Consider the following 56,809-nt stretch of genomic DNA (forward strand, 5'->3'; position numbering starts at 1 on the left):
TTCGGGAGGGCCCGAACCTGTAGACAAAGGAAAGACCGGTAATCGTCAGCAAACCAAGGATCAGCCAGCGCACCGAGGAGAGGATCCCCTCAAGCCAGTCCGGCAAGGCAAGGAAACTGAAAACGACGGGCAAAAGCAGCGCAGAGACAAGCCCCAGCACGAGAGCGAACACAAGAAGGAACGTCATGGCCAGAGTTCGGGCTTTCAGCGCGATGAAGCTGCGCTTTTCGACCTCGTCATAGGCTATGTTCAGCCCCTCCATGATGCTGGCCATGCCCCGCGCCGTGGAATAGACCGCAATGCCCAGACCGATGATGAACGCGAAACCGAGCCCTGCGCTTTCACTGCCGGCAACGCCGGCCGCCTGCGTGAGAATGATCTGGGACGCTTCACTTGGGAGAACACTCTCGATAAGCTCAAGCTGACGGCTCACCTCGGCCGGCTTGACGACGAGCCCGGACAATGCGGTGAAAGCGGTAATGGCGGGAAAGATCGCCAGGAGGCCGTAGAAGGCCACGCCTGCGGCGATCAGATCGATGTGATCGCGCTGGAGTGCATTCCAGACACGCAAGCCAATGTCCAGCCACCCAGCCGCCGGGATCTCTTCCGGACTGACGGCTTCTCTTCCACGTGTCATGCATGCCCCCTTCGTTACCCGATCGCCCGGCTGTCCACAGCAGGGAACTCCATTGAGTAACGCCTTAACCGGGATAGAGTTCCTTTCCGTTACGTCCACCAGGCGGCATTCGCCCTACCCTGTGCGCGGCAAGCCGCCTTTTCCGCTTGCCATCGCTCCGCCTTTCGCTACATTGGCGCCCCATGAGCGATTACACCGCACATATCTGCCGTTCCGGCCTGACCAGTGGCTCCCAGCCCCTTTCCGGGATCGACGCGCGCCTCATTGAGCTGCAGGGCCCCGCCTGCGGACGATTTACGCGCTAACGCGCTTTAATACCGGCGCTTTTCTCCTCTTCGGGACCTCACGCAATAATGCGCACGAGGCCGTGGCAATCGCTGCGATTATTCGCTAAAAGACCCCGACTTTCTGTTTCGACACCTCCGCGCGCACCGCGCGAACCGATGACCGAGTACGCATGTCCAACCTCGACACCCTTGAAACCGATCTTCTGGCCGCCATCGAAGGCGCCGGGACCGAAGCCGCCCTGGAAGACATCCGCGTTGCCGCCCTTGGCAAGAAGGGCTCCATCTCCGAGCAGATGAAAACGCTGGGCAAGATGACGCCGGAAGAACGCCAGGTGATGGGCCCTGCCCTCAACGGCCTGAAGGCGAAGATCACCGACGCAATCGCCGCCCGCAAGGACGTTCTGGCGGAAGCGGCGCTGGAAGCGCGTCTGGCCAGTGAGCGGGTGGATATCACCCTGCCGCTGCGTCCCACACCCGTGGAAACCGGCCGCATTCACCCGGTCAGTCAGGTTATCGACGAACTGACGGCGATCTTTGCCGACATGGGCTTTTCCATTGCCGAAGGCCCGGACATCGAAACCGATGAACTGAACTTCACCGCGCTGAACTTTCCCGAAGGCCATCCGGCGCGCGAGATGCACGACACGTTCTTCTTCAATCCAAAGGAAGACGGCGAACGGCTGCTGCTGCGCACGCACACCTCTCCGGTCCAGATCCGCACCATGCGCAGCCAGGAACCGCCGATCCGCGTCATCACGCCGGGCCGGACCTACCGCTGTGACAGCGACCAGACCCACACGCCGATGTTCCACCAGGTGGAAGGTCTCGTGATCGACAAGGAGAGCCATTTCGGACACCTGAAATGGATTCTGCGCGAATTCTGCAAGGCCTTCTTCGAAGTCGATGACATCAAGATGCGCTTCCGCCCGAGCTTCTTCCCGTTCACCGAACCGTCCATGGAACTCGACATCCAGTGCGACCGGTCCGGCGGCGAAGTAAAGATCGGCCAGGGCGAAGACTGGCTGGAAATCCTTGGCTGCGGCATGGTTCATCCGAACGTCATCCGCAACTGCGGTCTCGACCCGGATGTCTACCAGGGCTTCGCCTGGGGTATGGGGATCGACCGTATCGCGATGCTGAAATACGGCATGCCGGACCTGCGTGCCTTCTTCGACGCAGACGTCCGCTGGATCCAGCATTACGGGTTCCGACCACTCGACCTGCCGACGCTGTTCGGTGGTCTGTCCAGTTAACCGCCTTAATTTGGGGGGCGCCACCATGTCATTGCTGATCCGCATCGTCCTTGCCGTCCTGCTGACCGCTGCCGCCCTGTTGCCGGCATCGGCCCAGACGACCGACAAGGACACGCGCGTTGCGACGCCGACCTCGTTCCTGGAGGCTTGCGCCGAAAAGATCGAGAACCGGGGCCGCCTTCGTTTCTGCGACACCTATTTCCGCGAAAAACTGGGCACCGAAGCCGATGCGCTGCTGTATCTTCGGGACCGGATCACGCGTCTGCGTGCCGGTCACGAGGAAAGCTCGACCGAGAAGTACCACAGCTTCCTGCAGGCGATTTACATCGTGGCCTTCCTGACCATCGCCTCGATCGTGCTGATCGCAAGCGATCGCCGTATCCGCGGCACCGCGAAATGGGCCGGCTTGACCAGCACTGCTGCTCTTCTGGTGATGGTGGTCATTGTCGCCATGGGTTGGCTTGGCAAATACCGGGCCGAATACGCAGCCCAGATCGAGCTGGGCATCCTGCGTGACCGGATCGAGACGGAAGCCGCCCAGGCGATTGCAACCAATCAGCAGATCACGCCGGAGATGGTGCGCGGCTGGACCCGTGACTTTTCCGACATTGGCCGCCGTTTTGCCGAGAATTACGGCGCTGCGACCATCATCCCCGAAGTGGACCGGCTCGGCAACTGACGCCTCCACATCCCGTTTCGCGGTTCTGATGCCGCACCAAGTTTGAAGAGATCGAAAGATGAAATTCACCCTTTCCTGGCTCAAGGAGCATCTGGAGACCGACGCCAGCCTGGAGGAGATCGTTGAACGTCTCACCCTGATCGGTCTGGAAGTCGAGGAAGTTACCAACCGCGCCGACCGCCTGAAGCCGTTCCGCATCGCGAAGGTTCTGGAAGCCGAGCAGCATCCGAATGCGGACCGTCTGCGCGTCCTGAAGGTCGACACCGGCGAAGGCGATCCGGTTCAGGTTGTCTGCGGCGCTCCCAATGCCCGTGCCGGTCTTGTCGGCGTGCTCGGCAAGCCGGGCGACTATGTTCCCGGGCTCGACGTGACGCTGTCGGTCGGCAAGATCCGCGACGTGGAAAGCTTCGGCATGATGTGCTCGGAGCGTGAGCTGGAACTTTCCAACGAACATGACGGCATCATCGACCTGCCGGCGGATGCGCCGGTGGGCATGGCCTATGCCGAGTGGGCCGGGCTTGACGAGTCGGTCATCGAAATCGGCCTGACCCCGAACCGCCCGGATTGCACCGGCGTCTACGGCATTGCCCGCGACCTGGCCGCCGCCGGTCTCGGCAAGCTGAAGGAACGCAGCAATGAACAGGTTCGCGGCACCTTCCCCTGCCCGGTCGGCGTAACGCTGGACTTCGGCGACACCAAACCGATGTGCAAGGCCTTCGGCCTGCGCCTGGTCAAGGGCGTAAAGAACGGCCCTTCTCCGAAGTGGCTGCAGGACCGCCTGACGGCCATCGGTCTGCGGCCGATCAATGCGCTTGTCGACATGACCAACTACGCCACCTTCGACCAGGGCCGGCCTCTGCATGTGTTCGATGCCGACAAGGTTCACGGCAATCTGGTCGTGCGCCGTGGCAAGTCTGGCGAAACCATAGACGGCCTCAACGGCAAGACCTATGAGCTTGATGACACGATCTGCGTCATTTCCGATGACAACGGCGTGGAAAGCATCGGCGGCATTCTGGGCGGTGAGCCTTCGGGCTGTACGGAAGACACCGTCAATGTGCTGATCGAATCCGCTCTGTGGGACGAAGACGATATTGCCGCAACCGGCCGCAAGCTCGGCGTCAACACGGATGCCCGTTACCGCTTCGAGCGCGGCGTCGACCCGAACTACATGATGCCGGGCCTGGAATATGCCACGCGTATGGTCCTGGACCTGTGCGGCGGTGAGGCGTCGGAAACGGTTCAGGCCGGATCCGTGCCGGAAACCAGCAAGATCATCGAGTTCCCCTATTCGGAAATCAAGCGCCTGTCTGGTGTCGATGTTCAGCCTGCGGAAGCCAATGTCACGCTGAAATCGCTCGGGTTCTGGATTTCAGGCTCCGGCGACACGGTCAAGGTGGCCGCGCCAAGCTGGCGCCCGGATATCGAAGGCAAAGCCGACCTCGTGGAAGAGGTGGTGCGGATCATCGGTCTGGACCGCGTGCCGTTCACGCCCCTGCCACGTACCGGCACCGTCGGGCAAAAGGTGCTGACCACCGGCCAGATCCGCCGCAACAAGGCGCGCCGGGCCCTGGCCGCCCGCGGTTTCAACGAAGCCGTCACATGGTCGTTCATCGCCAAGGATCACGCCGAACTCTTCGGCGGCGGCAGTGCCGCGCTTGCGCTGGCCAATCCGATTTCCACCGAGATGTCGGACATGCGCCCAAGCCTGCTTCCGGGCCTTCTTGTGGCGGCCCAGCGCAATGCCGACCGGGGATATGGCAATGCTGCCCTGTTCGAGATTGGTCAGGTGTTCGAGAACGACACGCCGGAAGGCCAGAAGATGGTCGCAACCGGTGTACGCCGCGGTTCTGCAAAGCTGCAGGGCGCTGGCCGCCACTGGTCGGGCGTTTCCCAGACCGTTGACGTGTTCGACGCCAAGGCGGATGCCGAAGCGGCTCTGGCCGCCATCGGCGCACCGGTGGACAAGCTGATGGTGTCGGCAGATGCACCGGCAACGTTCCATCCGGGCCGGTCCGGCTGCCTCAAGCTGGGTCCGAAAAACGTCCTGGCGGTGTTCGGTGAAGTTCATCCGCGCACACTGCAGACGCTCGATATCGAAGGGCCGCTGGTCGCATTCGAGATCTTCCTCGATGCCCTGCCCGAACCCAAGAGCAAGAGCGGCCGTTCCAAGGGCGCGCTCAATGTGAGCGGACTGATGCCGGTGCAGCGCGATTTCGCCTTCCTAATCGGCAAGGACGTTTCGGCCGAGGCGTTGCTGAAAGCTGCCCGCGGTGCGGACAAGACCCTGATCAACGATGTCACGCTGTTCGATATCTATGAAGGACAGGGCGTGCCGGAAGGGCAGAAGTCCGTTGCAATCGACGTGACGCTGCAGCCGCGCCAGAAAACTCTGACCGATGAGGAAATCGACGCCGTTGCGAAGAAGATCATCGCCAATGTCGAAAAGGCAACCGGCGGCACGCTGAGAAGCTGATCGGTTTTAAAACACTGCAAGAAGGCTGCGCGAAACATCATCGCGCGGCCTTTTTTACTGGCGGGTCTGCCCCAACTCGGCGCAGACCAGAACGGCACACTTCGGATCGTCCTTTGTCGGCACGAACGTCGGGCGCACGGTCTGTCCCGAAAAGCACCGGTTCCGGTCGACCACGAAGCGGTCGAACTTGTAAGGGCCGGACTTCAGGTTGATGGCACCGAATTTCTTGATCAGACCCTGGGTCTGGACACACGTCAGCTGTGTCGTGTCCGGCTGACGCCGGGTCTGCGCTTCCGCCTGCAGCACAGGCACAAGAGCCGCCCCCATGAACAGGCCGGCCTGAAGCGCGAACTTCGCAATTGAAAGCGGTTTTCTTTTATTATGCTCGTTCATCGCAAGGCCTTTCCTGCGTAGTCAGGCGAAGTCATGTATTAAATGTCCGGGTTTTCCAGCAGTCGGCAATCCGTATTTCATATCTGTAGACCGGCTATCAATTGCAACACGGCATTGCTCCGTCTGCATGTGAAATAGCAGGAAAAGACTGCAAGGCAGTTAAGACGTCCGCCTCGTCATTCTGTTTTGGAGCATGCAAGTGAAAGGCTGCGCCCGAACGGGAAAACACCTGAAACCGGCACGCAATAAAGGCTGTTCCGCCCGGCAACGGAAGCGGCGCGACTAAGCCCTGTTCAATATTGGCAACGATTACCGTTTGCAGTGTAGCGGGCTTTGACCTTCACCCTGACCTGGCTCAATCGTAGCGCCAGGGCTGGGGATTGACGCAGCGAAGCACGTAGCATTTCGCGTTGTCCTTGGTCGGAATATAGGCGCGGCGTGTAACCTCGCCATGCTGGCAAAAGCTGCGGTTGGCCACGTAGCGGTCGAACGTATAGCGTCCGGTGCTCATCACGACGGCGCCGCGCTGATTGATCAGGGACTGTGCCTGGCCACATGACATGGCAGTGGAATTCGGCCGCCCGGATTGGGCCGCGGACGGCAGAGCCGTCACAAGCGCGGCTCCGCAAGCGGCCAGTGCAGCGATCACATGTTTGCGTGGCAAGGTATTCATCGGCAATTCCTGAAGTCTCAAAGCGCCCCTGAAACAGATGGCGTCGACACGGCGCATGTCAAGCCGGCAGCGGGCCCCACGCGGTGGGGCTGTATGCCTTTACACAGCATCTTCAAGCACACGTTCTTCACATTGCCCGGCGCACGCCCCCTCCAGAATCGGATAGGTTGCCTCCTCGACAAAAGAGGATCCGCACATGAACGCCGATTTGCCGATGGACGAAAGCGATGCAGGGCTGGGCAATCCCTATGCGGCTTGTGAAGAGGCGCGGCAGACAAGGCTGGAACAGATCCTCAGGTCCGTGCCACACGTGATGGAGATGCTGACCACAACCCGTGATCTTGCTCTGCCGGACGCCTGGCTGGTGTCGGGCGGCATCTACCAGACCGTCTGGAACGTCCTCACCAACCGCCCGATGCTGCATGGCATCAAGGATTTCGACATCATCTATTTCGACGGATCGGATCTGTCCTACGAGGCTGAAGACGCCGTCATCGGCAAGGTCAACCAGGCCCTGCCCGACTGGGCGAGCCTTCTGGAAGTGCGAAACCAGGCCCGCGTCCACCTGTGGTACGAAATCCGTTTCGGCAGGCCCTATCGTCCTCTCGACTGTTCGATGGATTCGCTGACAACCTATGCTTCGCGCACCCATTCCGTGGCAGCAAGGCTCACGCAGGACGGACGCATGGTGGTGCATGCGCCTTTCGGCCTCGCCAACCTGTTCGGCATGCGTCTGGTGCCCAATTACACTCAGCCAAATCCGGAAACCTATGCGGAAAAGGCGGAGCGGATGAAAGCGCTCTGGCCGGAGCTGACGGTTTTTCCCTGGGAACAGGCCTGAGATGTGAGAGCGGTCGTCTTGCGTACAGGTTTTCAACCGGTCTTGCGCGTGGTCTCATTCCGCTGAGCGGCGCTCAGGTGCCCGAAGTCGGCTGCTTGTTCTGAGATAAGACGTCCGCGGATCAGACCGCGCACCGAATTGCCGACGTAGACGTCCTCCGCCTCCTGCAGATCCTGCAGCGTAAGATCGGCCTCGCTGGCCAGACCGCGTTCCAGAAGACCTGCGCGGAACGTGCCCGGCAGAAGCCCATGCTGGAGGGCCGGTGTCAGCAACTTGCCGTACTGTTTCACGAAAAGGGTCGTGTAGCTTCCCTCAGTGAGGTAACCGTTTTCGTTCACGAACAGCACTTCCTGGCAACCGGTTTCCGCCTGATACCGCTCGCGCGTCTCGTCGTAAAAGGCGCGGTTGGTGGTCTTGTGGAACAGGAACCTGTCAGCCGAATGCGTCGTCTCGCGCGCGATGACCAGATTGAACACAGCCTCCGGAGCGGGTGCAGGAAGCTCCACCGAGGTGACAGATACCCCGCCATCTGCCGACAGCAACAGGCGCACACGCCTGGATCCGGCAAAGCTTCGGCTCTGCCGCAGCAGTTCCGCGCGGATCTCTTCTTCCTGGAACCGGAACCCGAAATAGGCGGCCGATGCCTGCAGGCGCTGCATGTGCCGTTCCAGAAGCAGGTAACCGTCGCCCGGCTGATAGGCCAGTGTCTCTATCAGGTCGAAGCCGGGCGTTTCTTCGCTCATGAACTTCAGCTTCAGGGTGCATTCGTCGTATTCGGGAGAGGCGCCGCTGTCGAAGATGACGCCGGACCCCGTTCCCGCTTCGCCTCTGCCGTCGTCTCGCAGCACCAGCGTCCTGATGGCAACATTCAGACGGAAGTCGCCGCCGGGCGCAAGGTAACCGATGGAGCCGGTGTAGACGCCGCGCGGGGCTGTCTCCAGGTCGTGGGCAATCTGCATGGCGCTGAGCTTCGGTGCGCCGGTGATCGAACCGCAGGGGAACAGGTGTTCGGTGATGCGCGCAAAGCCGATGTGGCTCGGCACTTCGGCCTCGACCGTGGAGGTCATCTGGTGAAGGCTCTGGTAGCGCTCCACCTCGCACAACCGGGTCACCTTCACCGTACCGGTTTCGGCAATGCGCGACAGGTCGTTGCGCATCAGATCCACGATCATGGTGTTTTCGGAGCGCTGCTTGGGATCGCTGGAAAGCGTGCGCGCAATTGCGGTGTCCTCCGAAGCGTATCGCCCCCGGGGGGCAGTGCCTTTCATCGGCTTCGTTCTGAGGCGTGTTCCCTGGCGTTCCAGAAAAAGTTCCGGCGAGAGTGACAGGATCGTCCGGTCTTCAAGGCGCAGGAAGGCGGCAAACTCCACCGGCTGGCGGCGCAGCAGATCCTGGAAGATCTGCTCCGGTGCCCCCTGGTGCCGAAACCTTGCACGCATGGTCAGGTTGACCTGATAGATGTCGCCTTTCGCCAGGTGGTCGCGCACGCGCGCGAAGGCCGTGTCGTAGGCCGCCCTGTCCATGTCGAACTCGGGCTTGCCGATGGCAGCTTTTCCCCCGTCCGCAGCGCCTGCCAGCAGGGCTCTTGCTTCGGCAAGGTCCAGTTCCTCCGGCGCACCGTAAAGCCCGAACCACAGCAAGGGCTCGCCGGTTTCCTGAAACCGCTGCCGCAGCTTTTCCTCAAACGCGAACCCCAGCTCATAGGCGAGAAAGCCCGCGGCATGGCGCCCCTGGTTCTGGGCCGCCTCAAGCCGTTCAAGGCAGCCCCTGACTTCGCTGAGCCGTGTGCAGGAGATAACGTCTTCCGGCGCCTGAAACAGAAGCGCCGACCGCTGTTTCAACAGGTCCAGCAGAAGGACCGATCCAGGCAGGAAGGGAGAGGCAGGTGTCAAAGGGCGTCAGTGTCCGCAAGGGTGAAGAATGCCGCCAGCATGGCACGTTTCCAACCGGCCCGCTGGTCCATTACCAGCGGCTCATGGCATTCAAGCGGCATCAGGTCAACCCGGCAGGCCCTCAAACGGCAGGGCGCATGAAAAAACCGGCGAACCGGCCGCCGGTTTCAGGCAATCACATCTTGGCAAGAATGCGGTTTCAGGCAGCCACGTCCTTCAGGAAGGCAGTGATTGCCCGGCGCATGTCCTGTGTTTCCAGATCGAGGGTCTCTGCCGCCTCGATCATGGACCCGACGGAGTGGCTGGTGTGTTCGACCGTTTCCCGCACGCCCTCGATGTTGTTGGCAACACGTCCGGTTCCGTCTGCGGCTTCCGCCACGTTGCGCGAGATCTCCTGCGTCGCCGAGCCCTGCTCGCCGACAGCGGCAGCAATCGCAGCCGTGTAGCTGTTGACCTCGTCCATTGTCGTGGCAATCATGCCGATGGAGTCCACCGCGTCCTTGGTTTCCGCCTGGATCGCCGCGATCTGGGCACCGATCTCTTCCGTTGCCTTGGAGGTCTGTGTGGCCAGTTCCTTCACCTCGGCGGCGACAACCGCAAAGCCCCTGCCCGCTTCGCCGGCACGAGCTGCCTCGATGGTGGCGTTGAGGGCCAGAAGGTTGGTTTGTTCGGCAATCGCCTGGATCAATGTGACAACCTCGCCGATCCTGCTGGCCGCATCGGCAAGACCCGCAACCTTGCGGTTGCTGGTTTGCGCGTTCTCGGTCGCCTTGTCGACGATGCTGGTGGTCTGTTCGACCTGACGGGAAATTTCGGCAATCGAGGACGACAGCTCCTCGGCGGCGGAGGCAACCATCTGCACGTTGGACGAGGCCGTTTCGGACGCATCCGACACGGAACCGGCCCGCGCAGAGGTGTTCTCGGTCACCTTTCCCAGGTCGGAAGCTGCGTCGCGCATTTCGCGCACCTTCAGGCCGACAGCATCGAGCTTGGCAGCGATATCGCCTTCAAACGCGCTGATGCGTTCGGCGACGGCCTGCTGCTTGGCACGCTCTGCTTCTTCGTCCCGGGCAGCCTGCTGTTGCAATGCCATCGACCCGGCACGAGCAGCCTCTGCATCTTGGCGCTCCGTGTCGGAAACGGCGAACGCCTGTGCCAGATTGTTGGTCATCCACCACAGCCCGCCGACTTCGGCAGCCATGATGAGCACATGAAACACCACGCGAGTGAAATCCGCTCCACCGGGGAAAATGGCCCAGGGCATGACGAAGTTCAGCACAAGGTGATGCACGGCAAACACGGCTGCAAAGGCGACCAGCGCCCGCCAGTCGACCCAGCTTGCCATGACCGCCAGCACGGCAAAGAAATACATCTGCGCATCGAGCTGATAGGAGACCTGCCCGTCCGGCACCGCCAGCGCGGCCACGAACAGGGCAACCAGACTGGCAAGGGATATGGCCGTGGCAAGGCGCGTTTCGACACCAGCTCCGAATTTGACCCAGGTGCCGGTGGCCGCCACACCGAGCAGCAGCGCAGCTCCGCAGACCGCGACAACCGAAACACTGCCGCCCCACCAGGCCGTTCCCATGACGAGGAAGACATTGATCCAGATAAAGTGGATCACCGTTCGGGCAAACTTCTGCCGGAACCGGTCCAGGCCGGAAAGCTGATCCGGTTGAGACATTTCCTCGATGTTCATTTCATCTGCTCCAGAGAGACACAGCTCAATCGTCTGCAGGCTTGCGCAACGAAGGAAGGCGCGACGAATCCGGCTCCCGAGGTGTCAGGACCTGCGAAGGATTGCCCTTCGCCTGTCCCGGTGAGTGTCACCCGGTTTCTGTTCCCGACGAACACCGCGCGTGGCCCCTCACTGACGGATACCAGTGCCCCTACCAGGATCAGCAGACAGCTCGCCGGAAAATACACCGCCACGACGTTTTTGCCGAACGGCTCACCGAATCGATCCTTCAACGCTTCTGCGTTAGACCGATGTTCGCAGCGTGACTTTAAGAAACTCTGAAAACTCTACTTGCGGTCGTTTTGCTATACACAGCCCGGAAAGATGTTTTTGCTTCAAGACCTGCACCTCTGAGGAAAGCGGTCAGGCCTTTCCATAGTGACCCGGTCAGAACAGGTACAAAAAAAGAGGCAACGCCCTCGCAGACGCTGCCCCTTGCAACAATATGCAGAATTCGGTGTGACCGTCAGGCGGTCTGCCCCAACCCGACGGGGCACGCGACGCCCGTGCCGCCGATACCGCAATAGCCTGCCGGATTCTTGGCCAGATATTGCTGGTGGTAGTCTTCCGCGAAATAGAAGGTGTCCAGTTCCCGAATTTCGGTCGTGATGCTGCTGGTCACGCCGCCGGCCTTCAGGGCCGCCTGATAGGCCTGCCGGGACTGCTCGGCCTGCGCAAGATCGTCGCCATCCTTCACATAGACCGCAGACCGATACTGGGTGCCGGTGTCGTTGCCCTGGCGCATACCCTGGGTCGGGTCGTGGTTTTCCCAGAAGACCTTGAGCAGCTCGCCCAGAGAGATCTCCGCCGGGTCATAGACAACCAGAACCGCTTCGGTGTGGCCCGTGCGCCCGGTGCAGGTCTCATGATAGGTCGGGTTCGGCGTGTAGCCGCCCGCATAGCCCACCGCCGTGACGTGGACGCCAGGCAACTGCCAGAACATGCGTTCAGCCCCCCAGAAGCAGCCCATTCCAACGACAAGGGTTTTCATGCCGTCCGGGTACGGGCCTGTCAGCGGACGTCCGTTGACGAAATGCGGCTCTGCTGGCCGGATCGCTTCGGAACGCCCCGGCAAAGCCTCGTCCTTGGCCGGCAGCGAAAATTTCTTTGTCAGCATCGTCATGAACGACATGGCACTCTCCCGCGTTTGCCGGCACGCTTCCCGTAATTGACCGGAACCGGGCCGACTGATCTCAGGAGCATAATGTGGCGCAGCAGCACCCGGTTTCCAAGGGGTCTGTCACGCAAGAGTGTCCGGTTGTGCGCCTTCGGGCCCGTTATGCCTTCCGGCGACGGGCCGGATCAGGCGTAGAGCGCGCGCTGGCGCTGGCGCTTTGCTCCAAGCCAGAGCAACGCCAGACCGATGGGGGCAAACACGGCCCAGACCGGCCATGTCAGGACAGTCTCTTTCAGGGTCTGCCACACTGTCGGGTCGAAGGAGGCCACAATATTGGCTTCCGCCAGTTCAAGCGAGGCAGGTGAAAGGTTCTGCCAAACCTGGCCGAGCTGTGCGAGGTGGATTTCGGAAAGAGCAATGGAAGAACTTGCATCGGAGATACCGGCGATAATCGCGACGGCGACAAACCCATACCCGAAGATGCGGAATAAAAACTTCAAAACACTGATCATCGTTCTGCTTTCAGCCTTACACACTTACAAACTGAGCGCCTTGGTCCAATGAGGCTTTCAAATATTAGCCTCCGGATGTTGAGCATTCCTTTAGGGTAATATCACCCGACACAGGAACAAGATTTGATATTCAACACATTCTTGTGACTTTGGTTCGCTGGTTTCGCAAGTGTTTTTCCTCTCACTTGCTTGCATGGTAAACCGTCTAAATTAACGGTTGCACCGTGAAAACTGACTTAACACCTTGCATCCAGGCCGGTCTGACTGGTTGCCTATGACAGCGGGGCAGACCGCAAGTCCGTTCTGCCTGCTTCTGGGCCGTACCGAAACCTGGCAAGGACCCTTTTTGCAAGCCTCCTCCAGCCTCACAGGTTTCAATGCTGATTCTGTGCAGTCCGGTTGACCCAACCATGCCCAAGACCCCGCCGCCTTTGCCCTGCCACCGCGGCAACACACATGATTTTCCGATCCGTATCCTGCCGCCTTTCCCGGCACGTTCCGGCCGTTTTTCATCCTTGCATCGCGCCCTTGAATGCCTTGAAAATCAACATCTGCCGGGCACCGGAAAAAAAACTTGTTCAGGTGCTTGCACTTGGTCGCGCCATGGGTATATTGCGCCCCACTCAAGCGGGTGACGCTTGCGACGGACAGGTGGCCGAGTGGTTGAAGGCGCACGCCTGGAACGCGTGTATACGGGCAACCGTATCGAGGGTTCGAATCCCTCTCTGTCCGCCATTTCCATCCTTGCGCTGCCGCCTTCGGCACCTTGAGCGCTTGGATCCGGGTTTGGATCTTCTCCTTGCTCCTTCGCCATATTCTCCTCCGCACTTCCCGATCTATTGCTAGTCCGGCATCTGGTCTTGTCGCCAGCGCCATCAGTCAGCTCGTATCTGCACCGGGTTAATCTCAATGGCAGACCGCGACGTCCTTTTCTGTGTCCCGACACAAAAAGGGGCCGGTCACACCGGCCCCTCCTCGTGTTTTGCTTCTGCCGTCAACCGATGCGGATCGACTTGACGTTGACGAACTCCTTCAGCCCTTCCGGGCCGTGTTCACGGCCGTAGCCGGATGTCTTCACGCCGCCAAAGGGCATTGTCGGGTAGGCGACGTTGAACGTATTGATAAACACCATGCCGGTGTCGAAATGCTCCGCTGCCAGTTTGCGGGCACGTTCGGTGTCCTTGCTGAAGATACCCCCGCCGAGACCGTAACGGCTGCTGTTGGCGATCCGCATGGCGTCTTCGTCGTCTTTCGCACGAATGATAGCTGCGGCCGGGCCGAACAATTCGTCCTCATAGGCAGGTTGGCCCGGCGCGACATCCGCCAGCACCGTGGCCGGATAGAACCAGCCCGTACGGTCCGGGATCTTGCCGCCGACCACCAGGCGCGCCCCCTTGTCGATGCTCTCTTGAACCTGATCATGCAACTCGTCGCGCTGCTTTTTGGTCACCATCGGGCCCAACTGGGTGTCTTCGTCGGACGGATCGCCGAGCTTGATAGCTTCGAAGGCCTCTGCATAAGCCTTGACGAAGGCATCGTAGTTCTTCTCGGTCACGATGAACCTCTTGGCGTTCACGCAGGTCTGGCCGTTGTTGTAGAGACGTCCCTGTACGCAGGTTTTGACGGCGACATCGAGATCGGCATCGTCCAGCACCAGATAGGCGTCGTTGGACCCCAGTTCGAGAACCGTCTTCTTGACCAGTTCGGCAGCCTTTGCGCCGACCACGCGGCCGGCCTTGTCGCTGCCGGTCAGCGTGACGCCGCGGACGCGCTCGTCTTCAATGATCTTGTCCGACTGGTCGTGCGAGATCAGCAGCACGCCGAACAGTCCCTTGGGCAGACCGGCCCGCTCATAGAGATCGCGCAGGAACAGACCGCTGCCGGTGCAGGCCTCGGCATGTTTCAGCAGAACGCCGTTTCCGGCCATCAGGCTGGCGATGGAATAGCGGACAGCCTGGTAGGCGGGAAAGTTCCAAGGCTGAATGCCATAGACCACCCCGATGGGCGAATGCGTGACGTAGCCCTTGCCACTGTCGACCTCGCGCTCTTCATCAGCCAGGGCCTGCGGACCGGCCTTGGCCGTGTAATCGCAGATGGCAGCGCAAAGGCTCACCTCACCGAGGCTGTCCTTGAGCAGCTTGCCCACTTCGTCGGTCATCAGCCTGGCGAACTCGTCCTTCGACTTGCGCAGTTCCTCGCCAATTGCCGCAATCACCTTGGCACGCTCCTCAAGGCTTTTCAGACGCCAGTCGAGAAATGCCTTGTGACTGGCCTCCACGACAGCCATGGCTTCCGCGTCGGACATATAGGAATAGGACGTGATTTCCTGTTCGGTCAGGGGATTGATGGTTGTGAGAGACTTGGACATGGGGCGTATTCCTTCCGGTTCTATTATTCGTTGAAAAAAGACGATCAGCCGTGGGCGGAGCGATGTCTGGACAGCGTCTTGTCGACGTCTGCCAGCGCCCCCATGACCTCCTTTTGCCAACCACCCTGAGGCAGTTTGCGGACGGAGGAATGGGCAGCACACACGATGGGGGTGTCGGACCATGCGTATGCGAGTTCGCGCGCCCACCGCTCATAGTCGTCGGCGGCGCCGGCACGCTTCTGCAACGCCTTGGCGAGCTGAGGATGGAACCTCAGTTTGGACTGCGGCAGCAGCTTGCCAAGCAAGCCCGGCGCGGCCAGCACATTGAGCGTGTCATCGACATGGACAATGCCGCTTTCCCGGTGGCGAACGAGGACCGAGGCAACGTGCACGTTCTTGTGGGGAGAAACGAAGTCGACACCCTTGGGCACGGAAAACTGGAAGTCCTCGGCGAACTCTTGCCAGGTCGTTTCCTGCTCGATCCTTCCCGCCTCCCAGGGCAGATCCGGCACCTGCTCAAGATGGCGGCGCGTGCCGATGAGGCGGGCATGGGGAAGAAGCGCGTGAACGGCGGCACAATGAAGCGTGTGGAACGGATGGACGTTCACGATCGCCTCGATGGCACGTCCCTCGTCCGTCAAGGACAACAGTGCATTCCGGTCGTCTTCCTCCAGGTCATAACTGTCGAGAAGCAGAAACTTTCCGTTTGCCCGCCGCACAAGCGACATGTGGGTGCCGAAGTTGATGACCTTGGCGATTTTGAAATCGCCCCGAAACGTCCAGAAATTGTCGGCCAGTTGCCTCATGAGGCGGCTTTCCTCCGATAAGGATGCGTGCTGACGGGCTGAGCCGTCTGTCCTTAAACGGATGGGGGCAGGGTCCGTTCCCGCGACAAAATGGATCCGGCCGCAACGTGGCCCAGACACTCACCGCCTGCCGACCAGGCTGGGCGGCAGCTGCCAAGCACGCGCACGCGCGCTCATCCCGCGGTCGCGGCGGCGTGCGCTTTCAGGTGCTCGCAAGCAAAGGCGCTGAACCCTTGCTCCGGTTTATCGCCCGGGAAAGCTGGTTCACGTTCGCGGGAAGCAGGCAGGGAAAATCAAGGATTAGAGAAAACTCCCGCAATCCGAAGATTGCGGGAATTGTGCTAGGCCACTTCGGCAGGATCCAGAAAGCCACCAGACTGTCTGTTCCAGAGCTGGGCATAAACACCACCCTTTTCCAGAAGCCGCTTGTGGGAACCTTCTTCTATGATCCGGCCCTGATCCATGATGATGAGCCGGTCCATCGCCGCGATGGTGGACAGACGGTGGGCAATAGCGATGACCGTTTTGCCCTTCATCAGATCAAACAGGCTCTCCTGAATTGCAGCCTCGACTTCCGAATCCAGAGCCGACGTCGCTTCGTCCAGGATCAGGATCGGCGCATCCTTCAACAGAACCCGGGCAATCGCGATCCGCTGACGCTGCCCGCCTGAGAGCTTGACGCCACGCTCGCCGACATGCGCATCAAGTCCGCGCCGTCCCCTGAAATCCTGAAGGTCAGGAATGAAGGACATGGCGTGGGCCTTTTCGGCTGCCAAGATTGCCTCTTCCCGGGTTGCACCGGAGCGGCCGTAGACGATGTTGTCCAGCACCGAGCGATGCAGCAGCGACGTGTCCTGGGTGACCATGCCGATCTGTGCCCGCAAGCTGTCCTGAGTGACGGCGCCGATGTCCTGGCCATCGATGAGAATTCGCCCACCTTCAAGGTCGTAGAAGCGCATCAGCAAGTTGACCAGCGTGGATTTACCGGCACCGGACCGCCCGACCAGACCCACCTTCTCGCCGGGTTCGATCTTCACGGACAGATCCTCGATGACGCCTTCGTCCTTTCCATAGTGGAAGCGGATGCGATCGAAGACGATCTCGCCCCTGGAGACTTCCAGCGGCTTGGCACCTTTCTGATCCACCAGCGTATGCGGCTGGGAGATCGTTGACATGCCTTCCTGGACCGTTCCGACATTTTCGAAAATGTCGGTCGTGATCCACATGATCCAGGCAGACATGTTGACGATGCGCACCGATAGCGTGATGGCCAGCGTCAGCGACCCGACCGTGACGAGACCGCTCTGCCAGAGGCTGATCCCAAGCGCACTCAGGGACGCTATGAAGATGCCGTTGACGATCCACAGCAGGATGACCATCTGCGTCAGCGGCCGAAGGATATCGTAGAATTTCCTGGTGTGATCCTCCAGCGCCTCGCGGGTATAGGCTTCCTCATTCCGGCCCGCGGCGAACAGTTTGACGGTCAGAATATTGGTGTAACTGTCGACGATCCGCCCTGTCAGGCTCGAGCGCGCTTCGGACATGACCGCCGAGCGCTCCTTGATCTTGGGAACGAAGTGGCTCAACAGACCCACGTATATGATCAGCCAGCCGGCAAGCGGCAGGATCAGCCAGGCATCGACACCGGCAAACAGATAGATGGCGGACACGACGTAGATCAGCACAAACCAGATCGCATCAATCAATGACACGACGGAGCCGCGCAGGGACGGTCCCGTCTGAATGATCTTGTTCGCAATCCGCCCGGCAAAATCGTTGTTGAAGTAGGACAACGACTGACCCAGAACGTGTTTATGCGTCTGCCAGCGCACGAGGTTGGTCATGGCCGGCTCGATGATCTGGAACTTGATCATGGTGTGGCCTGCACCGAACAGCGGACGCAGGAAGACAACCACCACCAGCATCCAGACCAGTTCGCTGCCATGCTCGGAAAGCAGCTGATCGGGGCCGGTCGTGTTCAGATAGTCGACGATCCGCCCCAGGTAATCGAAGAGCGCAACTTCGATGATGGAAACCACGAAACCAAACGCCATGAGCCATGCCAGCGGTTTCCAGATCTGGCGGATGAAATGCCAGTAAAACGCGCTCAGATCGGAAGGGGGCGGGGTTCCGTCGTGGTGCTTGAAAGGGGAAACAATGTTTTCAAGGTAAGTGAAGACCGTGTTCATCGGTCAGGTGCTCCGTTCAAAGGTAGAGACTTTCGAAAAAATCGTACCGGGACGGAGATGCTCGTGAGAGATTCGGGTCGCGGACGGTACGGATGAAATGCTGATACCGACACGGGAACCGAAATTGGTCTGCGTGCCGGTCTAGTTTTGACCGAGGGTTCGCATAGGGATCTCTTGAGTTGTGATTGCTGTTGAACACGAAGGCCGGCGCCCGTGCAAAAAGTGCACGCTGCCGGACATTGCAACCCTAGCGACAGTTTCAGTCAGATCAAGTTGAAAATGTGAGGGGGAGCGATAGACAGGTGCGCACGTGTGAATTGCGCCACACTTTCGGTACACCATCCCCCCGGCGCTGCCCGGCCTTGCCGGATCAGCAAGCGGCAGCAGCCCCGGCTCGCGCAGAAGTTTGTCCGCGTGCCTGACTGTTGATTGAAGCATGGGAGGCAAGGCACACTTCAAGCACTATATGGGAAGACAAAGACAAGACGCCTGAACAAAGGGTGCCCTCGTGATTGAGGTTGCTCCTGGAACTTGACCTATATCCGTTGGCCCAACGAAGCTGGCTGCAAGCGTGTGAGGAAATGCCATGAACGAAAGCCAGACGAAATTGACTGCTGCGGAAGCAAAAGGCCTTCGCACCGCCAAGGAGCTTGAGGCTCATCTTTCATGGCTTGAAACCTTCACACCTGCGGCGCTTGGAGTTCTCGCCATTGCTTCGGGTATATACACCTACCTGGGAGTGTCTTCCTTGCTGGAGGATACGGGGGCGATGAGTTTCTTCGCGGCCGTGGCCTATTCGGTCGCCGTGTCGGTCGGCATATTCGTATTCTGGAGTTACATGCTTCGGCTCATGCCTGCGATGCGCAGCGCAGCGGGGTTCATAGGGCTTTCGATTTCGATGCTCGTGGGATCAGCGGCGATCATTGCCATGTCCAGCTGGCTCAACGCCGCCGCCCTTGCGGGATCGGCGGCTGTCGAACAACACCTGGACACGACAGTGCGTGACTACCAGGCGGCTTTGGAACAGGCACATGAAATCGCCCTCTCGGGCCAGGCTCTCGGACGCGAGGTTCAACGTGCCAAGGAAACATTCGAAGCACTGGCCCAACAGGAACGCTCCGGCGAGCTCTCTGGCGCAGCAGGCGAAGGTGCTGTCTTTCGCGTTCTGACGCAAAAAACAGAAGAGCTCCAGAACCTTGAGGCACAAATAGCGGAACAGCAGCCACTGATCGACTCTGCCTTTGACCAGGGCAACCAGATCCTTGGACGCATGCGAGCCCTGACAGTTGCCCCCGGCCCGGTTGAGCAAAGGTCGGTCGCGTTTTCGGAGGAAAGCGTGCGTCTTGCCGGTGTCATTGCCAGCCTGAACCAGTACTCCGTTGCGCCGCTCGTCGCGCGCGCTGCCGAGGACCTGCCGGCATCTGTCGTGCTTCCCGAACTTGATGGCCGAAACAGCAGCGTGCGAGACGCGCAATCAAGCACCATCACATCCGTGTTGAACGCACTCGACCAACGTAGCCAAACCCTGAGGCGCGCCGCCGACGAGGTGCTGGCGTTGGAGCCACCACAGGAGACGGCCTATAATCCGATCTCAAGCGCTGACGCCGTGATCAGATACGCAGGCAATTTTGTCCCGTCCTGGGCTGGAGCCATCGCGATTGACCTTCTGCCGGCCGTTCTGGTCTTTATCCTGGCGATCACCCAATCAGCCATCCGCAGCGGCCGAGATGGACTGAGCATCGAGGAAACGCTCACGCTCGCAGACCTGAAGGCGGCGATCAACGCTATGAAAGATGTTGAGGCTTCGATGGGTGCTGCAGACAAGGAAGTCTTGCGCCGTGTCGCAGATACGGAAACGTCCGAACCTGCAAATCTGAATGCCGCGGAGTAGCACGACGTGTTTTCCGAGCGCTTTGATACGTCGCGGATAACCATCCAGCGCAGCTTGAAATGGGTCCTGATCGCACAGGCGCTTCTGGCGGTCGTTCTGGTGCTTTTGGATTTGCCAACTCAATGGATGCCGCGGCTCGGCGGGAACGATGCCCTGCCGACCGGCCCGACGACTCCCGGCGATCAGGTAAGGCGTTACGAACCAACCCGAACCTTTCCCGACTTTACTCAACCACCTACGCCGTCGACCATCGAAATTCCTGGTGAGATGCCTCCCAGGCTCCAGTTCAAGGTGGTGGACGGGGGCGAACAGGATGACGCAATTTTCATGAATGGCCGGATCTCATCCGGAGACGCTCAACGCTTTGAAAGCTTCCTGGCCAGCCTGGAGGACGTCCCCAAGGTGGTTACACTCCATAGCCCCGGCGGAAATGTGAGTGAGGCATTGGCAATAGGCCGGAGCCTGCGCGCAGCTGACCTGGAGACCGCGCTGCAGCCTGGTCTGGTCTGCCTGTCTTCGTGTCCTTACATCTTTGCGGCCGGCGTGAAGCGTTCAGCATCCAAAACGTCAGCCATCGGCATGCACCAGCATTTCTATGATGCCCCCGGCTACATGCCTGTTTTCCTGGCGGTGGAAGAGATTCAGTACGGCCAGGGGGATACCATGAAATACCTCATCGAGATGGGTATCGACCCAGGCCTGATGGTTCATTCTCTCAACACGCCCCCCAAGGAAATCTACATTCTGGCTGAAGATGAACTTCTCGATACCAAGCTTGCGACGGACATTCTGGACTGAACGCCATTGAGCAGAAGTCGTATCGAGGCCCCTGAACGCCGGCCTGCGGACGCGTTGCAGATCGTCGGCAAGGTTCCGCGCTCTGCCGCTCTGTCCACCTGGAACGAGCTCAAGACGGGTAATACAGCCCGCTTGCTCTCATCGGGTTTAGCTGACATTTACGCGCTGATAAGTTGTTGCGGTGCGGTCTACCAAAGCCGCCATTCATTGCATCCGCGAAGACGGGTGGCTGCCAGATGCCGGCACTGCGGACAAACCGGACCTCAGGCTCGCGAGTTTGAATGTCTGGATTTCGGGCGAGTCGGTTGAATACACATTGTCGGGCTCTCCATCGTGCTTGCCCATGACTTTGTCTTTCCGCACAACACAGTTGCGATAGTCTGGAGCTACTATTAATCAACCGGCAAATTGAACGTCGCCTAACACAATCGGAATTCACGCAAAAATGCCCGCAAAGCTCTGTCTCAGCCTTGTCGTCTGGGTTGCAATTCTGTCAACCCCGGCATTGAGCCAATCATGCACCGAGTTGTGCGACCCAGAATGGTGGTCAAAGGCCACCGACTCGGAAGTACAACAAAAGCTGAACGTATCGGACCTGGAGGCGACCGACGAAAATGGGGACACTGCCCTTTTGAATGCGTTGGGGAATGAGGACCTGCGTGCCGTGAAAGCGCTGCTTGCTGCAGGGGTCAACGTCAACACCAGGTTTTATCGAGGCTATACCCCGCTCATGTATGCCGCCGAGGAGAAAAATGCGGAAATCATGCGCCTGCTTCTAAATGCCGGCGCTGATCCAAACGTACAGCGAGAATCCGGCGAAACAGTCCTGATGGATGTGCTTGCGTATGATCGGGTTCCAGAAATCGTGCCTGACCTGCTGGCCGCAGGTGCGGACCCCAATGCGCGAGAGACTGAAAACGACTTCACACCACTTTTGTGGGCCGTTTTGAACAATGATCTTGGTTCCGTCATTGCGTTGATTGGCGCGGGCGCGGATATATCGGCCCAAGGCGCCTATGACACACCATTGCTCTCACATGCCATACGCGATTCGAGCCTGGAGATGGTTACGCTGCTGATTGCCAACGGAGCGGATGTGAATGCCCGTGACGAAGATGGAGCAACACCGTTGATGGAAGCTGCTTTTGAGGACAATGTTCCTGCTGCGAAAGCTCTGTTGGCCCAGCACGCGGATGTGGAAATTCAAGATAAACATGGTGGCTCTGCCCTCATGATGGCAGCGGCGAATGCATCACCCGAACTGATCGTCCAATTACTGAACGCAGATGCCAAACTTGAAATCAAAGATAACAATGGTTTTACCGCTTTCATGCGTGCAGCGTATAGAGGGAAAACTGAAAGCGTCCTTGTGCTCGCTGGTGCCGGGGCAAACATTGACGCACATGACAACTGGGGACGCACTTCTTTGATACTTGCAGCGTCATTAGGTCGTTATGAAGAAACTGTCTTGGCACTTCTTGATCTTGGTGTTGACGCGAACGCACGAAGCGACGATGGCGTGAATGCTATCGAAGTTGCCCGGAAATCCAGGAACTATCGCGATGACGAAGTGATGATGAGTGATGCCGTACTCAAGCGTCTCGAAAACGCTACACACCTTGATCCTTAGCTGCCCGTCAATCAGGAGCAACCAGGGATCTTCGGCAGACATTCGTGTATCGCGCAGCATCGGTTGGTATGGCTTGGAGCCGACCTGCGGCAGCGCAGCGGCCCACGCGTGGTCGCCCCCATGCGCGACGTTACTTCCGGCCCTTTGAAGCTCGATATCAACTCCGTAATGGCGTTAAGCTGCCTGCAAAACGAATTGGTGGCGCGGATTTCAGTGCGCGCCACCTAGTGCTGTCGTCTCATAAGTTTGTTTCAAGCCGCCCGCGCAGCAGCTCCGGCCAATTCGGCGGCCAAGTCGCTGGTGCGGGCCTCTGCCATTTCAACCGAAGCCCGGTGACGATCGTCTTTAAACTCTTGGTATTCGATGGCGATAGTATCGATATGTCCCGGCGCGACGCCGAAGTAATGCGCACAAGCTGCCAGACCAAGGTCAAGCGCGTTGAGGTGAGCCCTTACACCCCCCTGAGCAAAACCAAATTCACCGCGCGCTGACAGCACCACCAGCCGTTTTCCTGACAGGATCGGCTCGATCGGCGCATCGCCGCGTGCAAGATCAAAGGAAAAGGTCTTTCCGATCCGTGCAACCTGGTCAATCCAGCCTTTTAATGCGGTAGGCATCCCGTAATTGTACATCGGCGCTCCCATGACGAGGATATCCGCCGCTTCCACTTCCTCGATCAGTTCGTCGGACAGGGCTAGGCGCTCGTTCATCCACGGCTCACGCTCGTCGGGCGGGGTAAAGGCGGCATGAATGAAATTTTGATCAATTGCGGGAATGGGGTTCAACCCGACATCCCGGGTGATCACCTGCGTTTCCGGTGCGTTGGCCAGAAATGTACTCGTGAATATCCCGGTCAGGTGTCGTGTCAGAGAGCGTTCTTCAAGCTGGGCGCTTGCATCAATTCGCAGCAGAGTAGGCATTGGCAATCTCCTGAGGTTTTGCACTACACATTTTGCCTACCAAGCGGTTTATTCTCTGGCGAAGGCGAATTTTTCAGGGCATGGATGAATGAGATTCACCTAGGCGCAACACCGAATGGAAAGGATAGAGATGCGGCGCTTGCCTCCACTTCACGCGCTACGCGCCTTTGAAGCCGCCGCCCGGCATCTGCATTTCGCCCGTGCCGCGGCAGAGCTTCACCTAACGCCGACCGCGATCAGCCACCAGATCCGCCAACTTGAAGAGATCTTGGAAGTGAAGCTCTTTCACCGCTATCCTCGACCAATCCGCCTTACGGCGGAAGGCGAGGCATTATACCCGGTGCTGTGCGAGAGTTTCGACCGTATGGCTCAGGCCATCTCAGGTCTTTCCCAGTTGGATCAAGGCCGCCCGTTGACGGTTTCCGTAACTGTGGCATTCGCCAGCTTCTGGCTCATGAGGCGCCTGCCCGCATTGCACAGTCAGACCGGGTTGAATCTGAAAATCGAGGCCGACAACCGACCGGTGGACCTGTCTGCCAGCGATGTCGACTTCGCGGTTCGCTATGCAGGTCAAGCGGGCACGGAAAATCAGTGGTTGCCGCTATTTAAAGACAGTCTGATTCCGCTCTGCGCGCCGGACGTGCTGCGTCGGCATCAGGTCAACGAAGACGCCGATATTCTTCGCCTGCCGCTGATCCAGTACCGCTGGAATTGCGGCGCGGAAGCGCCACCCAACTGGCAACGCTGGTCGCGCGCAGCCCGGCTTACAGGCGAGGTGCCAGAGGTCACTCAGCATTTCTCCGAAGAAATCAATGCTATCGACGCGGCGCTTGCAGGTCAGGGTGCGGTACTTGCTTCCAGCGTATTGGCCGCCTCCGCCGTCGCAGCCGGGCACCTGGTACGCCTTTCTGAAGCGAAATTGCCCGGCAGAACTTTTTGGGCTGTGAGCCTCAGCGATCATCCGCGTTTTCCTGAAGTAGAGCGCTTCGCTTCATGGGCACGGTCTTGCGAGTAAAATTGCCTCTACATCAATTTCCAATGACTAGCCAAACTGAAAAAGTGTTTCCTACGCCTTTCGGTTTGACCAAGGTAGGGGTCTGAACGGCAGCCTTACCAAACCTTTTGGACCATCACTAAAGGAGCACGCAGATCGGATTTTGCCATTGCTGCTGGCTCGTAATTCACTGCCTCAACCAATTAGTGGATAGCCCAAATTGCCTCGACAAACCGTTCGATTTCATCCTCGTTATTGAAATAGTGCACCGATGCCCTCAGGAGCGAGGGCAATCCACGTAGTTCTAAGTCGAGGCGCGCGTAGGCAAGACAGGACACCGACACGTTGATGCCCTGATCTCCCAGCATTTCTGCCATGCGCGCCGGATCGACCCCTTCTTTCCGAAAGGAGACGATGCCGCATTTCTTTGCGCCAAGATCATGAATGCTCACACCGTCAACCTGTCTGAGCGCCTCACGCAGCATTTCGGCCAGCCTCGCCACCCGCGCTTCGATGGCCGGCAACCCAATCCGTCGCGCGTAGCGCACCGCGGTCATCAGGCCGACCCGCCCTGCAATATAGCTTTCCCAGTTCTCGAACCGGCGGGCACCTTTGGCTAGCTCGTAGCTGTCAGGCCCCGTCCAATGCGCCGAATGCAGGTCGATAAACGGTGGATCAATCTGGGCGAGAACCGCGCGCCGGACATAGAGAAAACCTGTCCCGCGCGGTCCGCGTAGATATTTCCTACCCGTCCCAGCAAGGATGTCACAGCCGATCTTCTGAACGTCCACATCAATCTGACCGACTGATTGGCACGCGTCGAGCATGTAGAGAAGACCATGCTTGCGCGTAATCGCACCCACAGCCTCGGCCGGGTTCACCAAGCCGCCTTGCGTCGGTACGTGGGTAATCGCCACCAGTCGGGTCCTCGGCCCAATTAGCTGCTCAAGGCCGGCCACATCAATCTGGCCCGTGTTATCCGACGGCGCGAGGTCGATGTGAAGGCCTTTCCGCTTTGCTTGTTGCAGAAAGGCCAGATAGTTTGAGGCGTATTCCGACCCATGGGTGATGATCCGGTCGCCCGATTTCAGATCCAGCCCGTAGAACGCCATGTCCCAAGCCCGGGTCGCGTTTTCGACATATGCAATTTCGTCAGAATGCGCGTTCAGAAGCCCGGCGAATTCAGTATAGAACGCGGCGAGGTCATCGCCGGCCCGACCTTCGGCCTCGTAACCGCCGACATGATATTCGTTTTGCAGCACCGTCTGCAGCGCACGGAATACCTCGCTTGGCATCAGCGATGCACCGGCGTTGTTGAAGTGAAGGACATCTTCGCAGGACGGCACGTCAGCCCGCACCTGATCGATATCGATCCGCGTTATATGGGGTGCAGTTTCGTTCATTTTTTTCTCTCGAGACTTTCTGATATCTTCAAGTAGATCAAATTGTTTCATGCGGAGCGGCAGGAGCGCCTTAGCGCGGGTTTCTGGTTTCTGGTTTGGTCAACATCACAATCTCCCTTGTTGTGAACGTCTTAGTGCTATTAGATTTACTAACGGCCGGGTCGTGAATTGCCCGCGCAAAACAAGAAAATCTCGCGATTTCTGGTGGCTCGTGCGAGAATCTCGCAAATCTACTCAAGGAGGTTGAATCGCATTGGAGAGCCTCGACAGCTTCGACCAGCGCATTCTCGCACTGCTCAAAGTCAACAGCCGTCGAACCGGAGAACAACTTTCGGAAGAGGTTGGCCTGTCACCGGCTGCCTGTTTGCGTCGGGTGCAACGACTACGAAAGGTTGGTGCCATTGAACGCGAAGTCGCGGTCATTTCGCCCAAGCTCGAAGATCGCGGACTGGTGATCGTCGTTCTCGTGACCATTGATGGCCATAGCCCGCGTTTGATGGACGAGTTTTGTCAAAGGCTTCGTCAGGAATCCCTTGTCAATCGCCTTCTTTGGGTTACGGGCGACGACGACATCGTGCTGGTTCTGCACTGTGCATCAATGGAAGAATTCGACGAGTTTGCGCAGACTTACATCAATCACGAGCCGGTTACAGGCTACAAGACACTGGTATCGATGCGCGAATACCAGACCTGGGACGCTGGATGAGACCGTGCTCGACGGCCCGTGGCGTGCTGAGCTAGAACATTGGGAAAGAGCACCTGAACTGAAGTCGACAACGCCCTGGTGCAACGCAAGCTCGCCATGTGCCGGGCATTGCATCGACCACGACGCTGAAGCCGATGGGCAGATTGACCGACAATCGGCTTTTGGCAACGCCTCAGCCGCCACGCTGCGTTTGAAGGTCAGCCGTACGTCATTTTGAACATCAATGCGACTTGCGGCGTCCGACAAATTGGGCTCGAAGCCGACTTGCGGCGCCACAGCATCCCGATCCTGACCTTGGCTGGCGCCTGGTCGACAAAAACGTCCCAAAGCTGCCGTTGCTCCAACTCAATGTTGCTACGGTGCGGCTCGTTGAAGGAGACGTTTGTGGCGACGGCCAGGCCAGGACACGCGGCAAAGTCGGCAGAGCGGACTATCCAGCCGTTCACTCGGGTAGGCCGCATAACCGCGCCCATTTAACTACCATTTATGTAGTGAGTTGCTTTCGAGCGTGAAGTATCTCGCGGTCCGTCAAGTCCTTAGAAGTCACCTCAAGGCGCGGAAATCAATCAGCGCAGGATGTATTAATGAGGAAATTACAATGACGACACGGACTCACAACGGAACCGTATCAAACGGCGTCAATACTGAAGCTCTGATCGGGGCGCGGGGCGCCTTTGCCGAGATGCCCGAAGCCGCGTCTTTTACGTTTCGGAGCATCTGCGACTGGGTTGCCGGTTCCGAAAGCCGGAACACGATCAACGGTTACTTCGGGCTGGGCCAGGACCACGCCCGCAAACAGACCTTCACCATCAGTTCGGATCATCCGGAGGTTTTCGCTGCCCCCGACACGGCCCCGACACCTCCCGAAATTGTCCTGTCGGCTCTCGCAAGCTGCCTGACCGGCGGCGTCGCTGCAGTCGCACAACACCGGGGCATTCAGTTGCGCAAGGTGCGAGCCCGCGTCGAAGGTGACATGGACATGCGCGGAATTCTGGGCATGGACCCGGAAATTCGCAACGGCTTCAGCGCGGTACGTGTCACATTTGAAATCGAGGCGGATGCCAGCGATGACGATATTCGTGCCTTGATCGCCCAATCACAAAAAAGGTCGGCGGTTTTCGATCTGATGACCAACCCGACCAACGTCCATGTGACGGTGGCCTGACTCCGGGCACAAAAGGACAACGAGCGTCGCGCGCATTGCATCGACCACCTTCATTGGTGCCGGCCATGCCGGGCTCGCGGTACAATGCGTACGGCAAAATTGGAGAGTGTCATGTTGCCCAGACGGCCCGGCGAACGATTCATCACAGCCTTTACAAAGCTTGTCGGCGTGGAGCACCCAATCGCCCTGGCCCCCATGGGGGGTGTGGTTGAAAGTGATCTGGCAGCAGCCGTCGGCAATGCGGGCGGCTATCCAATCATGCCGCTATCATGGAGCGGGCAAGACATCATCGAGACCGAACTGCAAAGCCTGCGCGCAAAGACGAATGCCCCCTTCGCCGTCAATCTTTGCCTTGACATGCCACAAGACGCGCGGCTGGAGCATTGCCTTTCCTACAAGCCGAATGCCGTGCACTTCTTCTGGGGTGACGCGGCCCCATACGTGAGCCGGGTCCATGCACATGGCGCGCTGGTGATCCAGACCGTTTCGGATTCTGAAGAGGCAAAGCGGGCTGTCGCAGCCGGAGTGGATGTGCTGGTTGCACAAGGCTGGGAGGCTGGCGGGCATGTGCGCAGTACCATCGCGACAATGTCGCTGCTTCCTGCCGTGGTAGACGTTGCGGGGTCCGTACCCGTATTGGCCGCAGGCGGCATATCGGACGGGCGCGGGCTGGCGGCAGCCTTGTGTCTTGGGGCAAGTGGCGCCGTGATGGGGACGCGGTTTCTGGCAACCCCGGAAAGTGCGGCTCACAAGGATTACATCGCGCGCCTCATTGCGGCCGATCACGGCGATACGCTGGTTGAAACGGACCTTTACAACGTCGGCTGGCCAAACGCACAGCACCGCGTTTTGCGCAATGCACTGGCGGCCCGTTGGCTGGCAGAGGGGCGCCCGGACAACACATCAAGACATCGCGCGGGCGAGACAGTCGCACAGCGCGGCGAGGCGAGGATCCGTACATATCAATCCACGACCCCACACCGCGAGATGACGGGAGAAATTGAGGCCATGTCCATGTGGGCAGGTCAAAGCGTCGGCTTGGTGAATACGATTGAGCCCGCCGGTGCTATCGTTGAGCGCGTGACGCATGAGGCACGAACGATCCTCAGATCAACCTCTTTGGATTCCGCATCTGGGGTGTAGCCGTTTCCATACCCTACGGATTTAACCGGATTGGTCCTCCTCAAACCATTTCGTCTTCATTTAAGGGTCGACACCCTAGCTTCCCGCAAGGATTTCCTCGGCATTGGGCAGGCTGGCGAAAATACAATCCGACAGCCAGTGCGAGAGGTTGCGCGTCAGGGCAACCGGCCCGATGATCTCCATCGCACCTGATGCTTTGGCGGCTTTGTAACTTGTACGCCCCAACCAGGCATCCGCCATCGCGCGAACCCTGGTTTTGACAAAGACATCGACATCCAACCCCGGGTCGGTCGTGCAGACATCCACGTTTTCACCTTCCGCCGTGATCCACCATTTCGGCTGCTCGGGGAAATCCGTAAACTGAAACAGCACGACAGTTTTACCGCCGGGCAGGTTTTCCGTTACAACGCTGCGCTGAAGGTAAAGCATCAGCAGTTCAACGTCGTAGTCGGCATCGCTCATGAAGGCCTTGGACCATTCCATGCCCCAGCTGCCAAGCGCCAGCAAAATCGGCTGAAGCTGTTTGCAACTGGATGTCGGTATAAATTCGTGACCTCTTCCGCCCTGTATCCGGCGCTTGTAGACAAGGTCATACTGTTCCAGCGTGGCCAATCTGCGGGTCAGCAGCGTTGGCGAAATGGCTCCCAACCCCCGTTGAAGCTCCGAGAACCGGGTGCTGCCCATCAACAGTTCCCGGATGATCAGCAATGTCCATTTTTCACCGAGAATTTCGGTTGATTTGGCGATGGGGCACCACTGGCCATAGCTGTGGGACATAGAGCCAACTCCAGAATGTGTAGCGACCTACATCAATTCCTATAGTGCGTTGCTCCAACCTGTAAAGCATCCGGCAAAAGAAATGCCGGGTATCTCTGCTCGCACGATGTGGCCCATTGGCGGGCCCTGAAGCGGAGAAACCCCATGACTTTACCAATCCACTCCATTGAAACAGCGGCTCCCCAAGCCCGTCCAATCTTCGATGCAATTGCCCAGGCGCGCGGCTTTGTGCCCAATGTCTACGCCGTTTACGGCGCGCATCCCGAGGCGATGACAGGCTTTGCCGGGCTCACTGGCGCTTTTGGGGCCAGCAGCCTGACGCCGGCCGAACGCGAGGTGGTCCAACTGGCGGTCAGCGTTGCCAATCAGTGTCGGTATTGCGTTGCCGGCCACACGGCCTTTGCCGCCGAGGCGGGGCTGGAAGAGGTCCATGTTCAGGCGATGCGGAATGGCCAGGACCCCGATGATGATCGGCTTGGCGCTCTGGCACGGTTCGCCCGGAAACTGGCAACGGATCGCGGACGTAACGCACTCGCAGAACATGCAGCGTTTCTGGCGGCAGGCTATGCCCCCGAACAGGCGCTGGAGGTCATCATTGGCGCGGCGAACAAGACCCTCAGCAATATGACGGCCAACCTCCTGGACTTGCCACTGGATGCCGAATTCGCGCCCTTTGCCTGGTCTCCATTGGAGGATGCGGCATGAAACATATACCCACACTTATCATTGGCGCCGGGCAGGCCGGCCTTGCCATGAGCCACTGTCTGAGCGAGCGGTCAGAGCCGCATGTCGTGCTTGAACGCGGCGAGGTTGGCAATTCGTGGGCGCATGAGCGGTGGGATAATCTCACCATGCAATCACCCAACTGGCAAAGCCGGCTGCCGGGCTATTGCTACAACGGCCCCGATCCGCATGGGTATATGACCATGCCCGAGGTTCTGGCCTACCTGAAGTCCTACGCCGCGCATTCCGTCGCGCCGGTCGAGTCTGGGGTTACAGTCACCTCCGTCACACGTGGCAACGATCAGTTTGTCGTGACGACGGACAAGGGCGTCTGGCACGCCGCAAATGTGGTCATCGCAACCGGGGCCTGCAATCGTCCTGCTGTTCCGGTGTTTGCCAAGGAGGTCCCCCGTGACATCACGCAGATATCGCCCCTGTCCTATCGCAACCCTTCGCAATTGCCCGCAGGCGGTGTCCTAGTCGTTGGGGCATCTGCAACAGGTGTGCAGCTTGCCGCGGAGATCCGTGCATCCGGCCGCCCGGTCATCCTTGCGACGGGCAACCACATCCGCATGCCGCGGCACTACCTTGGCCATGACATCACCTGGCTGATGGAGCAATCCGGGCTCTACTCAACCGCTCTTGACGACATAGATGACATCACGCGTGCCCGCTCACTGCCGTCGCTGCAGCTCGTTGGTGACCGCTCGCGGCGGTTCCTCGACCTCAACGCGTTGCAAGGCATGGGGGTCGAGATAGTCGGTCGGCTGGTTGGGTGCCAAAAGGGGACACTCCAGTTTTCAGGCGCACTGGCGAATGCGATAGCGCTCTCTGACCTCAAGATGAACCGGGCATTGTCGGTGATAGACGTCTGGGCACAGCAGAGCGGTCTGACCTTTGCGGAGGCGCCACGTCGCTTTGCACCAACATTGGTGCCGGACATGCCACGCCTCACCCTGCCTCTTGCACGTGGCACGATCTCCACCATCGTCTGGGCTTCGGGCTTTCGGCCCGACATGTCGTGGTTGCACTTGCCACACTTTGACGGAAAGGGACGGCTTCAGCACCGGGGTGGCATCGTGGCGCCCGGTCTCTACGTGCTGGGGCTGCCGTTCCTGCGCACCCGAAAATCCACCTTCCTTGGCGTTGTTGGTGACGATGCCCGCGCTCTCGCAAAGCATATTTGTGAAACCCGAGGCCAAATGGCCGCCTGATCTGATGGAGGTTTCCATGACACCACAACGCAATTCAAGGATCGATGCAGGCGCCACCCGGCAGATATCGCTGCCCTGTGAAGGCGGATGCACCTGTGGAAGCGTCCGCTATCGCCTTCTGGCCACACCGCTCATCATCCATGGGTGCCATTGCAGCCTGTGCCAGCGGCAGACAGGCAGCGCATTTGCGATCAACGCACTTGTGGAGGCCGAAAACGTGGAGGTTCTGTCAGGCGATATAGATATGCTCAAGGTCATGACGCCGAGCGGGATGGGGCAGACAATCGCCCGCTGCGCCAAATGCCATGTTGCCGTCTGGAGTTATTATCACAAGCATGAGCTGAATGAACGGATCCGATTTCTCAGGGTCGGGACCCTGGATGACCCCACGTCGTTTCCGCCAGACGTCCATATTTTCACATCGACCAAGCTGCCCTGGCTGTCCCTGCCCAAAGGTGTCCCGGCGGTAGCCAGGTTTTACAAGGTGACTGAAACATTCTCGCATGACAGCCTCGCACGGAGAGCGAAGCTTTTGGAAGCTGGATGAACCATTTGCCCTGATCAATGCCAAAGCCTGTCTGGGCAATCCGTGTTCGACTCGAACCGGCCGGCGCCGTCCGTGACCGGGCCCTTTTCAATATGGCAGTGGATAGGAAACTGCGCGGCTGCGATCACGCTGACGCAGCCGCCCCAGGGAGGTTTAACGGTGTTTCCATTCATGCTGCAGAATGGCGTACTGCATGGTGTTTTCGTAGATGGGATTTCCGGCGCTGTCGTTCTGGAACGTCACATATTCCAGGAATAGGCCTTCCATTCGCATGCCCAGCTTTTCGCAGAGCCGGCGCGACGGGGCGTTGTGGTCCTCAACATACGCATAGATGCGCCTTGTGCCTTGATGAGTGAACAACTCGGAACACAAGGCCTGTGCCGCTTCGAACGCATAACCCTTGCCGCTGAACAGTGGATTGAAATTCCAGCCCACAGAAACCGTGTCAGCTTGTTGAGGGTTTTCCGGATCATCTGGCCCAGCAGCATCTGAATGGAAGAACAGGTCGCCTATGAGCTGACCTGTTTCCTGCAGGCAGACGGCGGCACAGCCATCGTCGACAGCGCGTCTCCGGACCTCACTTTCGGCTGCAGCCAGATCGGCGAGTTTTAGCGAGAAGAAGCAACTCGCGATGGGCTCGCGCAGATAAGCGAACAAGGCCTCCGCATCACCTTCACGGAAAGTCCTGATAGCCAGACGCTCAGTTTGGATCGTTTTCAACTGCTCAATTTCCTGCATTCCAGACTGATCGAAAACCAGCGGCGTCATCTCACGTTTCTCTGACGCGCTCCTCGCGCGACCGCTTTATGGCACATTTGCATAACCTTCAAGCGACCCTGATGACGTCGGAAGCGGACGCAGTGACAGGCTCGCGCACGATGGCGCTCTTTCATCGTGGCGCCCCAAACTCAAAATGTCGGGACGCGGCCAGGAGCGGTTATTGATCGTTGTCTCAATCAATGTTCGCTTCACGCGCTCAAGTCGGTCGTTCTAACTTCCGGACGGACTTCCGCGATCCGGACACTTCCCACACTGCGAGAAACTGTCCGATTTAGACCGATATGCTTACTCGTTGCGTAAGATATTTGGGCCAGAGCAGAAACTGGGAGCGATTTCATCCATCGAGATAGTCTTCCATCTGGACGATGCCGCGCTGCATATGCGCTTCGATTTCGTCCAGCATCCGGTCGAGGTTGTCCCCCAGGGCGAGTTGGACGTAGCGTTCATGAGCGTCGTCGATAGGTGCGGTTCGTCCGTGCGCCCGCTGATGGACCGCCAGGTAAAACTGTAAGCGGCCCGCGATCCGCAGCCAGCTTTCATGCAACAAGGTGTGACCGCAGAATTCGTAAACGAGAGAATGCAGTCTCACTTCCGCTTCGCTCGATGCCACGTGGTCGGACAGCTGTTGCGTCCCCAGCAGCTTCTTGTGACGGGCCTCAAGCTCCGTGGCAAAGGCCTCGCTACGTGAATTCCAGATTTCCTTGAAGGCCAGGCTCTCAAGACAGGTCCGCAGCGTATAGATTTCGCGCACGTCCTTTGCTGTCAATTTAAGAACGCGTGTCCCGGTATAGGGGACGGAGACCACCAGTCCCTCGGAGGCCAGGAGACCCAGCGCCTCGCGCAAGGGGCCGCGGCTTACGCCGAAACGGGCGGCGAGCTCTGTTTCCCGCAGTTGATCGCCGGCTTCGATCTCACCGCTGATGATCGCCCGTCGCAAATCCGCAGCAATCCGATCGCTGAAGGTCTCGCGCTTGAGCGGTGCGACAACTTGCGTGCCAGCTGGTGCAGCTTCGTTCACGCTGTCATTCCTCCTCATTTGAGTGTCTTTTCGTCAGTGCAAGATCCATTCGCGATAGACGTCGCTGACTTCAGCTGTGACTGGCCCCGGTTTGCCGGCCCCGATCATCCGGCCGTCAATTCTGACAACCGGGGTCACCCCGCCCAAGGTTCCGGTCACAAATGCCTCGTCCGCAGAGTAAGCTTCCGCCAGGGTGAAGTCCTTTTCGAATACGGCACCGCCATTTGCACGCCAGCTGTCAATAACGGCGCGTTGTGTCAACCCCTTGAAGGAAAACGACCCGGTCGAGGTCCAGAGTTCACGTCCGCGAATGACGAAAAAGTTGGTGGAGTTGCAACTCGCAACGAAGCCGCGGGGATCAAGCATCAGCGCTTCATCCGCGCCGGCATTGATCGCCTGAATGAGCGCCTGGATCAAATTGAGCCGGCTGTGCGAGTTCAGCCGCAAATCGAATACGTCCGGACTGCTGGTTCTGAAGGTTGACGTGAACAGCGCCAGTCCCTTTGCCTTGGCCTCTGGTTTGGGAGCCTTGTACTCGGCGACGATGACCAGTGTCGCCTTCCCGATCACGAAGCGGGGGTCCTGATTGGGCGTGCTCTTCAGGCCGCGCGAGACCATGAGCCTTATGTGGGCTCCATCTTTCATTCCGTTGGCATCGAGGGTTTCGTGGATCGCTGCCTTCAGCTCGTCCCGGCTGCGCCCGATGTCGAGCGCAATCGACGTCGCGCCTTCATAGAGTCGGTCCAGATGTGCCTCCAGCTGAACGATCCTGCCATCGATCAGGCGGAGCCCCTCCCAAATGCCATCACCGAGCACAAAACCGCTGTCAAAAATGGAGACTGTCGCCTTGCTGCGAGGCACAAGGTTTCCATCCACATAAACCAGGACGTTTTCATTGCGCGGGTCCGCGACATATCCTTGGGCGCTGTTGTTATGTGTCATTAGGGATTTCGATCCTCGTTAAAAATGAAAACGCTGGTGGTCCGCCAGAAACTGTTGCGTCCGCGGCCGCTTCGGTTTTCTCAGCACTTCATCGGGCGTTCCGGTTTCATAAATGCCGCCTTCGGCCAGAAACACGATCCTCGTCGCCATGTGATAGGCAAATCCGATCTCGTGGGTGACCAGAAGCATCGTTCTGCCTTCGTTGGCGAGTTGTTCGATAACACTCAGAACCTCTCCCACAAGAGCAGGGTCGAGCGCCGACGTGGGTTCATCGAAAAGAAGAATTTCCGGGTCCATGGCCAGTGCGCGTGCAATCGCCACACGTTGTTTTTGTCCGCCCGACAGTCGCGACGGAAAATCGTCCGCCTTCTCGGCGAGGCCCACTCTTTGAAGTTCGCTCAACGCCCTTTCGCGCGCCTTGTCGGCAGCAATGCCTTTGACGACCTTTAGTCCTTCGGCAACATTGTTGGCGACGGTCATATGCGGAAACAGATTGAACTGCTGGAACACCATGCCGACCTTCTGCCGCAGGGTGCAGAGCTCACGCTCGGCGTATTTCACAGCGCCTGAGCGCCCCTTGCTGCCGACGGTCTTGCCATCGACGGTAATCTCTCCACTGTTCGGCGTCTCCAGTACGTTGACGCAGCGCAGAAGCGTGCTCTTGCCCGAGCCCGAAGCTCCGAGAATGGCTATCCGGTCGCCCGCATTGACCTCCAAGTCAATGTTCTTGAAGACCTCTACCCCGCCGAAAGACTTGGCAAGCCCGTTAAGTTGAAGAATAGGACCGGTCAAATTAGTCACTCCGGGCAAGGCGTCGTTCGACAGCGTAGGTCACGCGCACAATGGGGTAGAGAATAATCAGGAAGATGGCCGCGATGACCGTGTAGACCTCAAGCGGATTGAAGTTGAGCGAGGCAATAAGCTTGCCCTGCTGTAGCAACTCGACATAGGCAACGACGGAGGCAAGCGTGGACATCTTGAAAATCTCGACGCCACGATTGGTCAATGACGGTATGACGCGGCGGATGGACTGGGGGAGGATGATCCGGCGCATGCACTGGAGCCAGGTCATGCCCAATGCTCTGGCAGCTTCCCATTGGCCTGGTTCGATCGACTGAATGCCACCGCGAAAGATCTCAGCGGAATAGGCCGCGGAGTTCAGCGAGATTCCCAGAATTGCGGCCAGGAACGGACTGACTTCGATCGGAGCCAGAATGGGGAGTGCGTAGTAGAACCAGAGAATTTGAACAAGCACCGGCGTATTGCGGAAGAACTCCACGAACGCGGTCGAAAGCCAGCGTACGGACCTTCTGGACGAGCGGCGCCCCAGGCCAACGATCAGGCCGACGCTCATGCCGATCACCAGGCAAACGACGAAGAGCTTCAGCGTGCCGGCAACGCCGATTGCCAGGGCCCACCAGTTGTCAAAGACGCTGGCAAAATTCCAGTGGTAGCTCATCGGGTCATCTCCCCACTGCGAGCGAAGCGTCTTTCAAGGCGGGCGGCAAGGAAGCTGATGAAGGAGATCGAGATGAAATAGATGAGAGCCACGACAGTATAGACTTCGAGTGGACGGAATGTTTTCTGCGCCAGCTCGTTTGCCTCGTACAGCAGGTCCGCATAAGAGACCGTGGCGACAAGCGTCGTGGTCTTCATCAACTCGATCGACCGTTCCATCATCGAGGGAAACATGCGCTTGACCGCCTGAGGCAAGATGATCCGCCGCATCAACTGGCCGTGGGTCATGCCGATCACGCGTGCGGCCTCCCACTGACCTTTTTCGATGGAGACAATTCCGGCGCGAAAGATTTCGGCAAAAAACGCCCCACTTTGGATTGTGAATGTCAAAGCCGCCGCCAGGAACGGCGTCATCTCCACCGACAGAATAATCGGAAGGCCGAAATAGAACCAAAAGAGCTGAACAAGAGGCGGAGTTGTCCGAAATACCTCGATAACGATGCCCGCCGGCAGACTGAGCAGCCGGCGGTGCGAGAGCCTTGCCAGGGCAAGAAGCAAGCCGACGACAAGACCGCCCGTGAGAGCGGTTGCCGTGAGGATGAGCGTGTTGCGAAAACCGGCCAACAAGAGGCCGCTTTCGCTCAGCACTGGCAAAAAATCCCAGTTATACATCGCGGAATTCCCAGATCAGAGCAGTTCCTTGATGACGGGCGGGGCTGCCTTCGGATTGAGGCCGAAGCCGGTCAGGAAGTCCTCATACCAGCCCTGGATTTTGCCGGAGCTGTAGTAGTCCTTTAGCTGGCTATCGACAAAGGCGACGAATTCACTATCGCCCTTGCGCACCGCGGCGCTCGTCGGATTGGATTTGACCGGTGAGGGGACCACGATTTTGCCCGAGCCTAGTTTCTGACGGGCGGCAATCAGCGGCGGATGGAACAGACAGACAGCGTCGACGCGACCGGACTGGAAAGCTGCGATCGCCTCGGTGTTGCCGGGGAAGCGCTGAATGTTGGCTTTGCCGACGTTTTCCGTCAGGAACTTGTCCATGCTGGTTGCCTGCGGCACGGAAATCTTGATATCCGGCTTGTTCAGGTCTTCCCATGTCGTCACGGGCAGATCGTCCTTAGCCAGAAGCGCCAATGAGTAATAAAGCAGCGGCGCTTGAGGGAAGTCAGCGGCCTTCTTCCGCTCTTCCGTGGCGTCGAGGACGAACATGATATCGATCTTGTTGCTCTGAAGGGCGGCGACCGCCGTTCCCCAAGTCACTTCCACCGGCTCAAATTTCACGCCGAGAGCTTCAGCCATTGCCTTGCCTGCAGAAACGCCGACGCCTGACGTCCATTCACCGGTAGCCGGATCCTTGGAATACCACGGCGGCGCCTGGGTGACGCCAACCCGCAGTGACCCGCGCGCCTTGATATCTTCCATTGTGCCTGCGGCAAGTGCCGGAACAACACCGCCGGCGACGGAGGCTGCCAGCGCCGCCCCGGTCAGGAGTGAGAATTTCCTGCGCGTAATCTTCATAACACGATCCCCTCTTGTTTTTTGGATCAGATTTTCGACACAGCATTGAGCAGCCATATTGTAGGATTGTCAACAATTATACAATTTGGGAAAATTCCAAGCCTCATTTGTCGACGCCATGAGGGTCTGCTGGAACGAAGAGATCCGGGGAAGATGGGGTTCCGAACAGCGACAATAGTCTGCTCATCGCAGCAGAAGACGTGAACGACAAAAACTGCCAGGAAGAGCCGACACGAAAACTATGGGCGAAAGTCGGCTTCTCTCGATTGACGGCCGCTAGCTGCCAACCCGCCCCTTTCCGGTCATTCGTATCGACCGCAGCAAAAGTCCGCTCTCCGCCCATTTCCGTTGAAAAACTCGGGTTGCATGGAACGGAACAGCGTCCCTGCTTCTGCTTGGCGCGATTCCCCATAACAGCTGGCACAGCCTGCCAAGACGCCATCGTCGGTCTCCCGGTACTCTCGACACGAAAAAGGACGGCGCGGATCCAAGCGCCCGGAGGGAGGAGACTTAAATGCTCGACAGGACACTTACGATCAACGGCGCGCAGGCTGCCACGGATTCAACATTCGAAGTGCGCAATCCAAGCACCGGAGAGATTGTGGGACACGCCCCGAATGCGACCGAGGCGACCCTCGACAAGGCCGTCGCCGCAGCGAAGGATGCATTCCCGGCCTGGGCCGCGACGTCTGACGAGACGCGTCAGGACATCTGCCGCCGGATTGTCCAGGTTCTTGCCGAAAACAGCGAAGAGCTGGCCGAACTGATCACGCGTGAACAAGGCAAACCTTTGAACGGGGCCGGCTCCCGCTGGGAGGTTGGTGGCGCCCAGGCCTGGGCCGCCCATACGGCGGAACTTTCGCTGCCGGTTGAGGTGCTGCAGGACGACGAGAACGGCTTTCTCACGCTGCACCGCCGGCCGCTTGGCGTCGTCGGCTCGATCACCCCGTGGAACTTCCCGCTGATGATCGCGGTTTGGCACGTGCTGCCGGCACTGCGGACCGGCAACACCGTTGTCATCAAGCCATCGCCCAATACCCCGCTCGCGACCCTGCGCATGGTGGAACTCGTCAGTGCACTGCTGCCGCCGGGGGTGCTGAATATCGTCACGGGGGATGACAAGGCGGTCAACCTCGGCGCGCTGATGTCGGCCCACCCGGATATTCGCAAGATCGTCTTCACCGGCTCCTGCGCAACCGGACAGCGCGTGATGAAGAGCGCCGCGGAAACCATGAAGCGGCTGACGCTGGAATTGGGCGGCAATGATGCCGGGATCGTTCTGCCGGATGCGGACCCCGAGGCTATCGCCGAGGACCTGTTCTGGGGCGCCTTCATCAACAACGGGCAGACCTGTGCCGCGATGAAGCGCCTTTACGTGCACGAAAGCATTCATGACGCGGTCTGCGATGCGCTTGTGGCTTATGCCCGGAACATCCCGGTTGGTGACGGGATGGATGAGGCAAGCATTCTTGGACCGGTGCAGAACCAGGCGCAGTTCGACAAGCTGAAGCGCCTCGTGGACGACGCCAAGACAAAGGGTCGGGTCCTTCTGGGGGGGACGCCTGGCGAGGGGCTTTTCTTTCCACCCACACTTATTGCAGGGCTTTCCAACGGAGATGCACTGGTCGACGAGGAACAGTTCGGCCCTGCCCTGCCTATTATCAGCTACTCCGACGTCGAAGATGCAATCGCTGCCGCCAATGCTCTGGAAACAGGCCTCGGCGGCTCGATCTGGAGCAGCGACAAGAAAGCTGCTCGCGCATTGGCGTCGCGGATGGAATGCGGCTCGGTGTGGATCAACAAGCACGGTGCAATCCAGCCCAATGCCCCGTTCGGCGGCTTAAAGCAATCGGGACTCGGTGTGGAGTTCGGCGAAATGGGTCTTGCCGAATACACCGACATCCAGGTCGTCTTTTCCTGATCCGACAGCACACCGGGGCCGCGCAGGGAGGCGCGACCCCATTCAATTCATGTTCCAAGGGAGGAGCCTCATGACCGAAACAAAGAACACCCATCTCACCCGTCGATCATTTATCGGCCGTACAGCGGTCGCTTCGGGCGTCCTCAGCCTCGGCGGCGGACTGCTGGGAGCGAGCGTGAACCCTGTCGACGCGCAGGAGCAGAGCTATGACTACGTGATCTGCGGCGCGGGCTCGGCCGGCTGTGTGCTGGCGAACCGCCTCAGCGAAGACGGGGCCCGCGTGCTGCTGATCGAGGCTGGCGGGCCGGACAGCACCGAGATGATCTCGACCCCGATGCGGCTCATTGAGCTGTGGGGCACCAAGTATGACTGGGGATACCAGACAGTCCCGCAGGAACACGCTGCAAACCGGCAGCTATTCTGGCCGCGCGGCAAGACGCTGGGGGGCTCTTCGTCTCTCAACGGCATGATCTATGTGCGTGGCAACGCGTCCGACTATGACGCCTGGGCGAGCGATTTCGGATGCGAGGGCTGGGACTATGAGTCCGTGCTTCCCTACTTCAAGAAATCCGAAGACTTCTCACGCGGCGCCAACAAATACCACGGTGAAGGCGGACCGCTCCATGTCACCGCCGACTACGAGCCGCACCCGCTTACGCGTGCCATGGTCGAGGCCGCGCAGGAGGCCGGCTATCCTTTCAACGAGGATACGAACGGCGCGCAACAGGACGGTGTGGCCTATGTCGATCTGAACACGAAGGACGGTGAACGTGCGTCAACCGCCGTGGCTTTCCTGCGCCCGGCGCTGGAGCGCGAAAACCTGACGCTGATCACTGATGCACGCGTGCTCAACGTGGAGTTTGAAGGGGACCGGGCCACCGGCGTGACATACCTTCAGGAAAACGAGACGCGGCGGGTCTCGGCCAACCGCGAAGTGATCGTCTCGGGCGGTGCGATCGAGAGCCCGCGCATTCTCATGATGTCCGGCATTGGACCTCGTGATCACCTTGAAGAGCTGGGCATCAAGGTCCGCCAGGATCTTCCGGGTGTGGGCAAGAACCTGAACGACCACACGCTGTGTCCGGTCATCTTCGAGGGCAAGAAGGAAATTCCTGCTCCTAGCGACATGGCGATCACGGTGCTGCATGCGCATGTCTTCATCCGCTCCGATGACGCCCTCCCGGGGCCTGACATGCAGCCGCTGTTTTTCCACGTGCCCTACTATACCCCCGAGATGGAACAGCCGACGGGCAATGCCTTCACGCTGAATGCCTCTGGCGTGCAGCCCGCGTCCCATGGCGAAATCCGGCTCTCGGGAAGCTCTATCGACGATCAGCTGCATATCAATCCGAAGGTGCTTTCGGATATGCACGACGTTGACATTCTGGTGAAGTCGATCCGTCAGATGCGCGAGATCGCGGCGCAGCCTGCGCTCGCCGAATGGAAGGGCCGGGAGATCTATCCGGGTGAAGAGCTTCAAAGCGACGAGGAACTTGCCGAATATGCGCGCTCGGCGGTGATGTCCTATCACCACCAGAACGGAACCTGCGCTATGGGCACTGGAGAGTTGGCAGTGCTCGACCCGGACCTTCGGGTTCGCGGCATCAAAGGCCTGCGTGTTGTCGACGCCTCCGTGTTTCCAAAGGTCATGGCAGGAAATACCAACGCGCCCGTCATCATGGTGGCCGAAAAGGCCGCGGACATGATCAAGGCTTCCCACGGCTGACGCTCAAGCGTCGAACGTGGCCTCCCGGCACCGCTCGCCCTGCCCGATGGGCGGGCGGTATTCCAAGGTGTGAACTCATGAATGAAGATGGCTTCACCGCATGTCGTCAGAATGCTTGACCGGGCATAAAGCCCGCTCCGCGCACCCTTCCTAACGCGGTTTCGTTATTCTCATGCCATTTCGCCTTCATTTATGCGTCCGCAACCTAGGCGGTGGAGCCGGCCTTCTTGCGAATGGCCCCTGGTGCGTCGCCGTAGCGCGTCCGGAAGCTTTTATGGAAATGCGAGAGGTCGTTGAAGCCCGAAGCGAAGGCGATATCGGCGACTGTCCGCTGCGGGTCGGAGGACAGCTGGCGATGCGCCCAGGCGAGCCGCACCTCCTGAATTGCCCTTGAGGGGGTTTCGTTGACCTTCGAAAAGATCCGCTGCACAGACCGGCGGGACATGCCCAGGTCGCGGCAGAGACTTTCCAGACAGTAGTTTGGGTCGCGCGCTTTCAGCTCGATCAGGTCGCGGGCCTGCCGCAGGCGCGCCATCTCCTCGGTCTCCAAGCTCGGCGTCTGCGTCTCACGGCACCTCAGATAGGTTCCAAGCAGCTCCACCAGCGTATCCGACAGACGTCCGGCCGTATCCGCCCCCGCCGAGAGCAGCTTCACCAGCACCGCCTCAAGCGCCACGTTCAGTGGATCTGATCGATCGATTGCCACCCCGCCAATGCAGGTCTGTCCCAATCGGCGCACAGTTTCCTCGCGTGGCAGATGGACCGAAATCTTGCGTGTTGTCTCATCGGCATACCGGAATTGAGAGGGGAACGCGGAATCGACCAGATGGAAAGAGCCCGGCTGCATAAGGCTCTCCGTGTCGCCTTGCCGGATGACGCTGCGCCCGCTTTGCTGATAGATGAGAAACAGGTTGCGCGCCGGATCATTGCGGATCATCCGCTCATCCCGCCAGACCGAGCTGACCCGGGTGGCCACAACCGCGGCGTTGAACTGTCCGAAAATCCGAGAGTCTATGGCGCCGGTGATATGATCGCTCTTGGCATGGGGCAAGATTTCGAAATTGCCACACACTTCCACCAGCCGATCGCGCGCGCACTCGATCGACACCGGGGTAGCGGCACTGAAGCCGCCCGGATCTGACATGACTTCCTGTTGAGACACACAAGCCTCCTCCACGGAGCACGCTAACCGATCCCCGCGGATACGCGCAATGCCATTATGCACTGAAGGCAGGGTCTCAACACGGGCCCGCCGGCCCCAAAATCAAACGGCGATCCGGCGGTCGCGCCAGGCTGACGAAGGTAAAACTTTTCGCGGTCATGCCCGCGACGATGTCATCTCAACTCGGTTCAGGTCAGAACCGTCGCCCCCGTCGTGAAGCGCGACGGGGTATGATGAACTCGGCGGGATCAGGCTTTTTCGTGAACAGTCTCCACGGGGAAATGGAAGACCTGGGCACCTTTCGGCGAATAGTTCGGGACGTCACCGGCCACCTCGCGACCCGCGTCCGAAGTCATTGCGGCCTCGAAGGCCTGCGCATCGTCGAAATAGGCCTGAAAGATGCAGAACACCTGTGCCGGGCCCATCGCTTCGGGAAAGGCATGGTGCATACTGCGCAGGCCCGGCAGACGTCTTACCAGAGGCAGGTGCTTGTCTTCGTAGTAACTCTTGAAAGCCTCGGTGTCGTCGGGTTGCGGATAGATGACTGTCAGGCAATGCATTGATTTTTCTCCTTACTCGGCCACGATCAGCGTCTTGCGACCGATCCAATGGCGCATTCTCTCTCGGGCGAACTCAAGTCCTCCCACTGCGCCTCGAGGGCATTGAAATTTTGGGGGGCCTCGTCGCAGATCGCCCAACCAACACAAGTTGGCGGTGCCTTTCACGGGGTCACATTCTTGACCTGCAACCAGACGGCATCAATGATCGTGCGCCCACCTATTTAAGATGCTTGAACCGGTCTGCCATAAAATCGATGAAGCGTCGGACCCTTGCTGAAAGATGGCGGGTGGGTGGGTAAACCGCATTGATGGCCAGCTTGGTCGCCATGTAGTCTGGCAACAGCGGTATCAATCTCCCCGACTTGATATCATCATCCACCATATATTGCAGTGACAACAAGAGGCCCTGCCCTTTCAAAGCCAAGGTCCGCGCACCGCTTGCGCTGTTGACCTTGAGACGCCCTTCAACCTGGTAGGTCACTGGCTGCCCATCTACCAGAAATGTCCATTTGTTTTGGGATTTGAAGTTCGTATCGATGATGCAGGCGTGATTTTCAAGATCATTGGGATTATTCAGATCGGGCGCGTTCGCGATGTATTCAGGGCTGGCGCAAAGGACAACGGGAACCATCCCGATCTGCCGGGCCAGCAAAGAGGAATCCTCCAAGTTTCCGATCCGAATGGCCAGGTCAATCCCTTCATCCAGAAGATTGACATAGCGATCCGTCAAATCGAGCGTTGCCGAGATTTCCGTATGTTCGGCGGAGAAGTCTGCCAGAGCCTCCACCAGATATTTTCCGCCAAAGCAATGGGGCGCGGTCAAACGTAGCTGCCCGCGCGGCGAGCAATGCTCCTGACGCACATCGGCTTTGAGCTCCTCGAAGTCCTCCACCAGCCGCGCGCACCGGTCATAGAATGCAACCCCGGTTTCGGTCATGTTCACCCGCCTTGTGGACCGGTGAAACAGTTGCGCGCCCAATTCGCATTCAAGCGCGCGGATGTATTTGCTTGCCAGCTGAGGCGTCATGTCCAGCCGTTCGGCAGCCGCCGTGAACGAGCCGGTGTCGGCCACCTTCAGAAAGGTTTTCAGAAGATCGATACGGTCCATGATTTACACCATAATGGCGATAATCATTCAATGAAAGCCATCTTAATCAACGAAAGCGAAATCTTTAAGTCTAGCCCAGAAGGAAATTTATAGAAATCGGGCAGACTGATGGATGTAGCTGACATAATTATCGCTTTTGTCGCTCCAATCGCTCTTGGATCTGGCCTTGGGTTCGTCGAGGAACGTGCTTTCGCTGAACCCAGGGTATCGGCAGTCACGATGGGTCTCGCCATTGCGGCCATCTACCTCCTGCACGAAGGCTTCCCGCCATTTCCTGCGATTACATCCAAACACAAGGTTGCCTATGCGCTCGCGGCAATTCCGGTGCTCGGGCTCATTGCTTTCAATCAGGTCTCATATCGCCGCGCCGCCCTTCTGGCCGTTGTTGCAGCGGTCACGTTTTTATGGCTAGTCCTGCGCCCCTTGACTGCGGGTCGGCTTGACTGGACCTGGCTTCTGCCTTTGGGAACAATTGCTGTCTGGACGCCAATGCTGGCGAAAGCACCAGATCTGTCCCGATCCCCCTTTACCTGGCCCGTCGCACACCTGGCGATGAGCGTGACGGCAAGCGTCCTTGCCTTATTGGGTGGCTTTCTTGGATTGGGGCAGGTGTTGCTGTCGTTGTCTGCGCTGCTGGCCGGATATGCCCTGGCGATGTTTGTTGCCACGCTGAAAAACGGGTCGCCGAACCAGGGCCATCCGATGATGACCTGGGTCGTTCAGAGTGGGTTGCTGATCCTGCTTGTCCAGCTGTCGACCTTTGCGACCAATCTCAGCACAGCAGCTTATCTGCTCCTTCTTGCGATGGCGGGACTGCCGCTCGCGGACGCGAAACTCTCTCGCTTGCCCATGCTTGTTCAACCCTTTGCTTTTGCAGCGCTCGCAATGTTGGCGGGGATCCCCGCCATCCTGCTGGCGCTGCGAAATTTCTGACCCCTTTAACCACCCACCCCCCTCTTGAAAGGATCAACTATGTCTGTCTTCTCACGTAAGGCCATTGCAGCTGCTCTGTTCATCACGACGTCTCCTGTGGCGCATGCTGCCGACCACTACACTGTCCATGAAGATCACACCTGGGTCACCTTCAGCGTCAATCACGCCGGATGGGCCAACGCGCGCGGCATTTTTCGAAATGTTTCGGGTGACATCTCATTTGACAAGGACGACGTCACCAACAGTTCTGTCTCCGTTGTGATTAAGTCCGAAAGCCTCGACACCAATTCTGAACAACGCGACCGCGACATGGGCGGTGCCGATTTTCTGAATATTGTCGAGTTCCCTGAAATTACCTTCGACAGCACCCGGATCGAGCAGACGGGTGAACGGACGGCGATTGTCTATGGCGACCTGACCATGATCGGAGTGAGCCGCGAAGTCGCGCTGGACGTGGTTTGGAACAATGAAATGCCACTGCCCTGGGACGCTTCGACAATCAAAACCGGCTTTTCAGCAACTGCAACCATCGATGGCACCGATTTCGGAATGAACCAGTTGAAGGCGTTTGGTCTTGGCCCGGTCGTCGATGTCGAGATCGATCTGGAAGCTTTGCGCCAGTGACGCGCTGCATGTGTGAGTGGGCACAAATCAAAGGGAACTAAGCCAGAATGTCGAAACTCCTGCACATTTCCGCCTCGCCGCGCGGTGAAAAGTCAAAGTCACGCGCGCTTGCCCTGGCCCATATTGAAAAACGGGTCGCGGCCGACCCCACCTTGAAGATCGACACGCTCGATCTTTGGGACGAGCCGTTGCCGCAATTTGATGGTGATTGGGCCGCAGCCAAGATGACCCTCTTTGGCGAGGGAGAGATGACCGATGATCAAAGGGCAAACTGGTCCCATTTGACCGAAATCACCAACCGGTTCATTGAAGCAGATCACTATGTATTCAATGTGCCCATGTGGAACAGCGGTATTCCCTATCGCTTGAAGCAATATATCGACATCATCACGCAGCCTGGAATGCTCTACGGTTTTGCACCGGAAACAGGGTATAGCGGCCTTCTGACGGGCAAGACGGCGACAGTGATTGTCTCCAGCGCGGTTTGGGAACCCGGTATTGATCCGCGCTTTGGCCAGGATTTCCATGCACGTTATCTGGAATGGTGGCTGCACAAAATCGGCGTGAAAGAGGCTCGGTTCATCCGCTTCCAGCCTTCCATGGTGACTGCTGACCCAGAGGCGCAGTTCAGCGCCGCAATGGCACAGCTTTAGCCGTTCAAACACGAACTCGGATGCGCCGGCGCTTCCGTCCGGCGCATCTCCTTCCTCTTTACCCATCAAGGATCAAGGGCTTCTCATGACGCGAGAAAACTGCCTTCCAAACCCAGCACTTCTTTCACTACGATTGCGCACGGCGTCATTCCTCCCTGACCCCGTCAGAGTTGTGTTTCAATGCCTCACGATCTTGATTGCGCTGCTTGTCGGGGCGCAGCCCTCCCTGGCCGAGGATGATACCCCGCAGCGGATCGGAGTGATGTTGTTTGACGGCGTTCTGACCAGCGATGTGGTTGCCCCGCTCGAGGTCTTTGGTGTTGCCATCGAAAACGAGATCATCGCAGGCTATGAGATTGTCACCATCGCGCCAGAGGCCGGCCTGGTCACGACCCATGAAGGGCTGACCCTGCAGGCGGATTACGGGATTGCAAATGCACCTGATCTGGATGTGATCATCGTCGGAAGCCGCTATGACATGGACCCCATTCTTGAGGATCAGGACTTCATGGCATTTGTCACGGAACAGGCGACGCAGGCAGACTGGATTGCAAGCAACTGTTCCGGGGTTTATGTCCTGGCCGCGACGGGTCTGTTGAACGGCGTCAATGTCACCACTTATCCCGGAGGTGAGGTCTGGTTGAAGCTGAACCATCCCTGGGTCAAGGTCGACATCGGAGCCACCGTTGTGGTGGACAGCAACGTTGTGACCAGCAACGGATCCTTGGTCAGTTACGCAGCTGCCATTGAACTTCTCAAAAACATCGTGGGGCCAGAGCAATCTGAGGAAGTTGCGGATACCCTTTACTTCACGCGTTTGCTTGAAAGACATGGCCGTCCAAACGGCTGACGGCTTCCATGCGGCACGGTCAACGATGACACCATGACGAAAGCCGTGCATCTGGCCCATCACTATTCCTCATCGGCGCGACAGGTTTGCAAAGTGGTGACAGATCTCGATTATCTCGAAATCGTCACCTTGGGTCTCCTGACTTTTCGTGACTTGCCATCAGGCGCAATTCACCAGGGCCAGCAACTCAAGGTTCAGGTCTCGCTGCTTGGAAAGATGCCGTATCAGCGCCATGACATGACAGTCATCGAATGTGATGAGGACGACATGACCTCCCGCTCCAATGAAATTGGAGCGGAAAGTCAAATCCTGGCAACCTTCCCCGGCTGTGATCGCGCAGCATGCTGGCGGCGACCGTCTTAAAGAACATGTCGAGATAACCGCCGGCATCATGGCACCGATTTAGACTGCATGGGCCTGCTTAATGTACCGCAAGCGGCACGGTTCCCGGCTTGAGATCCTGACAAGCGATGCTGCCCAAGCGCACGCTTAAACAAGAAAGGACATTGGAATGTCTGTGACGCAATCTACGATCACAGGGTTTCACGCCCATGTTTACTTCGAACCCTCCTCCGCTGAGGCAGCGCACAGCTTATGCAGGCAAGCCGCAGAGCTGTTTGGCGTCGACATGGGGCGTGCGCACTCGCGACCTGTGGGCCCGCACTCAATGCCATCCTGCCAACTGGATTGCAGCCCTGAACAATTCGGGAAGCTGTTGCCCTGGTTGATGGAAAATCGAGGTGACCTGATTGTCTTCTGTCACGGGAAAAGCGACGATCATCTCCTTGATCACACCCGCAACGCATTCTGGCTTGGCGAAGCGCAACCTTTGAACTTGACAATGTTCAGCTAAAGCAGCCGTTCGAAACATGCGCAGCATCGGTCTTCTTGAGCCCGAAGAGGATCTGCTACGGCGCAGCAGGTCCGCTGTGATCCGATCGACTTCACTGGCCTCGCTCCGACCGTTTGCCGACGTCCACTCGCCTGGATGATACCGGAATGCAATTGCGAAGCTGCTATTCGTTGAATTCGCGAAGGCCGTTGCCGCAAGACGGCGGCTGATTGGACAAAGCTGCCGTTGCCAAGCCTTACCTCGCGGACTTTACTGACCTCCGACGATTTGTGACCTTCCGCACAAGATAGAAACGGTGGATTTTTCTGAAATCAGATACGCCGGTATAGCCCCGTGAGAGACCAGAACCTTCTGGGAGGGTGAACGGTGATTTGGATCTCACTACTCGCGCATACGGACTGTTTTTCTCAATGTGCCTGCGGCTACCTAGCGGGCACATAACAGGTCAAAAGAAGCACTCGTCGTCCTCTCCCCTGCTGCATCTGGTCGCAAATTTCGTGGTCTGACAAAGCTTTCCCGATCATCCATCCAGTGCCGGAACCAAACGCCTGGACGGCTGGCTGCAGGGCCTTCTTGAAACCCTTCGCTGGTTCTAAAGGCCCCGTATCCTCGTTCGTTTCGTTCAAAGCGCGAGGACGAAACGTTCAATACGTGCCGGCTCTCTCACGTCTAGCCTCGATCCTCCGCAGCGGTCCCGCGGTAAAGGAGGCCGCACCGGCTGCGATGAAACTTGATGGGAGAGAGAGATGAAGCGCAAGATTGATGCCCTTGTAATCGGTGCCGGCGTGGCGGGGTTGTACCAGCTTCACCAGCTGCGCGAGATGGGTATGGCGGTGCACGGGGTTGAGGCGGGCTCCGACGTGGGCGGGACGTGGTACTGGAACCGCTATCCCGGCGCCAAGTTCGACAGCGAGAGCTACATCTACCAGTACCTGTTCGACGAGAAGCTCTACAAGGACTGGACATGGTCCGAACGTTTTCCGACACAGCCGGAGATCGAGCGCTGGTTGCACTACGTGACCGACCGGTTGGATCTTCGCAAGGACATTACCTTCTCGTCCAAGGTGATGAAGGCGGTCTACGGCGAGGACACGGGGCGCTGGACGGTAGAGACGGATACCGGCGATACCTATGACACGCAGTTCCTGATCGGTTGCACCGGGATGCTGTCCGCGCCGTTGACGGATCGCTTTCCGGGGCAGAACAGTTTCAAGGGCCAGATCGTTCACACCGGGCGCTACCCGAAGGCCGGGCTCGATCTTGACGGCAAGCGCGTGGGCGTCATCGGCATCGGTGCGACCGGCATCCAGGTGATCCAGACCATTGCGCCTGTCGTGGGGTCGATGACCGTCTTCGTGCGTACGCCGCAATATGTGCTGCCGATGAAGAACCCCAAATACGGGCCGGCCGATGCGGCCGCCTACAAGGCGCGATGGGACGAACTGACCTCGAACCTGCCGAGGACCTTCACCGGCTTCGAGTACGACTTCGAGCACACCTGGGCCGATTGCACACCCGAAGAGCGCCGCGCGATCCTCGAGGAGACACACGCTGACGGTTCGCTGAAACTCTGGCTGGCGTCCTTCGGCGAAATGTTCTTCGACGAGGCGGTCAATGAGGAGATCAGCGAGTTCGTGCGGGAGAAGATGAAAGCCCGGCTGAAGGACCCGAAGCTGATCGATATCCTCGTGCCAAAGAAGGGCGATTATGGCTTCGGAACCCACCGCGTGCCGCTGGAGTCGAACTACCTTGAGGTCTACCTGCAGGACAACGTCCAGGCTGTCCCCGTGAAGGAAAATCCGATTGCCGAGATCGTCCCAGAGGGCGTGAAACTGAAGGACGGGACGATCTACCCGCTCGACGTGATCATCATGGCAGTCGGCTTCGACGCGGGCTCTGGCGCCCTGTCTCGGATCGACATTCACGGGCGTGACGGCATGACGCTGAAGGACGAGTGGGACAAGGACATCCGCACCACCCTGGGTATGCAGAAGTACGGCTTTCCCAACTTTTTCATGACGGGTGCACCGCTCGCACCCTCCGCAGCACTCTGCAACATGACCACTTGCCTGCAACAGCAGACCGAGTGGATCGCGGAGTGCATCAGGGCCATACGCGCCAAGGGGGCCTCGGTGATGGAGCCCACCGCAGAAGCGGAGGACGCCTGGGTGAGGCACCACGACGAGACGGCGAATGCCACGCTGATCGCGAAGACGAACAGCTGGTACAACGGCGCGAACGTGGCGGGCAAACCGCGCCGTGTCCTGTCCTACACGGGCGGCGTCGGGACGTACCGGGCGAAGTGCCAGGAGATCGCCGACAAGGGCTACGAGGGGTTTGCCATGACAAAGGTGCCCGTGGTGACAGAACCGGCAGAGTGATCCTGGTTGCGGCGGGTCTTGCTCTCGGACCCGCCGTGCCTTGACCATTGCGTCCGGCGCCGACCGGTGGCCTATTGAGTCTGCCGCCGAAAGACGGCGGGCGTCTTGCCGATGGCAACACGGAACATCCGCGTCAGATGGGCCTGGTCGGAGAAGCCGCAATCGAGTGCGACGGTCTTTATCGGTGCATCCGTGGATGCAAGAAGGCGCTGTGCCCGCGCCATGCGCTGTGCGGTGACAAAGGCATAGGGCGGTTTGCCGAAGCTGCTGCGGAACTGGCGGGCGAACAGGCAGGGTGTCAGACCCAGCGCATCCGCCATGGACTTCAGGTCAAGCCCGCTGGCGAGATGGGTATCGATGAACTCTACGATCTGGCGTTGTTGTGTTGCGGTCAGCGCACCATCCGTACCTGTGACCGGCCTTCGGATATCGGCATAGCGCCGCAGCAGATGAACGACCAGCGCCCGTGACACGCTGTCGACATAGAGCGCTCCGCCGAGGCCCTTTGTCTCGGCCTCTCGCGCGATCTGCTCCATGGCCAGCGTCATGACAGGGTCTTCCGTGCGCAGCACATCGGCGAGAGACACCTCCGTGACAGCGCAGTCCAGCACCTCGCTTGCCACTTCTGCCACCAGCGCGCCGGACAGGTAGACATGAGTGACATCGATGGGCTCTATCCAGTTCCAGTTCACACGCTGTGCCCGGGTCAAAAGCGAAGCAGCGCCGGGTCCGAGTGTCTCACGGGTCCAGCGTCCTTCATAGCGGCGCTGCATCGGCGTAACCCCGTTGCGATAGCCAACGAGCAAGAAGTCCTTCATGCTCGGCACGATCACGTCCTGACCTTCGTAGTGGTAAGACCGACAGGCCACGTTCTTCCAGCCGAGCCCGTCGCTGGCCAGCAAGACCCGGCCCGGCACCCAGTCGGGCAGTTCCTGGTAATTGATGAACTCGCTCATTACGCATCCTCCTCCCAAAGACATGCGAAAACGAAATCGGGGGCGGTTGTGCCGCCCCCGTGCAGAGTAGATCAGCTGTTGCGGATCGCGTCGTAGACCGCAGTCTCGAAATCGAGGTAGCCGGTAAAGGAGGTCGGGTCGCCAAAGGGAAGGATCTGTGTCGCCCAGTAACCTCCCACGCCGGCGGCACGGTCGATCCAGTAGAAGCTGTTCGCCAGCCCGGCCCAGCCGATGGCGCCCGCGGGCCGGCCGGTGGGGGCTTCCTCGGTATTGACCATGAAGGTATAGGACCAGTCCTTGCCGAGGCCCGGGAAGAATTCCGCATCATTCGAAAGCGACGGGATCACACCCGGCAGCATCACCACTTTCTGCGGCGGGGTAAGACCGCCCTTCACCGCCCATTCGACGGTCTCGGGCTTCAGCACGCGGCCTTTGGGACCGTTGCCGTCGTTCAGCCACATGCGGATGAACTTCATGTACTCGGGGATCGTGCCGTAGAGACCGTGACCGCCCATGTCGACCTCGGGGTTGTCCGGCAGGGCGAAATCATCCATCGGCGTCAGCGAGCCGTCTTCGCCGCGCGCGTGTATCGTGGCTGTACGGGCCTTCATCGCGTCAGAGCGCGTAAAGGCGATCTCGTCCATGGCAAGCTGGTCGAAGACCCGCTCCCGCATGACCTCGCCCAGCCGCTTGCCCCGGATACCCTCGACCACCTGCCCGACCCAGTCGATGTTGGTGCCATATTCCCATTTCTCGCCCGGGTCGAAAAGCAGTGGGGTCTCGATGGCAGCGCGGGTACCCGTGACGACCGACGGCTGGCCGTGCTCCTCGGCCATGCGCCTGTAAAGCTCGTTGAAGAAGTCGTAGCCGAATCCGCCGGTGTGCAGCATCAGCTGCCGGGTCGTGACGTCGGATTTCGGCGCGCGCAAGCGCGGCTGGCCGTTGGCGTCGAAGCCTTCCAGCACTTGCAGGTCGCCGAGGGCGGGCGCGTAGTCCTTTGCGGGCGCGTCAAGATCCAGCAGTTCTTCCTCCACGCATTGCAGCGCGCAGGTTCCCGTGATGGCCTTGGTGGTGGAAAAGATGGCAAACACCGTATCCTCTGTCATCTCCTCATCGCCCAGCCGGCGTTCTCCCGCCGCGCCGCTGTAGATGTCGTTCTCCCTGTTCGTGACCATTGCAACGACGCCCGGAACGCGTGCCGGTCCCGTGGTAACTCCGCGCAAGATCTTGTCCAGCGCCGATACGAGGTTTTCGGTGTGAATGTCCTTCATGATGTCCTCCCTTGAACAGTGCATCCGAGAATGCCTGTCCAATGAGGGCCGGGCTGTCACCCAGCGGCAGGACCTGTCCGAATTCGGAAGCCGATTTACCTGCGCGCGCCCCGCGCCCGCGTCTGCGAGGGCATTTCGCCAAACCGTTCGCGATAGCGCCCGGCCAGCGCGCCGAAATTGCTGAACCCCCAGGTGCTGGCAATCGCGGTTACAGTTTCTTCCTCTGGTCGCGTCTCCAGGTCCCTGCGGAAGCCTTCCAGCCGTCGCGCCGCAAGGAAGGCACGCGGCGACAGGCCGCGGAACCGGCTGAACCCACCCGAAAGCGTCCGCGCCGAGACGCCCACACGCCGGGCGACATCGCCGATGGAGGGGGCTTCGCGGGCTTCGGCTTCCATGATTTCCTCTGCCCGGCGGACATATCCGGGAGCCGCACAGCGCGCGCCATTTTGCAGGGAAAATCCCGCCGCCCCGGCCCACTGCCGGAGCAATTCGACGCAGAGCATCTCTTCGATGTGACGCGCCATGGCAGCATCGCTTGCACCGCTGCCGGCCTGAACCAACGTCCGCGCTGCGTAGTCCAGTAACGACAACCAGGTTGAGCCCGGTCCACCGAACTTGACCCGCCGCGTCCATAACCCGTCATCCGGTACGAAACCGAACCAGCGTTCTGCCGTCTCGGCGATGACTTGATGCGGGATGGTCAGGTTCAGTTGCATATGGTCTGGATTGCCTTCCAGCCAGTATTCCGTTCGCGAACAATCCACCACGAAACTGTCCCCGGCGCCGGCGGCGACCGATCCGCCATCCGTCTGGTGGTCAAGCGCCCCTTGCAACGTGTTCAGCACGAGAATGTTTCCGGCCTGCGGATCGAACTGGTCGAGATGGATTCCCGTGCCGTAGGAAAAACGCGTCATGGTCAGGCGCCCTGCACGAGCACTTATCATTGTGGCGTCCGGGCGTGAAAACCTCACCAGTGGCCGCACCCTGTAAGGCATGTAGACCGATTGGCAGAAGGCCTCCACCTCGTCCCAATCTGCGGACCGCGTGGCGGATCCGTGGCGGATCAACCGACCTCCGGCATCCCGCAAGAGGGCGTCGTGCAACAAAATCCCGCTCCTCCTCGCGATTTTGATCTTAGGAAATGCTAGCACAGTTCTCAGGCGCCAGCACTTGCTTTGTCTCGCGCTTTAAATGCACGTCAGTTCGAACGTAGGATGCGAAACGCCGTTGACCTTCAGATAAAGGAGCGTTCTTTCCGGAGGGAAAATTCAAGGCACTTTGCGACACGCGCGGTACAAATCCGCCTGCTTTGATGCAGTTTTTCTAATCTTAATGTGAAAAATTACGCGCTTTTGTTAAGCGCAACTCCGCATATGATGCGGCCCTGGAGGCTGACACTTCTTTAGGCTGATGAAGCTCGTGACCGAATTCGGTGTATCGACTACGCCAATGGGATTGCGTTACGAAGTGTCGAAATTAAGAAATTCTGATCGCTTCAGTTTTCCTGCGTTCATGATTTGGCGCCGGTGAGAGCGGTCACTTGTGGAGGAAAACATGAAAATCACACGCCGTTTCGGCCTTGCGCTTGCCGCAACCATGCTGCTCTCACCCTTTGCCGCGCATGCGGCGGATGACTATCCGAGCCGTGCTATCAAGATCGTCATTCCTTACGGAGCCGGTGGAACGACCGACACTTCGGCGCGTCAGTTGGCATCACAGGCAGAAAAGTTGCTGGGTCAGCCGGTTGTTGTCGAAAATATGCCGGGTGGCAGCGGCACGAATGCCATGCGTGCGGTTGCTGCGGCGGATCCCGACGGCTACACGCTCATCGCAGCAACGTCGTCGCCTTCCTTCGTCACGCCTGCCCTGCGCCCGGTTGGCTATGACACATTGACGGATTTCGCTCCGGTTCTGAACTATTCCGGCCCTTATCACGGCGTGCTCGTGAAAGCGGATTCCCCATACAAGAGTTTTGAAGACCTGATCGAAGCCTCCAAGTCCGGCTCGGCCTTGACCTATGGCACCGCGGGCGCCATGGGCGGAGCGCATCTGGCGTTCGCATCTGTTGCCAACCAGTCCGGCGGTGCCCTTCAGCACGTACCTTTCGACGGTGCTTCTGCGGCAACGGCCGCCGTCTTGGGAGGTCATGTCGACGTTGCGCTTGTGCCGGCTTATCGCGATTTGGTGAAAGACGATCAGCTTCGCCTTCTGGCGGTTCTGGACGGAACGCGCGACCCGGAATTTCCTGATGCGCCAGCGCTCAAGGACCTTGGCTACAACGCCGAATTTCCCTCGATCGTGGGCATCCTCGCGCCGGCTGGAACCGATCCGGCAATTCTTGCGAAGCTGGAAGAGACCTTCACGGAAGTGGCCAGTTCCGATGAGTTCAAGTCATTCATGACCAAGCTCAGTCAGCCGGTTCGCATCATGTCTGGCGAAGACTTGAAGAAGACGATTGCCGAGAATTTCACGGCCTATCAGGAAATCGCCAAGGAAATGGGGCAATCCAACTAAATGACTGCTCGCTCGGTGGCAAAGCGCCTTCAGCCGGGTATGCCAGCGCTGACCAGTATTCTCCTGCTGGTCGGCGCGCTTGCCGGTCTGTACGTGGCGGACACTCAGATTCAGGTGTTCGGCTTCGGAAACCAATGGCCGGATGGACGCACGGTTCCCATGGTGGTTCTCGGTCTGTTGGCGGTGGCCGCCGCGTTGCGGCTTGTGCTGAACCTGAATTCGGCGGAAATGCCGGTTGGTCCGGCACGCAGTCAGGTGCGGGTTGCGATAGTGGTGCTTTCGTCGGCCGCTGCACTGTGGTCGATGACGTATTTCGGCTTTCTGCCAGGTGCCGTCTTCGTTGCATTTGTCTCCACGCTGGCACTGGGGGAACGTCGGCCTGTTTTCGTGATCGGCCTTCCTTTGGTTGTGGCCTTCGCGGTCTATTACGGCGGGCGCTACGGGTTGAATGTCCCGCTGCCCTGACGGCTTTCGTGTCAGATCCAGGTAAGGATTTCCAAATTGCTTTGGGACGCATTTCTGCAACTGCTGGATCTGTGGATCCTCGCTGCGGCACTGACCGGCATCATTACCGGCATCATAATCGGGGCCATTCCGGGGCTGGGGCCCACCATGGCCATTGCGCTGCTCATCCCGGTCACATTCGCCATGCAGCCCATTCCGGCGCTCATTCTGTTGCTGGGCGTTTATCAGGGAGCCATCTTCGGCGGATCGATCTCGGCTGTTCTCCTCAATGTGCCGGGCACGCCTTCTTCGGCGGCAACCGCGCTTGACGGGTTTCCCATGGCACAACGCGGCGAGGGAGGGCGTGCCTTGCGGCTGGCGCTCTTTGCCAGCGTATTCGGCAATATCTTCAGTTGTCTGATTCTGATGGCGCTGGCCGAACCGCTTGCGCGGCTGGCACTTGATTTCGGGCCGGCTGAAATGGCCGTGCTCATGCTGTTTGCCCTCCTGGTGATCGTGCTTCTGGGCGGAGGTTCCAAACTGGATTCGCTGATCATGGTTCTGGTTGGTGTGTGCGCCGGTTTTGTCGGTCTCGACCCGATCGGCGGAACACCGCGCTTCACCTTCAATTCCTTTGCCATGGAATCCGGGTTTCAGCTCATTCCGGTATTGATCGGACTGTTTGCCATGTCCGAGGTCCTGTTGCAGGTGTTTAACCGCATAGCGGACGTGAACACTGACGAAACACCGGCGCTGCGGTCCTCCCATGTCAGCTTTGCCGAATTCTGGCGCATGCGGCTGACGCTTCTTTATTCTTCCGCGATCGGCACATTTGTGGGCATTCTGCCGGGTGTCGGTTCCACGGTTCCGGCATTCATGAGCTACAATCTGGCGCGCACCCGCTCCAAGGAACCGGATACCTTTGGCAAGGGAGCGCCGGAAGGGATTGCGGCGCCCGAAGCGGCCAACAATGCCGTAACGGGTGGCGCTCTCGTGCCCACTCTGGCGCTCGGCATTCCCGGGGATGCGGTAACGGCCGTGATCCTCGGGGCTTTCATGTTGCATGGCCTTGCGCCCGGACCATTTCTTTTTGAAAAGAATGGCCTGGAGGTCTACGCCATTTTCGAAGCCCTCCTGCTGTCGTCCATCCCCACAGTCATCCTCGGCCTGCTGCTCTTCCGCGTGGCCGTGCATGTGACGCGCATTCGTCCAAGGCACCTGCTGCCAACCATCGCGGTTCTGGCCTTGTTCGGAGCATTTTCGGTCAACAACAGCCTCTTTGATGTCTGGGTGATGCTGGGTGCCGGTGTCTTTGGATTTTTGTTCCGTCGCAGCGGGTTTCCGTTGCCACCGCTGCTC

Annotated in this window: 52 protein-coding genes and 1 tRNA gene (2 of these 53 running past the window's edge); 27 read left to right on the forward strand and 26 right to left on the reverse strand. The window is 59.0% G+C overall.

What is annotated here, in order from left to right; translation table 11 throughout:
• Positions 1–637, reverse strand: partial view of a YihY/virulence factor BrkB family protein gene (locus tag AC2A6O_RS21005; protein WP_148585526.1) — the 5' portion only. The gene continues 320 nt to the left of window position 1, outside the view; 637 of the gene's 957 nt are visible here — the first part of the coding sequence; the start codon lies at positions 635–637; its stop codon lies off the left edge, out of view.
• Positions 638–1,094: 457 nt separating this feature from the next.
• Between AC2A6O_RS21005 and pheS the strand changes: the two genes are divergently transcribed.
• Genes pheS through pheT form a run of 3 tightly spaced genes read left to right on the forward strand, consistent with a single transcriptional unit; the run spans position 1,095 to position 5,332 of the window.
• Positions 1,095–2,177: a phenylalanine--tRNA ligase subunit alpha gene (gene pheS, locus AC2A6O_RS21010; RefSeq protein ID WP_148585527.1), complete on the forward strand. Its 1,083-nt coding sequence runs from the start codon at positions 1,095–1,097 to the stop codon at positions 2,175–2,177.
• Positions 2,178–2,202: 25 nt separating this feature from the next.
• Positions 2,203–2,856, forward strand: coding sequence for a phenylalanyl-tRNA synthetase subunit alpha (locus AC2A6O_RS21015; RefSeq protein ID WP_498929967.1), 654 nt, complete (start codon positions 2,203–2,205; stop codon positions 2,854–2,856).
• Between the two features lie 58 nt (positions 2,857–2,914).
• Positions 2,915–5,332 (forward strand): phenylalanine--tRNA ligase subunit beta, encoded by a 2,418-nt coding sequence (gene pheT / locus AC2A6O_RS21020; protein ID WP_498929969.1) that lies wholly within the window; start codon positions 2,915–2,917, stop codon positions 5,330–5,332.
• A 54-nt stretch (positions 5,333–5,386) separates the two neighbouring features.
• On the opposite strand, the gene AC2A6O_RS21025 is transcribed toward pheT, so the two are convergent.
• Together AC2A6O_RS21025 and AC2A6O_RS21030 are read right to left on the reverse strand one after the other, a co-directional pair.
• A complete protein-coding gene (locus AC2A6O_RS21025) occupies positions 5,387–5,725 on the reverse strand; it encodes a hypothetical protein (RefSeq protein ID WP_148585530.1) in 339 nt (112 codons plus the stop codon).
• 355 nt (positions 5,726–6,080) lie between these two features.
• Complete coding sequence (locus AC2A6O_RS21030) at positions 6,081–6,398, reverse strand: hypothetical protein (protein ID WP_498929971.1); 318 nt, start codon at positions 6,396–6,398, stop codon at positions 6,081–6,083.
• Between the two features lie 196 nt (positions 6,399–6,594).
• Between AC2A6O_RS21030 and AC2A6O_RS21035 the strand changes: the two genes are divergently transcribed.
• The gene (locus tag AC2A6O_RS21035; RefSeq protein WP_498929973.1) at positions 6,595–7,239 is read left to right on the forward strand and encodes a nucleotidyltransferase family protein; all 645 of its coding nucleotides are present in this window, start codon (positions 6,595–6,597) and stop codon (positions 7,237–7,239) included.
• Positions 7,240–7,271: 32 nt separating this feature from the next.
• On the opposite strand, the gene pabB is transcribed toward AC2A6O_RS21035, so the two are convergent.
• The 4 genes from pabB to AC2A6O_RS21055 form a co-directional block, all read right to left on the reverse strand.
• Positions 7,272–9,131, reverse strand: a complete 1,860-nt coding sequence (pabB, locus tag AC2A6O_RS21040; protein ID WP_498929975.1) for an aminodeoxychorismate synthase component I — start codon at positions 9,129–9,131, stop codon at positions 7,272–7,274.
• 199 nt (positions 9,132–9,330) lie between these two features.
• Positions 9,331–10,830, reverse strand: coding sequence for a methyl-accepting chemotaxis protein (locus tag AC2A6O_RS21045; protein ID WP_498929977.1), 1,500 nt, complete (start codon positions 10,828–10,830; stop codon positions 9,331–9,333).
• A 505-nt stretch (positions 10,831–11,335) separates the two neighbouring features.
• Complete coding sequence (msrA, locus tag AC2A6O_RS21050) at positions 11,336–12,001, reverse strand: peptide-methionine (S)-S-oxide reductase MsrA (protein ID WP_498929979.1); 666 nt, start codon at positions 11,999–12,001, stop codon at positions 11,336–11,338.
• Positions 12,002–12,171: 170 nt separating this feature from the next.
• Positions 12,172–12,498, reverse strand: coding sequence for a hypothetical protein (locus tag AC2A6O_RS21055; RefSeq protein ID WP_498929981.1), 327 nt, complete (start codon positions 12,496–12,498; stop codon positions 12,172–12,174).
• A 645-nt stretch (positions 12,499–13,143) separates the two neighbouring features.
• Between AC2A6O_RS21055 and AC2A6O_RS21060 the strand changes: the two genes are divergently transcribed.
• A tRNA-Ser gene (locus tag AC2A6O_RS21060) sits at positions 13,144–13,233 on the forward strand.
• 259 nt (positions 13,234–13,492) lie between these two features.
• Here AC2A6O_RS21060 and AC2A6O_RS21065 read toward each other — a convergent pair.
• The 3 genes from AC2A6O_RS21065 to AC2A6O_RS21075 all read right to left on the reverse strand — a co-directional run bounded on the left by AC2A6O_RS21065 (position 13,493) and on the right by AC2A6O_RS21075 (position 17,861).
• Positions 13,493–14,866: an NAD-dependent succinate-semialdehyde dehydrogenase gene (locus AC2A6O_RS21065; RefSeq protein WP_498929983.1), complete on the reverse strand. Its 1,374-nt coding sequence runs from the start codon at positions 14,864–14,866 to the stop codon at positions 13,493–13,495.
• 44 nt (positions 14,867–14,910) lie between these two features.
• Complete coding sequence (locus tag AC2A6O_RS21070) at positions 14,911–15,672, reverse strand: hypothetical protein (protein ID WP_498929985.1); 762 nt, start codon at positions 15,670–15,672, stop codon at positions 14,911–14,913.
• A 341-nt stretch (positions 15,673–16,013) separates the two neighbouring features.
• Positions 16,014–17,861: an ABC transporter ATP-binding protein gene (locus tag AC2A6O_RS21075; protein ID WP_498929987.1), complete on the reverse strand. Its 1,848-nt coding sequence runs from the start codon at positions 17,859–17,861 to the stop codon at positions 16,014–16,016.
• A gap of 586 nt (positions 17,862–18,447) precedes the next feature.
• On the opposite strand from AC2A6O_RS21075, the gene AC2A6O_RS21080 reads away from it, so the two are divergent.
• The 3 genes from AC2A6O_RS21080 to AC2A6O_RS21090 all read left to right on the forward strand — a co-directional run bounded on the left by AC2A6O_RS21080 (position 18,448) and on the right by AC2A6O_RS21090 (position 22,180).
• Positions 18,448–19,752: a hypothetical protein gene (locus tag AC2A6O_RS21080; RefSeq protein WP_330559385.1), complete on the forward strand. Its 1,305-nt coding sequence runs from the start codon at positions 18,448–18,450 to the stop codon at positions 19,750–19,752.
• 6 nt (positions 19,753–19,758) lie between these two features.
• Complete coding sequence (locus tag AC2A6O_RS21085) at positions 19,759–20,550, forward strand: COG3904 family protein (protein WP_148585538.1); 792 nt, start codon at positions 19,759–19,761, stop codon at positions 20,548–20,550.
• Between the two features lie 445 nt (positions 20,551–20,995).
• Positions 20,996–22,180 carry an ankyrin repeat domain-containing protein gene (locus AC2A6O_RS21090; RefSeq protein WP_498929989.1) on the forward strand — a complete coding sequence of 395 codons (1,185 nt, stop codon included), beginning with the start codon at positions 20,996–20,998 and terminating at the stop codon, positions 22,178–22,180.
• A 251-nt stretch (positions 22,181–22,431) separates the two neighbouring features.
• Here AC2A6O_RS21090 and AC2A6O_RS21095 read toward each other — a convergent pair whose 3' ends face one another.
• A complete protein-coding gene (locus tag AC2A6O_RS21095; RefSeq protein WP_498929991.1) occupies positions 22,432–23,100 on the reverse strand; it encodes an FMN-dependent NADH-azoreductase in 669 nt (222 codons plus the stop codon).
• Between the two features lie 115 nt (positions 23,101–23,215).
• Between AC2A6O_RS21095 and AC2A6O_RS21100 the strand changes: the two genes are divergently transcribed.
• Entirely contained in the window at positions 23,216–24,115 is a 900-nt protein-coding gene (locus AC2A6O_RS21100; protein WP_498929993.1) for a LysR substrate-binding domain-containing protein, read from the forward strand.
• 182 nt (positions 24,116–24,297) lie between these two features.
• On the opposite strand, the gene AC2A6O_RS21105 is transcribed toward AC2A6O_RS21100, so the two are convergent.
• Entirely contained in the window at positions 24,298–25,497 is a 1,200-nt protein-coding gene (locus tag AC2A6O_RS21105) for an aminotransferase class V-fold PLP-dependent enzyme (protein ID WP_498929995.1), read from the reverse strand.
• 253 nt (positions 25,498–25,750) lie between these two features.
• On the opposite strand from AC2A6O_RS21105, the gene AC2A6O_RS21110 reads away from it, so the two are divergent.
• From AC2A6O_RS21110 to AC2A6O_RS21120, 3 genes are all read left to right on the forward strand, one after another.
• Complete coding sequence (locus tag AC2A6O_RS21110) at positions 25,751–26,203, forward strand: Lrp/AsnC family transcriptional regulator (RefSeq protein WP_498929997.1); 453 nt, start codon at positions 25,751–25,753, stop codon at positions 26,201–26,203.
• Positions 26,204–26,801: 598 nt separating this feature from the next.
• Entirely contained in the window at positions 26,802–27,368 is a 567-nt protein-coding gene (locus tag AC2A6O_RS21115) for an OsmC family protein (protein ID WP_498929999.1), read from the forward strand.
• A gap of 111 nt (positions 27,369–27,479) precedes the next feature.
• On the forward strand, positions 27,480–28,511 hold the full coding sequence (locus AC2A6O_RS21120; protein ID WP_498930001.1) for an NAD(P)H-dependent flavin oxidoreductase: 1,032 nt from the start codon (positions 27,480–27,482) through the stop codon (positions 28,509–28,511).
• A 75-nt stretch (positions 28,512–28,586) separates the two neighbouring features.
• On the opposite strand, the gene AC2A6O_RS21125 is transcribed toward AC2A6O_RS21120, so the two are convergent.
• Positions 28,587–29,288, reverse strand: coding sequence for a winged helix-turn-helix transcriptional regulator (locus AC2A6O_RS21125; RefSeq protein WP_498930003.1), 702 nt, complete (start codon positions 29,286–29,288; stop codon positions 28,587–28,589).
• Positions 29,289–29,432: 144 nt separating this feature from the next.
• On the opposite strand from AC2A6O_RS21125, the gene AC2A6O_RS21130 reads away from it, so the two are divergent.
• From AC2A6O_RS21130 to AC2A6O_RS21140, 3 genes are read left to right on the forward strand one after another with little or no spacing between them, the layout of a single operon-like run.
• Positions 29,433–29,993: a carboxymuconolactone decarboxylase family protein gene (locus AC2A6O_RS21130; protein WP_498930005.1), complete on the forward strand. Its 561-nt coding sequence runs from the start codon at positions 29,433–29,435 to the stop codon at positions 29,991–29,993.
• Positions 29,990–31,225, forward strand: coding sequence for an NAD(P)-binding domain-containing protein (locus AC2A6O_RS21135; protein WP_498930007.1), 1,236 nt, complete (start codon positions 29,990–29,992; stop codon positions 31,223–31,225). Before AC2A6O_RS21130 ends, AC2A6O_RS21135 begins: the two co-directional genes overlap by 4 nt.
• 16 nt (positions 31,226–31,241) lie before the next feature.
• Complete coding sequence (locus AC2A6O_RS21140) at positions 31,242–31,772, forward strand: GFA family protein (RefSeq protein ID WP_498930009.1); 531 nt, start codon at positions 31,242–31,244, stop codon at positions 31,770–31,772.
• A gap of 153 nt (positions 31,773–31,925) precedes the next feature.
• Here AC2A6O_RS21140 and AC2A6O_RS21145 read toward each other — a convergent pair whose 3' ends face one another.
• From AC2A6O_RS21145 to AC2A6O_RS21175, 7 genes are all read right to left on the reverse strand, one after another.
• Positions 31,926–32,540 (reverse strand): GNAT family N-acetyltransferase, encoded by a 615-nt coding sequence (locus tag AC2A6O_RS21145; RefSeq protein ID WP_498930011.1) that lies wholly within the window; start codon positions 32,538–32,540, stop codon positions 31,926–31,928.
• A gap of 346 nt (positions 32,541–32,886) precedes the next feature.
• Positions 32,887–33,570, reverse strand: a complete 684-nt coding sequence (locus tag AC2A6O_RS21150; RefSeq protein ID WP_498930013.1) for a GntR family transcriptional regulator — start codon at positions 33,568–33,570, stop codon at positions 32,887–32,889.
• Positions 33,571–33,603: 33 nt separating this feature from the next.
• The gene (locus tag AC2A6O_RS21155) at positions 33,604–34,512 is read right to left on the reverse strand and encodes an aminotransferase class IV (protein WP_498930015.1); all 909 of its coding nucleotides are present in this window, start codon (positions 34,510–34,512) and stop codon (positions 33,604–33,606) included.
• Positions 34,513–34,530: 18 nt separating this feature from the next.
• Positions 34,531–35,313 (reverse strand): amino acid ABC transporter ATP-binding protein, encoded by a 783-nt coding sequence (locus AC2A6O_RS21160; RefSeq protein ID WP_498930017.1) that lies wholly within the window; start codon positions 35,311–35,313, stop codon positions 34,531–34,533.
• Positions 35,306–35,971, reverse strand: a complete 666-nt coding sequence (locus AC2A6O_RS21165; protein WP_498930019.1) for an amino acid ABC transporter permease — start codon at positions 35,969–35,971, stop codon at positions 35,306–35,308. Before AC2A6O_RS21165 ends, AC2A6O_RS21160 begins: the two co-directional genes overlap by 8 nt.
• Positions 35,968–36,642 carry an amino acid ABC transporter permease gene (locus AC2A6O_RS21170; protein ID WP_498930021.1) on the reverse strand — a complete coding sequence of 225 codons (675 nt, stop codon included), beginning with the start codon at positions 36,640–36,642 and terminating at the stop codon, positions 35,968–35,970. The genes AC2A6O_RS21165 and AC2A6O_RS21170 overlap by 4 nt, the downstream gene beginning before the upstream one ends.
• 15 nt (positions 36,643–36,657) lie before the next feature.
• Complete coding sequence (locus AC2A6O_RS21175) at positions 36,658–37,494, reverse strand: transporter substrate-binding domain-containing protein (RefSeq protein WP_498930023.1); 837 nt, start codon at positions 37,492–37,494, stop codon at positions 36,658–36,660.
• A 514-nt stretch (positions 37,495–38,008) separates the two neighbouring features.
• On the opposite strand from AC2A6O_RS21175, the gene AC2A6O_RS21180 reads away from it, so the two are divergent.
• Both AC2A6O_RS21180 and AC2A6O_RS21185 read left to right on the forward strand, forming a co-directional pair.
• Positions 38,009–39,415, forward strand: a complete 1,407-nt coding sequence (locus AC2A6O_RS21180) for an aldehyde dehydrogenase family protein (protein ID WP_498930025.1) — start codon at positions 38,009–38,011, stop codon at positions 39,413–39,415.
• Between the two features lie 70 nt (positions 39,416–39,485).
• Positions 39,486–41,141 (forward strand): GMC family oxidoreductase, encoded by a 1,656-nt coding sequence (locus AC2A6O_RS21185; RefSeq protein WP_498930027.1) that lies wholly within the window; start codon positions 39,486–39,488, stop codon positions 41,139–41,141.
• Positions 41,142–41,346: 205 nt separating this feature from the next.
• Here AC2A6O_RS21185 and AC2A6O_RS21190 read toward each other — a convergent pair whose 3' ends face one another.
• The 3 genes from AC2A6O_RS21190 to AC2A6O_RS21200 form a co-directional block, all read right to left on the reverse strand.
• The gene (locus tag AC2A6O_RS21190) at positions 41,347–42,303 is read right to left on the reverse strand and encodes a helix-turn-helix domain-containing protein (protein ID WP_498930029.1); all 957 of its coding nucleotides are present in this window, start codon (positions 42,301–42,303) and stop codon (positions 41,347–41,349) included.
• 248 nt (positions 42,304–42,551) lie between these two features.
• Complete coding sequence (locus tag AC2A6O_RS21195; RefSeq protein WP_498930031.1) at positions 42,552–42,863, reverse strand: EthD family reductase; 312 nt, start codon at positions 42,861–42,863, stop codon at positions 42,552–42,554.
• Between the two features lie 217 nt (positions 42,864–43,080).
• Positions 43,081–43,971 (reverse strand): LysR family transcriptional regulator, encoded by an 891-nt coding sequence (locus tag AC2A6O_RS21200; RefSeq protein ID WP_148582359.1) that lies wholly within the window; start codon positions 43,969–43,971, stop codon positions 43,081–43,083.
• Between the two features lie 219 nt (positions 43,972–44,190).
• Here AC2A6O_RS21200 and AC2A6O_RS21205 point away from each other — a divergent pair, with 219 nt between their 5' ends.
• The 7 genes from AC2A6O_RS21205 (at position 44,191) to AC2A6O_RS21235 (ending at position 50,265) form a co-directional block, all read left to right on the forward strand.
• Entirely contained in the window at positions 44,191–44,904 is a 714-nt protein-coding gene (locus tag AC2A6O_RS21205) for a hypothetical protein (RefSeq protein WP_498930033.1), read from the forward strand.
• 39 nt (positions 44,905–44,943) lie between these two features.
• Positions 44,944–45,528, forward strand: coding sequence for a YceI family protein (locus AC2A6O_RS21210; RefSeq protein ID WP_498930035.1), 585 nt, complete (start codon positions 44,944–44,946; stop codon positions 45,526–45,528).
• 47 nt (positions 45,529–45,575) lie between these two features.
• Positions 45,576–46,181 (forward strand): FMN-dependent NADH-azoreductase, encoded by a 606-nt coding sequence (locus AC2A6O_RS21215; RefSeq protein ID WP_498930037.1) that lies wholly within the window; start codon positions 45,576–45,578, stop codon positions 46,179–46,181.
• 262 nt (positions 46,182–46,443) lie between these two features.
• Positions 46,444–47,031: a DJ-1/PfpI family protein gene (locus AC2A6O_RS21220; protein ID WP_498930039.1), complete on the forward strand. Its 588-nt coding sequence runs from the start codon at positions 46,444–46,446 to the stop codon at positions 47,029–47,031.
• A 33-nt stretch (positions 47,032–47,064) separates the two neighbouring features.
• Positions 47,065–47,394: a hypothetical protein gene (locus AC2A6O_RS21225; protein WP_498930041.1), complete on the forward strand. Its 330-nt coding sequence runs from the start codon at positions 47,065–47,067 to the stop codon at positions 47,392–47,394.
• A 148-nt stretch (positions 47,395–47,542) separates the two neighbouring features.
• Positions 47,543–47,884, forward strand: a complete 342-nt coding sequence (locus AC2A6O_RS21230) for a DOPA 4,5-dioxygenase family protein (RefSeq protein WP_498930043.1) — start codon at positions 47,543–47,545, stop codon at positions 47,882–47,884.
• Positions 47,885–48,630: 746 nt separating this feature from the next.
• Positions 48,631–50,265 carry a flavin-containing monooxygenase gene (locus AC2A6O_RS21235; RefSeq protein WP_498930045.1) on the forward strand — a complete coding sequence of 545 codons (1,635 nt, stop codon included), beginning with the start codon at positions 48,631–48,633 and terminating at the stop codon, positions 50,263–50,265.
• A 71-nt stretch (positions 50,266–50,336) separates the two neighbouring features.
• Here the strand turns inward: AC2A6O_RS21235 and AC2A6O_RS21240 are convergent, their stop codons facing one another.
• From AC2A6O_RS21240 to AC2A6O_RS21250, 3 genes are all read right to left on the reverse strand, one after another.
• Positions 50,337–51,221 carry a helix-turn-helix domain-containing protein gene (locus tag AC2A6O_RS21240; RefSeq protein WP_498930047.1) on the reverse strand — a complete coding sequence of 295 codons (885 nt, stop codon included), beginning with the start codon at positions 51,219–51,221 and terminating at the stop codon, positions 50,337–50,339.
• Between the two features lie 71 nt (positions 51,222–51,292).
• On the reverse strand, positions 51,293–52,492 hold the full coding sequence (gene acmB, locus AC2A6O_RS21245; protein WP_498930049.1) for a methyl acetate hydrolase AcmB: 1,200 nt from the start codon (positions 52,490–52,492) through the stop codon (positions 51,293–51,295).
• Positions 52,493–52,587: 95 nt separating this feature from the next.
• The gene (locus AC2A6O_RS21250) at positions 52,588–53,487 is read right to left on the reverse strand and encodes an AraC family transcriptional regulator (RefSeq protein ID WP_286192528.1); all 900 of its coding nucleotides are present in this window, start codon (positions 53,485–53,487) and stop codon (positions 52,588–52,590) included.
• Between the two features lie 559 nt (positions 53,488–54,046).
• Between AC2A6O_RS21250 and AC2A6O_RS21255 the strand changes: the two genes are divergently transcribed.
• The 3 genes in view from AC2A6O_RS21255 to AC2A6O_RS21265 are tightly spaced (at most 36 nt apart) and all read left to right on the forward strand, a layout consistent with a single transcriptional unit that may run on beyond the window.
• Positions 54,047–55,006 carry a Bug family tripartite tricarboxylate transporter substrate binding protein gene (locus tag AC2A6O_RS21255; protein WP_498930051.1) on the forward strand — a complete coding sequence of 320 codons (960 nt, stop codon included), beginning with the start codon at positions 54,047–54,049 and terminating at the stop codon, positions 55,004–55,006.
• Positions 55,007–55,471 (forward strand): tripartite tricarboxylate transporter TctB family protein, encoded by a 465-nt coding sequence (locus tag AC2A6O_RS21260; protein ID WP_498930053.1) that lies wholly within the window; start codon positions 55,007–55,009, stop codon positions 55,469–55,471.
• A gap of 36 nt (positions 55,472–55,507) precedes the next feature.
• A protein-coding gene (locus AC2A6O_RS21265) for a tripartite tricarboxylate transporter permease (RefSeq protein WP_498930055.1) crosses the window boundary here: on the forward strand, positions 55,508–56,809 show its 5' portion. It continues 186 nt past the right edge of the window; 1,302 of the gene's 1,488 nt are visible here — the first part of the coding sequence; it begins with the start codon at positions 55,508–55,510; its stop codon lies beyond the right edge, outside the window.

This window comes from Labrenzia sp. ATLA3 (assembly GCF_057180185.1).

What these genes read in the sequence shown, in the direction of transcription:
- pheS (WP_148585527.1), top strand. Translation starts at nt 1,095, where the DNA reads ATGTCCAACCTCGACACCCTTGAAACCGATCTTCTGGCCGCCATCGAA.
- AC2A6O_RS21015 (WP_498929967.1), top strand. Translation starts at nt 2,203, where the DNA reads ATGTCATTGCTGATCCGCATCGTCCTTGCCGTCCTGCTGACCGCTGCC.
- pheT (WP_498929969.1), top strand. Translation starts at nt 2,915, where the DNA reads ATGAAATTCACCCTTTCCTGGCTCAAGGAGCATCTGGAGACCGACGCC.
- AC2A6O_RS21025 (WP_148585530.1), bottom strand. Translation starts at nt 5,725, where the DNA reads ATGAACGAGCATAATAAAAGAAAACCGCTTTCAATTGCGAAGTTCGCG.
- AC2A6O_RS21030 (WP_498929971.1), bottom strand. Translation starts at nt 6,398, where the DNA reads ATGAATACCTTGCCACGCAAACATGTGATCGCTGCACTGGCCGCTTGC.
- AC2A6O_RS21035 (WP_498929973.1), top strand. Translation starts at nt 6,595, where the DNA reads ATGAACGCCGATTTGCCGATGGACGAAAGCGATGCAGGGCTGGGCAAT.
- AC2A6O_RS21045 (WP_498929977.1), bottom strand. Translation starts at nt 10,830, where the DNA reads ATGAACATCGAGGAAATGTCTCAACCGGATCAGCTTTCCGGCCTGGAC.
- msrA (WP_498929979.1), bottom strand. Translation starts at nt 12,001, where the DNA reads ATGTCGTTCATGACGATGCTGACAAAGAAATTTTCGCTGCCGGCCAAG.
- AC2A6O_RS21055 (WP_498929981.1), bottom strand. Translation starts at nt 12,498, where the DNA reads ATGATCAGTGTTTTGAAGTTTTTATTCCGCATCTTCGGGTATGGGTTT.
- AC2A6O_RS21065 (WP_498929983.1), bottom strand. Translation starts at nt 14,866, where the DNA reads ATGTCCAAGTCTCTCACAACCATCAATCCCCTGACCGAACAGGAAATC.
- AC2A6O_RS21070 (WP_498929985.1), bottom strand. Translation starts at nt 15,672, where the DNA reads ATGAGGCAACTGGCCGACAATTTCTGGACGTTTCGGGGCGATTTCAAA.
- AC2A6O_RS21075 (WP_498929987.1), bottom strand. Translation starts at nt 17,861, where the DNA reads ATGAACACGGTCTTCACTTACCTTGAAAACATTGTTTCCCCTTTCAAG.
- AC2A6O_RS21080 (WP_330559385.1), top strand. Translation starts at nt 18,448, where the DNA reads ATGAACGAAAGCCAGACGAAATTGACTGCTGCGGAAGCAAAAGGCCTT.
- AC2A6O_RS21090 (WP_498929989.1), top strand. Translation starts at nt 20,996, where the DNA reads ATGCCCGCAAAGCTCTGTCTCAGCCTTGTCGTCTGGGTTGCAATTCTG.
- AC2A6O_RS21095 (WP_498929991.1), bottom strand. Translation starts at nt 23,100, where the DNA reads ATGCCTACTCTGCTGCGAATTGATGCAAGCGCCCAGCTTGAAGAACGC.
- AC2A6O_RS21100 (WP_498929993.1), top strand. Translation starts at nt 23,216, where the DNA reads ATGGAAAGGATAGAGATGCGGCGCTTGCCTCCACTTCACGCGCTACGC.
- AC2A6O_RS21105 (WP_498929995.1), bottom strand. Translation starts at nt 25,497, where the DNA reads ATGAACGAAACTGCACCCCATATAACGCGGATCGATATCGATCAGGTG.
- AC2A6O_RS21115 (WP_498929999.1), top strand. Translation starts at nt 26,802, where the DNA reads ATGACGACACGGACTCACAACGGAACCGTATCAAACGGCGTCAATACT.
- AC2A6O_RS21120 (WP_498930001.1), top strand. Translation starts at nt 27,480, where the DNA reads ATGTTGCCCAGACGGCCCGGCGAACGATTCATCACAGCCTTTACAAAG.
- AC2A6O_RS21125 (WP_498930003.1), bottom strand. Translation starts at nt 29,288, where the DNA reads ATGTCCCACAGCTATGGCCAGTGGTGCCCCATCGCCAAATCAACCGAA.
- AC2A6O_RS21130 (WP_498930005.1), top strand. Translation starts at nt 29,433, where the DNA reads ATGACTTTACCAATCCACTCCATTGAAACAGCGGCTCCCCAAGCCCGT.
- AC2A6O_RS21135 (WP_498930007.1), top strand. Translation starts at nt 29,990, where the DNA reads ATGAAACATATACCCACACTTATCATTGGCGCCGGGCAGGCCGGCCTT.
- AC2A6O_RS21140 (WP_498930009.1), top strand. Translation starts at nt 31,242, where the DNA reads ATGACACCACAACGCAATTCAAGGATCGATGCAGGCGCCACCCGGCAG.
- AC2A6O_RS21145 (WP_498930011.1), bottom strand. Translation starts at nt 32,540, where the DNA reads ATGACGCCGCTGGTTTTCGATCAGTCTGGAATGCAGGAAATTGAGCAG.
- AC2A6O_RS21155 (WP_498930015.1), bottom strand. Translation starts at nt 34,512, where the DNA reads ATGACACATAACAACAGCGCCCAAGGATATGTCGCGGACCCGCGCAAT.
- AC2A6O_RS21165 (WP_498930019.1), bottom strand. Translation starts at nt 35,971, where the DNA reads ATGAGCTACCACTGGAATTTTGCCAGCGTCTTTGACAACTGGTGGGCC.
- AC2A6O_RS21170 (WP_498930021.1), bottom strand. Translation starts at nt 36,642, where the DNA reads ATGTATAACTGGGATTTTTTGCCAGTGCTGAGCGAAAGCGGCCTCTTG.
- AC2A6O_RS21175 (WP_498930023.1), bottom strand. Translation starts at nt 37,494, where the DNA reads ATGAAGATTACGCGCAGGAAATTCTCACTCCTGACCGGGGCGGCGCTG.
- AC2A6O_RS21180 (WP_498930025.1), top strand. Translation starts at nt 38,009, where the DNA reads ATGCTCGACAGGACACTTACGATCAACGGCGCGCAGGCTGCCACGGAT.
- AC2A6O_RS21185 (WP_498930027.1), top strand. Translation starts at nt 39,486, where the DNA reads ATGACCGAAACAAAGAACACCCATCTCACCCGTCGATCATTTATCGGC.
- AC2A6O_RS21195 (WP_498930031.1), bottom strand. Translation starts at nt 42,863, where the DNA reads ATGCATTGCCTGACAGTCATCTATCCGCAACCCGACGACACCGAGGCT.
- AC2A6O_RS21200 (WP_148582359.1), bottom strand. Translation starts at nt 43,971, where the DNA reads ATGGACCGTATCGATCTTCTGAAAACCTTTCTGAAGGTGGCCGACACC.
- AC2A6O_RS21205 (WP_498930033.1), top strand. Translation starts at nt 44,191, where the DNA reads ATGGGTCTCGCCATTGCGGCCATCTACCTCCTGCACGAAGGCTTCCCG.
- AC2A6O_RS21210 (WP_498930035.1), top strand. Translation starts at nt 44,944, where the DNA reads ATGTCTGTCTTCTCACGTAAGGCCATTGCAGCTGCTCTGTTCATCACG.
- AC2A6O_RS21215 (WP_498930037.1), top strand. Translation starts at nt 45,576, where the DNA reads ATGTCGAAACTCCTGCACATTTCCGCCTCGCCGCGCGGTGAAAAGTCA.
- AC2A6O_RS21220 (WP_498930039.1), top strand. Translation starts at nt 46,444, where the DNA reads ATGTTGTTTGACGGCGTTCTGACCAGCGATGTGGTTGCCCCGCTCGAG.
- AC2A6O_RS21225 (WP_498930041.1), top strand. Translation starts at nt 47,065, where the DNA reads ATGACGAAAGCCGTGCATCTGGCCCATCACTATTCCTCATCGGCGCGA.
- AC2A6O_RS21230 (WP_498930043.1), top strand. Translation starts at nt 47,543, where the DNA reads ATGTCTGTGACGCAATCTACGATCACAGGGTTTCACGCCCATGTTTAC.
- AC2A6O_RS21235 (WP_498930045.1), top strand. Translation starts at nt 48,631, where the DNA reads ATGAAGCGCAAGATTGATGCCCTTGTAATCGGTGCCGGCGTGGCGGGG.
- AC2A6O_RS21240 (WP_498930047.1), bottom strand. Translation starts at nt 51,221, where the DNA reads ATGAGCGAGTTCATCAATTACCAGGAACTGCCCGACTGGGTGCCGGGC.
- acmB (WP_498930049.1), bottom strand. Translation starts at nt 52,492, where the DNA reads ATGAAGGACATTCACACCGAAAACCTCGTATCGGCGCTGGACAAGATC.
- AC2A6O_RS21250 (WP_286192528.1), bottom strand. Translation starts at nt 53,487, where the DNA reads ATGCCTTACAGGGTGCGGCCACTGGTGAGGTTTTCACGCCCGGACGCC.
- AC2A6O_RS21255 (WP_498930051.1), top strand. Translation starts at nt 54,047, where the DNA reads ATGAAAATCACACGCCGTTTCGGCCTTGCGCTTGCCGCAACCATGCTG.
- AC2A6O_RS21260 (WP_498930053.1), top strand. Translation starts at nt 55,007, where the DNA reads ATGACTGCTCGCTCGGTGGCAAAGCGCCTTCAGCCGGGTATGCCAGCG.